55 protein-coding genes and 3 pseudogenes are annotated in these 55,200 nt (G+C 54.1%); 36 read left to right on the forward strand and 22 right to left on the reverse strand.

Annotated elements, in window-relative coordinates:
• The 3 genes and pseudogenes from CKL79_RS14655 to acnB all read right to left on the reverse strand — a co-directional run.
• Positions 1–432, reverse strand: a pseudogene (locus tag CKL79_RS14655) (IS701 family transposase); the annotation flags it as partial.
• Between the two features lie 196 nt (positions 433–628).
• Positions 629–1,069, reverse strand: a complete 441-nt coding sequence (locus tag CKL79_RS14660) for a hypothetical protein (RefSeq protein WP_121970331.1) — start codon at positions 1,067–1,069, stop codon at positions 629–631.
• A gap of 166 nt (positions 1,070–1,235) precedes the next feature.
• Positions 1,236–3,833: a bifunctional aconitate hydratase 2/2-methylisocitrate dehydratase gene (gene acnB, locus CKL79_RS14665; RefSeq protein WP_121970381.1), complete on the reverse strand. Its 2,598-nt coding sequence runs from the start codon at positions 3,831–3,833 to the stop codon at positions 1,236–1,238.
• Positions 3,834–4,107: 274 nt separating this feature from the next.
• Here acnB and CKL79_RS14670 point away from each other — a divergent pair, with 274 nt between their 5' ends.
• From CKL79_RS14670 to CKL79_RS14700, 7 genes are all read left to right on the forward strand, one after another.
• The gene (locus CKL79_RS14670; protein ID WP_141242215.1) at positions 4,108–4,491 is read left to right on the forward strand and encodes a hypothetical protein; all 384 of its coding nucleotides are present in this window, start codon (positions 4,108–4,110) and stop codon (positions 4,489–4,491) included.
• A 192-nt stretch (positions 4,492–4,683) separates the two neighbouring features.
• Complete coding sequence (locus CKL79_RS14675; protein WP_240518873.1) at positions 4,684–6,051, forward strand: LCP family protein; 1,368 nt, start codon at positions 4,684–4,686, stop codon at positions 6,049–6,051.
• Positions 6,052–6,579 carry a plasmid pRiA4b ORF-3 family protein gene (locus CKL79_RS14680; RefSeq protein ID WP_121970333.1) on the forward strand — a complete coding sequence of 176 codons (528 nt, stop codon included), beginning with the start codon at positions 6,052–6,054 and terminating at the stop codon, positions 6,577–6,579.
• 256 nt (positions 6,580–6,835) lie between these two features.
• Positions 6,836–7,315: a hypothetical protein gene (locus tag CKL79_RS14685; RefSeq protein ID WP_121970383.1), complete on the forward strand. Its 480-nt coding sequence runs from the start codon at positions 6,836–6,838 to the stop codon at positions 7,313–7,315.
• 83 nt (positions 7,316–7,398) lie between these two features.
• On the forward strand, positions 7,399–7,770 hold the full coding sequence (locus CKL79_RS14690; protein ID WP_121970334.1) for a roadblock/LC7 domain-containing protein: 372 nt from the start codon (positions 7,399–7,401) through the stop codon (positions 7,768–7,770).
• 130 nt (positions 7,771–7,900) lie between these two features.
• Positions 7,901–8,464 (forward strand): ATP/GTP-binding protein, encoded by a 564-nt coding sequence (locus CKL79_RS14695; protein WP_121970335.1) that lies wholly within the window; start codon positions 7,901–7,903, stop codon positions 8,462–8,464.
• Between the two features lie 21 nt (positions 8,465–8,485).
• Entirely contained in the window at positions 8,486–9,319 is an 834-nt protein-coding gene (locus CKL79_RS14700) for a DUF4388 domain-containing protein (RefSeq protein WP_121970336.1), read from the forward strand.
• Here the strand turns inward: CKL79_RS14700 and CKL79_RS14705 are convergent.
• The 3 genes from CKL79_RS14705 to CKL79_RS14715 are packed head-to-tail and all read right to left on the reverse strand — an operon-like array spanning position 9,316 to position 12,483.
• On the reverse strand, positions 9,316–9,969 hold the full coding sequence (locus CKL79_RS14705; protein WP_121970337.1) for a hypothetical protein: 654 nt from the start codon (positions 9,967–9,969) through the stop codon (positions 9,316–9,318). The two genes, CKL79_RS14700 and CKL79_RS14705, sit on opposite strands and share 4 nt — an antisense overlap.
• A 12-nt stretch (positions 9,970–9,981) precedes the next feature.
• Complete coding sequence (locus tag CKL79_RS14710) at positions 9,982–11,301, reverse strand: family 10 glycosylhydrolase (protein WP_205879103.1); 1,320 nt, start codon at positions 11,299–11,301, stop codon at positions 9,982–9,984.
• A gap of 57 nt (positions 11,302–11,358) precedes the next feature.
• The gene (locus CKL79_RS14715; RefSeq protein WP_121970338.1) at positions 11,359–12,483 is read right to left on the reverse strand and encodes an FAD-dependent oxidoreductase; all 1,125 of its coding nucleotides are present in this window, start codon (positions 12,481–12,483) and stop codon (positions 11,359–11,361) included.
• A gap of 71 nt (positions 12,484–12,554) precedes the next feature.
• Here CKL79_RS14715 and CKL79_RS14720 point away from each other — a divergent pair, with 71 nt between their 5' ends.
• Genes CKL79_RS14720 through CKL79_RS14730 form a run of 3 tightly spaced genes read left to right on the forward strand, consistent with a single transcriptional unit; the run spans position 12,555 to position 14,344 of the window.
• A complete protein-coding gene (locus tag CKL79_RS14720; RefSeq protein WP_121970339.1) occupies positions 12,555–13,412 on the forward strand; it encodes a YaaW family protein in 858 nt (285 codons plus the stop codon).
• A gap of 14 nt (positions 13,413–13,426) precedes the next feature.
• A complete protein-coding gene (locus CKL79_RS14725; protein ID WP_121970340.1) occupies positions 13,427–14,044 on the forward strand; it encodes a J domain-containing protein in 618 nt (205 codons plus the stop codon).
• 39 nt (positions 14,045–14,083) lie between these two features.
• A complete protein-coding gene (locus tag CKL79_RS14730; RefSeq protein ID WP_121970341.1) occupies positions 14,084–14,344 on the forward strand; it encodes a DUF3143 domain-containing protein in 261 nt (86 codons plus the stop codon).
• 91 nt (positions 14,345–14,435) lie between these two features.
• Here the strand turns inward: CKL79_RS14730 and CKL79_RS14735 are convergent, their stop codons facing one another.
• Positions 14,436–14,861 (reverse strand): DCC1-like thiol-disulfide oxidoreductase family protein, encoded by a 426-nt coding sequence (locus CKL79_RS14735; protein WP_121970342.1) that lies wholly within the window; start codon positions 14,859–14,861, stop codon positions 14,436–14,438.
• Between the two features lie 187 nt (positions 14,862–15,048).
• Here CKL79_RS14735 and CKL79_RS14740 point away from each other — a divergent pair, with 187 nt between their 5' ends.
• The 4 genes from CKL79_RS14740 (at position 15,049) to pstB (ending at position 18,968) form a co-directional block, all read left to right on the forward strand.
• Positions 15,049–16,062 carry a PstS family phosphate ABC transporter substrate-binding protein gene (locus CKL79_RS14740; RefSeq protein WP_121970343.1) on the forward strand — a complete coding sequence of 338 codons (1,014 nt, stop codon included), beginning with the start codon at positions 15,049–15,051 and terminating at the stop codon, positions 16,060–16,062.
• An 82-nt stretch (positions 16,063–16,144) separates the two neighbouring features.
• Positions 16,145–17,080 (forward strand): phosphate ABC transporter permease subunit PstC, encoded by a 936-nt coding sequence (gene pstC / locus CKL79_RS14745; RefSeq protein WP_121970344.1) that lies wholly within the window; start codon positions 16,145–16,147, stop codon positions 17,078–17,080.
• 71 nt (positions 17,081–17,151) lie between these two features.
• Entirely contained in the window at positions 17,152–18,078 is a 927-nt protein-coding gene (pstA, locus tag CKL79_RS14750) for a phosphate ABC transporter permease PstA (RefSeq protein WP_121970345.1), read from the forward strand.
• A gap of 71 nt (positions 18,079–18,149) precedes the next feature.
• Entirely contained in the window at positions 18,150–18,968 is an 819-nt protein-coding gene (gene pstB, locus CKL79_RS14755; RefSeq protein ID WP_121970346.1) for a phosphate ABC transporter ATP-binding protein PstB, read from the forward strand.
• A gap of 9 nt (positions 18,969–18,977) precedes the next feature.
• Here pstB and CKL79_RS14760 read toward each other — a convergent pair whose 3' ends face one another.
• From CKL79_RS14760 to CKL79_RS14770, 3 genes are all read right to left on the reverse strand, one after another.
• Positions 18,978–20,210 (reverse strand): DUF445 family protein, encoded by a 1,233-nt coding sequence (locus CKL79_RS14760; protein WP_121970347.1) that lies wholly within the window; start codon positions 20,208–20,210, stop codon positions 18,978–18,980.
• Between the two features lie 97 nt (positions 20,211–20,307).
• On the reverse strand, positions 20,308–21,033 hold the full coding sequence (gene ubiE / locus CKL79_RS14765) for a bifunctional demethylmenaquinone methyltransferase/2-methoxy-6-polyprenyl-1,4-benzoquinol methylase UbiE (protein ID WP_121970348.1): 726 nt from the start codon (positions 21,031–21,033) through the stop codon (positions 20,308–20,310).
• A 132-nt stretch (positions 21,034–21,165) separates the two neighbouring features.
• A complete protein-coding gene (locus CKL79_RS14770; RefSeq protein WP_240518874.1) occupies positions 21,166–22,419 on the reverse strand; it encodes an aminotransferase class V-fold PLP-dependent enzyme in 1,254 nt (417 codons plus the stop codon).
• A 159-nt stretch (positions 22,420–22,578) separates the two neighbouring features.
• Here CKL79_RS14770 and CKL79_RS14775 point away from each other — a divergent pair, with 159 nt between their 5' ends.
• From CKL79_RS14775 to gatC, 6 genes are all read left to right on the forward strand, one after another.
• Positions 22,579–23,130: a hypothetical protein gene (locus tag CKL79_RS14775; protein ID WP_121970349.1), complete on the forward strand. Its 552-nt coding sequence runs from the start codon at positions 22,579–22,581 to the stop codon at positions 23,128–23,130.
• An 89-nt stretch (positions 23,131–23,219) separates the two neighbouring features.
• Positions 23,220–24,572, forward strand: coding sequence for a 3-phosphoshikimate 1-carboxyvinyltransferase (gene aroA / locus CKL79_RS14780; RefSeq protein WP_121970350.1), 1,353 nt, complete (start codon positions 23,220–23,222; stop codon positions 24,570–24,572).
• 364 nt (positions 24,573–24,936) lie between these two features.
• The gene (locus tag CKL79_RS14785; RefSeq protein ID WP_121970351.1) at positions 24,937–26,712 is read left to right on the forward strand and encodes a GGDEF domain-containing response regulator; all 1,776 of its coding nucleotides are present in this window, start codon (positions 24,937–24,939) and stop codon (positions 26,710–26,712) included.
• A 200-nt stretch (positions 26,713–26,912) separates the two neighbouring features.
• Positions 26,913–27,380 carry a hypothetical protein gene (locus CKL79_RS14790; protein ID WP_121970352.1) on the forward strand — a complete coding sequence of 156 codons (468 nt, stop codon included), beginning with the start codon at positions 26,913–26,915 and terminating at the stop codon, positions 27,378–27,380.
• Positions 27,381–27,512: 132 nt separating this feature from the next.
• Positions 27,513–28,031: a photosystem I assembly protein Ycf3 gene (locus CKL79_RS14795; RefSeq protein WP_121970353.1), complete on the forward strand. Its 519-nt coding sequence runs from the start codon at positions 27,513–27,515 to the stop codon at positions 28,029–28,031.
• Between the two features lie 82 nt (positions 28,032–28,113).
• Positions 28,114–28,404: an Asp-tRNA(Asn)/Glu-tRNA(Gln) amidotransferase subunit GatC gene (gene gatC / locus CKL79_RS14800; RefSeq protein WP_121970354.1), complete on the forward strand. Its 291-nt coding sequence runs from the start codon at positions 28,114–28,116 to the stop codon at positions 28,402–28,404.
• Between the two features lie 38 nt (positions 28,405–28,442).
• Here gatC and CKL79_RS14805 read toward each other — a convergent pair whose 3' ends face one another.
• On the reverse strand, positions 28,443–29,456 hold the full coding sequence (locus tag CKL79_RS14805) for a hypothetical protein (protein WP_121970355.1): 1,014 nt from the start codon (positions 29,454–29,456) through the stop codon (positions 28,443–28,445).
• 523 nt (positions 29,457–29,979) lie between these two features.
• Here CKL79_RS14805 and CKL79_RS14810 point away from each other — a divergent pair.
• The 5 genes from CKL79_RS14810 to CKL79_RS14830 all read left to right on the forward strand — a co-directional run bounded on the left by CKL79_RS14810 (position 29,980) and on the right by CKL79_RS14830 (position 37,136).
• Positions 29,980–34,119, forward strand: coding sequence for a WD40 repeat domain-containing protein (locus CKL79_RS14810; protein ID WP_121970356.1), 4,140 nt, complete (start codon positions 29,980–29,982; stop codon positions 34,117–34,119).
• A 412-nt stretch (positions 34,120–34,531) separates the two neighbouring features.
• Positions 34,532–34,855 carry an ATP-dependent Clp protease adapter ClpS gene (gene clpS, locus CKL79_RS14815; protein WP_121970357.1) on the forward strand — a complete coding sequence of 108 codons (324 nt, stop codon included), beginning with the start codon at positions 34,532–34,534 and terminating at the stop codon, positions 34,853–34,855.
• A 134-nt stretch (positions 34,856–34,989) separates the two neighbouring features.
• Complete coding sequence (locus tag CKL79_RS14820; RefSeq protein WP_240518875.1) at positions 34,990–35,256, forward strand: DUF2103 domain-containing protein; 267 nt, start codon at positions 34,990–34,992, stop codon at positions 35,254–35,256.
• A gap of 23 nt (positions 35,257–35,279) precedes the next feature.
• Positions 35,280–36,440: a tRNA (guanine-N1)-methyltransferase gene (locus CKL79_RS14825; RefSeq protein ID WP_121970359.1), complete on the forward strand. Its 1,161-nt coding sequence runs from the start codon at positions 35,280–35,282 to the stop codon at positions 36,438–36,440.
• Between the two features lie 57 nt (positions 36,441–36,497).
• Positions 36,498–37,136, forward strand: a complete 639-nt coding sequence (locus CKL79_RS14830) for a hypothetical protein (RefSeq protein WP_121970360.1) — start codon at positions 36,498–36,500, stop codon at positions 37,134–37,136.
• Between the two features lie 40 nt (positions 37,137–37,176).
• On the opposite strand, the gene CKL79_RS14835 is transcribed toward CKL79_RS14830, so the two are convergent.
• Entirely contained in the window at positions 37,177–37,533 is a 357-nt protein-coding gene (locus tag CKL79_RS14835) for a hypothetical protein (protein WP_121970361.1), read from the reverse strand.
• Between the two features lie 203 nt (positions 37,534–37,736).
• Positions 37,737–38,309, reverse strand: coding sequence for a histidine phosphatase family protein (locus CKL79_RS14840; protein WP_121970362.1), 573 nt, complete (start codon positions 38,307–38,309; stop codon positions 37,737–37,739).
• Positions 38,310–38,482: 173 nt separating this feature from the next.
• Here CKL79_RS14840 and bioB point away from each other — a divergent pair, with 173 nt between their 5' ends.
• From bioB to CKL79_RS14855, 3 genes and pseudogenes are all read left to right on the forward strand, one after another.
• A complete protein-coding gene (bioB, locus tag CKL79_RS14845) occupies positions 38,483–39,493 on the forward strand; it encodes a biotin synthase BioB (RefSeq protein ID WP_240518876.1) in 1,011 nt (336 codons plus the stop codon).
• Positions 39,494–39,537: 44 nt separating this feature from the next.
• Positions 39,538–39,639: pseudogene (gene psbV, locus CKL79_RS14850) on the forward strand (cytochrome c-550); the annotation flags it as partial.
• A gap of 69 nt (positions 39,640–39,708) precedes the next feature.
• Entirely contained in the window at positions 39,709–40,455 is a 747-nt protein-coding gene (locus tag CKL79_RS14855; RefSeq protein ID WP_121970365.1) for a metallophosphoesterase, read from the forward strand.
• A gap of 118 nt (positions 40,456–40,573) precedes the next feature.
• Here the strand turns inward: CKL79_RS14855 and CKL79_RS14860 are convergent, their stop codons facing one another.
• Positions 40,574–41,047 carry an NUDIX hydrolase gene (locus CKL79_RS14860; protein WP_121970366.1) on the reverse strand — a complete coding sequence of 158 codons (474 nt, stop codon included), beginning with the start codon at positions 41,045–41,047 and terminating at the stop codon, positions 40,574–40,576.
• 252 nt (positions 41,048–41,299) lie between these two features.
• Here CKL79_RS14860 and CKL79_RS14865 point away from each other — a divergent pair, with 252 nt between their 5' ends.
• From CKL79_RS14865 to CKL79_RS14880, 4 genes are all read left to right on the forward strand, one after another.
• Positions 41,300–41,884, forward strand: coding sequence for a hypothetical protein (locus CKL79_RS14865; RefSeq protein ID WP_121970367.1), 585 nt, complete (start codon positions 41,300–41,302; stop codon positions 41,882–41,884).
• A 102-nt stretch (positions 41,885–41,986) separates the two neighbouring features.
• On the forward strand, positions 41,987–43,012 hold the full coding sequence (locus tag CKL79_RS14870) for a zinc ABC transporter substrate-binding protein (RefSeq protein WP_121970368.1): 1,026 nt from the start codon (positions 41,987–41,989) through the stop codon (positions 43,010–43,012).
• Between the two features lie 52 nt (positions 43,013–43,064).
• Positions 43,065–43,829, forward strand: coding sequence for a metal ABC transporter ATP-binding protein (locus CKL79_RS14875; RefSeq protein ID WP_121970369.1), 765 nt, complete (start codon positions 43,065–43,067; stop codon positions 43,827–43,829).
• Between the two features lie 75 nt (positions 43,830–43,904).
• A complete protein-coding gene (locus tag CKL79_RS14880) occupies positions 43,905–44,747 on the forward strand; it encodes a metal ABC transporter permease (RefSeq protein ID WP_121970370.1) in 843 nt (280 codons plus the stop codon).
• Between the two features lie 3 nt (positions 44,748–44,750).
• On the opposite strand, the gene CKL79_RS14885 is transcribed toward CKL79_RS14880, so the two are convergent.
• The 3 genes from CKL79_RS14885 to CKL79_RS14895 all read right to left on the reverse strand — a co-directional run bounded on the left by CKL79_RS14885 (position 44,751) and on the right by CKL79_RS14895 (position 47,848).
• On the reverse strand, positions 44,751–45,563 hold the full coding sequence (locus tag CKL79_RS14885) for an inositol monophosphatase family protein (protein ID WP_121970371.1): 813 nt from the start codon (positions 45,561–45,563) through the stop codon (positions 44,751–44,753).
• A gap of 129 nt (positions 45,564–45,692) precedes the next feature.
• Positions 45,693–47,153 (reverse strand): BCD family MFS transporter, encoded by a 1,461-nt coding sequence (locus CKL79_RS14890; protein WP_121970372.1) that lies wholly within the window; start codon positions 47,151–47,153, stop codon positions 45,693–45,695.
• A gap of 215 nt (positions 47,154–47,368) precedes the next feature.
• A complete protein-coding gene (locus CKL79_RS14895) occupies positions 47,369–47,848 on the reverse strand; it encodes an Hsp20/alpha crystallin family protein (protein WP_121970373.1) in 480 nt (159 codons plus the stop codon).
• 275 nt (positions 47,849–48,123) lie between these two features.
• On the opposite strand from CKL79_RS14895, the gene CKL79_RS14900 reads away from it, so the two are divergent.
• Positions 48,124–48,909: an SDR family oxidoreductase gene (locus tag CKL79_RS14900; RefSeq protein WP_121970374.1), complete on the forward strand. Its 786-nt coding sequence runs from the start codon at positions 48,124–48,126 to the stop codon at positions 48,907–48,909.
• 56 nt (positions 48,910–48,965) lie between these two features.
• Here CKL79_RS14900 and CKL79_RS14905 read toward each other — a convergent pair whose 3' ends face one another.
• Positions 48,966–49,325, reverse strand: a complete 360-nt coding sequence (locus tag CKL79_RS14905) for a hypothetical protein (RefSeq protein ID WP_121970375.1) — start codon at positions 49,323–49,325, stop codon at positions 48,966–48,968.
• A 163-nt stretch (positions 49,326–49,488) separates the two neighbouring features.
• On the opposite strand from CKL79_RS14905, the gene map reads away from it, so the two are divergent.
• Positions 49,489–50,238: a type I methionyl aminopeptidase gene (map, locus tag CKL79_RS14910; RefSeq protein ID WP_240518877.1), complete on the forward strand. Its 750-nt coding sequence runs from the start codon at positions 49,489–49,491 to the stop codon at positions 50,236–50,238.
• Here map and CKL79_RS14915 read toward each other — a convergent pair.
• Complete coding sequence (locus CKL79_RS14915) at positions 50,211–50,753, reverse strand: GNAT family protein (RefSeq protein WP_121970377.1); 543 nt, start codon at positions 50,751–50,753, stop codon at positions 50,211–50,213. The genes map and CKL79_RS14915 overlap by 28 nt on opposite strands.
• Before the next feature lie 83 nt (positions 50,754–50,836).
• On the opposite strand from CKL79_RS14915, the gene CKL79_RS14920 reads away from it, so the two are divergent.
• The gene (locus CKL79_RS14920; RefSeq protein ID WP_121970378.1) at positions 50,837–51,601 is read left to right on the forward strand and encodes an SDR family NAD(P)-dependent oxidoreductase; all 765 of its coding nucleotides are present in this window, start codon (positions 50,837–50,839) and stop codon (positions 51,599–51,601) included.
• Here CKL79_RS14920 and CKL79_RS14925 read toward each other — a convergent pair.
• Both CKL79_RS14925 and CKL79_RS14930 read right to left on the reverse strand, forming a co-directional pair.
• Positions 51,598–52,185 (reverse strand): hypothetical protein, encoded by a 588-nt coding sequence (locus tag CKL79_RS14925; RefSeq protein WP_121970379.1) that lies wholly within the window; start codon positions 52,183–52,185, stop codon positions 51,598–51,600. The two genes, CKL79_RS14920 and CKL79_RS14925, sit on opposite strands and share 4 nt — an antisense overlap.
• A gap of 32 nt (positions 52,186–52,217) precedes the next feature.
• The gene (locus CKL79_RS14930; protein ID WP_121970386.1) at positions 52,218–53,165 is read right to left on the reverse strand and encodes a glycosyltransferase; all 948 of its coding nucleotides are present in this window, start codon (positions 53,163–53,165) and stop codon (positions 52,218–52,220) included.
• 216 nt (positions 53,166–53,381) lie between these two features.
• On the opposite strand from CKL79_RS14930, the gene CKL79_RS14935 reads away from it, so the two are divergent.
• On the forward strand, positions 53,382–54,581 hold the full coding sequence (locus CKL79_RS14935) for an argininosuccinate synthase (protein WP_121970380.1): 1,200 nt from the start codon (positions 53,382–53,384) through the stop codon (positions 54,579–54,581).
• 373 nt (positions 54,582–54,954) lie between these two features.
• On the opposite strand, the pseudogene CKL79_RS14940 reads toward CKL79_RS14935, so the two are convergent.
• A pseudogene (locus CKL79_RS14940) lies at positions 54,955–55,200 on the reverse strand (IS630 family transposase); the annotation flags it as partial.

Genomic DNA, 55,200 nt, shown 5'->3' on the forward strand with positions numbered 1-55,200 from the left:
TCTAAAATAGTCGTTCTTCGTCTTGCCCGCTGCTTTGTCATACAGTCTGAAGTTGACCGGATAAGAATGACCGGAGGGGTCACTGTAGTACAGAGTAATTAGGTTGAGTCCCTTCACCGGTCGCTTGTGCTTGCCCGAGTAAAAGTAATCCACCAAGGCACTTTTGCTGGGGTCGCGATACGGTTTGTCTTCCACACTATCGTCTACGCTGAGCGTCCCGGATTCTAGGTTCAGCTCGCCTTTAACCTCGTCAAAGAGGTCTTTGGGCGTGTAACGTTCGCGTAATAAAAAGCGATTCACGCTATCGTGGCTCAAATCTGCCAAAATTTCTGAGAGCCGCACGCAGCTCACATACTTCGGCTCTGAGAGCAAAAATAAGGTGTAGAGCGTGCTATCGCACTGGGCTGTAGATGGTTTTGATAGCTCACGCATGGCCTAGCGATCACTCAAAAAGAAGGGGGCTCCTGCCAGCATACAGGCTGGCTACTCTGTCAATGCGTAAGTCCTAACAAAATGGAGTCGATCTAATTCCAGTTCCATACTTTCGCAAGGGAGACCGCGCGTTCATCATGGAGCGGCTTCAAGCTCTAGGACGAAAAGATATTGATTTGCTGATAAAAAGACAATTCTAAGCAATCAGGTGAGGGCGATCAAATTCATTGGTGAATACAAACGCCTCGACCTTTTTATCCGGTGTCAGATTCGCTGAACTCGCATAAAGTCTAGCGTAGGTTACTGCCTGCTCTTCGACCTTTCGACGTTTTTTACGATTGCTCACACTTCTTGTTGATCCTTTGCGGCCCAAACCAGAGAGATCAATCCATTTCACCTCAACAATTGCAAAACAGTTGTCACCGTCCGTGAACACCAAATCGCCACGGCCTTGGTCTGTTCTACCAGGCTCTACCTCCCACTCCTCTTCAATAACATATGGATGCTCAGGCAATAGCTGGTGGCTATTACGAATGAGTTGGCGCTTCAGCGTATATTCACTATTCGCATCCCAGGTTCGACCGTCGAAATACGTCCGCAGTACTCGATCACGGTGCTCAATCTCACGTTGGTTCATGGCTGTTCTAGATAGTGGAAGTAATCATGCTATTCCCACTCCATTGTTAAACAAGTCTGTTCCGCACGGAACAAGTAAGATTGTTCTATAAAGCGACAAATGCCCTGTATGCTAACGAACACACAAGGCATTTTTCTCCTGTAGGCACTCCGATAGGCTGATTTATCTATCCAGCCGCAACTGCCTCCTTTTCGATTTTTTCCTCGTCTTCCTTCGGAACGACCCGACCCTCATCTTCAAAGCCTTTGATTTCGTTGAAGTTAAGATAGCGGTATAGTTCATCTGCAAACGGATCAATCTTGTTAGCAACAACTTCCAGATATTCTTCCATCGCCGGGATGCGACCGAGCAGTGCGCAGGCGGCGGCGAGTTCGGCAGAGCCGAGATACACCTGAGCGCCTTTGCCCATGCGATTATTGAAGTTGCGGGTGGAGGTAGAGAATACCGTCACGCCATCTTCTACGCGGGCCTGATTACCCATGCAGAGAGAGCAACCCGGCATCTCCGTGCGAGCGCCCGCAGCGGCAAAGGTGCCGTAGTAGCCTTCTTCGCGAAGCTGCTTTTCATCCATGCGGGTCGGCGGGCATATCCACAGGCGACCGCTGACCGGGCCTGCGCCTTCCATCACTTTGGCAGCGGCGCGGTAGTGGCCAATATTGGTCATGCAGGAGCCGATGAAGACTTCGTCGATTTTGTCGCCCACCACTTCTGAGAGCGTTTTGATATTGTCCGGATCGTTGGGAGCGGCGACCAAAGGCTCTTTGAGTTCGTTGAGATCGATTTCGATCACTTCGGCATATTCGGCGTTGGCATCGGCACTCATGAGGTGAGGGTCGGCAAGCCAGGCTTCCATTTTGGCAATGCGACGGGCGAGGGTGCGAGCGTCTTGATAGCCGCGCGCAATCATGTTTTTCATCAGCGCTACGTTAGAGCGCAGATATTCCGCGATGGTCTCTTCGCTGAGCTTGATGGTGCAGCCCGCGCAAGATCTCTCTGCGGAGGCATCGGTGAGTTCAAAGGCTTGTTCTAGTTTCAGGTCAGGGAGACCTTCCATTTCTAAAATGCGGCCTGAGAACACGTTCTTTTTGTTCTCTTTGGCGACGGTGAGCAACCCTTTTTGAATGGCGACATAAGGAATGGCGTTGACTACATCGCGCAGGGTAATTCCCGGCTGTAGTTCACCTTTGAAGCGAACGAGAACAGATTCGGGCATGTCTAAGGGCATTGCGCCGATGGCAGCGGCAAAGGCGACCAGCCCTGAGCCAGCAGGAAATGAGATGCCGAGGGGGAAGCGGGTATGGGAGTCACCCCCTGTACCTACTGTGTCCGGCAACAGCATTCTGTTCAGCCAGGAGTGGATGATGCCATCTCCGGGGTTGAGGGCGACGCCGCCACGCGAGGAGAAAAAGTCGGGCAGGGTGGAATGGGTGAGCACGTCTACCGGCTTGGGGTAGGCGGCGGTGTGGCAAAAGGTTTGCAAGACGAGGCCAGAACTGAAGCCGAGGCAGGCCAGCTCCTTCATTTCGTCGCGGGTCATGGGGCCGGTGGTATCTTGCGAGCCGACTGTGGTCATCAGCGGTTCGCAGGAGGTGCCGGGGCGCACGCCGGGGAGACCGCAGGCTTTGCCGACCATTTTTTGGGCGAGGGTGAAGCCTTTGCCAGTGTCAGTGGGGGCCAAGGGACGCACAAAGATTTCTGAGGGGGAGAGGCCGAGGGCAATGCGGGTTTTGTCGGTGAGGGTGCGACCAATGATTAGCGGAATGCGGCCACCCGCTTGGACTTCGTCCAGAATGGTTTCAGGGACGAGGTTAAAGGTGGAAATGACTTCACCGGCTTCGTTGGTGATTTCGCCTTTGTAGGGGTGAATGGTGATCACATCGCCCATGCTCATTTGGGTGACATCGCATTCTATCGGCAGTGCGCCGGAGTCTTCACCGGTATTGAAGAAGATGGGCGCGATCGCACTCCCCAAAATCACCCCGCCCGTCCGCTTATTCGGCACAAAGGGAATGTCTGACCCAATGTGCCAGATCACCGAGTTCATCGCGGACTTGCGGGAAGATCCGGTACCGACCACATCCCCAACATAAGCGACGGGATGGCCCTTTTCTTTGAGCTTAGCCAGGGTCTCCAGCGGCTTATCCATCGTGGATTCCAGCATTACCTGAGCGTGCAGCGGAATGTCCGGGCGCGTGGTGGCGTGCGGCGCAGGCGAAAGATCGTCAGTGTTGGTTTCGCCAGGAACTTTGAAAACCGTGACGGTGATGGTTTCAGGCACCTTGGGTTTGTTGGTAAACCATTCGGCAGCGGCCCAAGCATCGACGACCTGCTTAGCGAACGCATTGGTCTCTGACAGATCCATCACGTCGTTAAAGGCGTCGTAGACCAGGAGCGTTTTCTTCAGGGCGTCTGCGGCAAGCTGGGCGATTTCTTCGCGTTCGTCTTTAAGCAGAGCAATCAGAGAGGTGACATTGTAGCCGCCCATCATGGTGCCGAGGAGTTCGACGGCTTTTTTAGGAGAAATTAGTGGGCTGGTGGTTTCGCCTTGAGCGATCGCCGTCAAAAACGAAGCTTTTACATAAGAGGCTGGATCGACACCGGGGGGAATGCGATCGCACAACAGTCCCATCAAAAACTCGGCCTCATCGGCGGGCGGGCTTTTGAGCAAGTCGCAAAGCGCAGCCGTTTGCTCGGCATCTAACGGCAGCGGCAGCACATTTAGAGCAGCGCGTTCTTCAACGTGTTTGCGATAAGTCTCAAGCATCATAAGCCTCTTTTCTGTAAAACGGTTATAGATCGTAAAGAGCTACAGAGATACAGTCTACCGAGATTTGCGCGGCGGTTAGTGAGAATCGCTACCAGACGTGTGCTGATATCGCAAATTTGCCAGCCGCTACCCAGGAAATGTCTATATCCCTGTTAGTTTCAAACGCGCTTTTGGGCTTTATGAGGCAGACTTGCATAACGACAAATTTTGATGCGTTTAGCTAAAGACACCTCTGCTTTTCGCCCTTTTAAGACCCGACCTCACTGAATTTATGGCTTCACCCTCACTGCAAAGGATGCGTCTCTACCTCCATCTAGTGCCGGTTTTTGGCGTCGTCCTATCGCTTTGGTCTCTGTACGGCGAAGCCCCTTACGGAAAAGGCGGTGACCAGCGTGAAGGTACAGATAGAGACCAGGTACGGGCCGCTAGTCGGCTGTCGGTAACGCTAGGGATTGCCTGCATAAGTGCGATCGCCCTACTCGGAGCCGGTGCCAGCACCCAAGCCTCTCAAATGGCCAGCCTGCGCTTTTTGCTAGCTAGCAGCTTTATCGGCTCAGGCTACTTCTTGCTCAGCCTCGCACTTATGTTTCGGGTGGCTAGAGGCCAGTCTATTCGGTTGCCGGGCGTCAGCCAGCTCAGCCGGCGTCTGCCGTAGGCAGCGTCAAGCTGCCACACTCTTTATAAAAAATGCTGCCAACATCTGGTAAAACAAAGTGGACTACAGCCCCAAAATATTTGATCTATTTACCTCAGCCGTTCTGCAGAGCAGCAGCGTCAGGCTCACTTGCCCAGTTGCTTCAGCCAACATCTGCATAGCTTGAGGTCATCTATGTCGTTTATCAACCCCATGCCCAAACAGCCGTACTCATCTAAGCTTCCCCCCAAACCCAAAACCCGCATCCCTAAATGGGTCGGCATCAGCGTACTGCTAGCTGGGGTGACTAGCGCATCAATGGCGGCAGGCGCTTTTTTAGCGGTGTCTTTGGGGAGTACCCCTCTTTTACAAAGCGACCTCTCCGATGAAGAAGCCGCCTTCTTTACTCAAGATGACATTGCTACAGGCAACAGTTTACGGCTGCCTCGTCTGACCCGACCGGTCAATGTTTTGGTGCTGGGCGTGAAGGTGACCAGCTCAGATATTGAGGATTATGAGGCAGTCGAAGCAGACGGTTATGACGCCCTAGTTGATTCCTTTGAGGGGCTCTCAGATACGATGCTGCTGCTACGCTTCGACCCGAGCAGCGAGCGAGTATCGGTGCTGTCTATTCCGCGTGACACCCGCACCAGCGTCGATGACGTCGTCACCAAAATCAATGAGGCCAACCGAGATGGGGGGCCGGCCCTCAGCGCTCAGGCAGTGAGCGAACTGATGGGCGGGGTCGCCATTGATCGCTATATGCGCATCAATGTGCAGGGCGTCGAAACGCTGATTGACGCGCTAGGCGGTGTCGAGGTGAACGTGCCTAGAGATATGAAATATCAGGACGACAGCCAGCACCTCTATATCAACTTAGAGGCGGGCGAACAGCGGCTAGATGGCGACAAAGCCCTGCAGTTTTTGCGCTATCGCTACGATGACCAGGGCGATATTGGCCGCATTCAGCGCCAGCAAATGATGATGCGAGCGCTGACAGAGCAAGCGTTAAACCCCACAACCATTGGCCGACTGCCCAAGATTTTGTCAGTCATTCAGTCGCATGTAGATACCAACCTCTCGGTAGAAGAACTGGTGGCACTAGTCGGCTTCGGTGCCCAAACAGATCGCTCGAACGTGCAGATGCTCATGCTGCCTGGAGAGTTTAGCAGCTACGAAGACTATGAGCTGAGCTACTGGCTGCCTAACTATTCAGAAATCGACACGATGGCGGCGCAGTACTTCGGCTTAGCTAACACCTATGGCGCGGCAGAAGCGGTCGATCCGGCTAGTTTGCGGGTGGCCATTCAAGACAGTACCTACGATGATTTCGCGGTGCAGTCTTTGACCGATAGCCTCTATAATGCGGGCTATTACAACGTGTTTATAGACCGTAGCTGGCCTCAGCCGCTGAGCGAAACTCGGATCGTGGCTCAGAGCGGTGATCTCAGGAGTGCCGAAACCGTTCAGCGATTCTTGGGCGTTGGCGAAGTCAGGGTAGAAAGCACTGGCAACCTAGAATCAGATATTACGATTCAGCTGGGGCACGACTGGCTAGATCAGCACGGTGAGGCGCTTTAGGTGGGTCAGCAGCCTGATATTTATCAGCTCAAGGTGACCCTAGCCGATAGCGAACCCGAAGTCTGGCGGCGGATTTTGGTTTCTGGCCCAGTTACTTTGCACGAGCTGCACGATATTTTGCAGCGGGCGATGGGCTGGCAAAACCAGCATGACTACCGGTTTCGGCTCAGTCTGGGAGCCAATCAGCCTGCTTGTGATCTTGAGCAGAGCTTGGCGACTGCATTACAGCTCTCAGGAGAGCAGCCGATTTACTACACCTACGATCTGCAAGCAGGCTGGCTGCATCGTCTGGAAGTGGAAGCGTTGGATCAAGCCGTAGAGGGCGATCTCACCACACCTGTTTGCATCGCGGGGGCAGCGGCCTGTCCGCCTGAGGGCGCAGGTGGCGTCTGGGGCTATGACGAACTGCTGGCGCGTTTAGACGATTCAGAAGATCCTGACTATATGAGTCTGATCGAAGACTATAGCGATTTTGACCCTGAGGCTTTTGACCTGGCAGCGGTCAATGCCCGATTGCAGCAGTTCTAATGCGGTAGTCGTCATGTCTCACAGATTTTGCGCCACATTGACTCCATGTTGATCAGAGACTCCATGTTGATCAGAAGTTTGTGACTTTGCCAGCTTGAGCTTTTCTCAAAAAAATAAATAAAGTCCTGAAACAGCCGGCACGTTTAGAAAGCCTAGTCTATGCGGTGGGGATGTGAGCGGTGGTGACATCTACTGGGGCCAAAGATTCATGGGTCGCTTGACAGGTTGGATTCGTAGATTAATTGAAGGTGAAAATATGCCAGATCAGCATGCTCTACGAAGCGAGCTAGGAGATTTTAGCAGCATTGTTTGTTTTAGAGCAGTGGTTACGGGTATTGAAGATGCCTTAGGACAAAGAGCCGCTACGATCGCCCTGATGGCGGCAGGGCGTAGCCGGGGCAAGCAGCTAGCGCGAGAGCTAGGCTTATCTGGAATAGCCAATGATCTCAATGCAATTGCTGCAACGATGAACGAGGTTTTGGGCGTTCGTGGAACCCGGCTTTGCATCATCGACAAAATCGAATCTGCTGGTAGAGACAGGCTGCTCGTTTATTGTCGGGAAACCGTTTGCTCTGCTGACGAACCTCAAGGATCGGAGCGGCAGCTGTCTTACACCTTGGGGGCTGTGCAAGGTGTGTTAGAAGAAGTGACCGGAAAGCGACTGCGGGGCAGGCAGACTGCCTCAGTATTACGCGGTGGTACTCATGACGTGGTAGAGCTGACACCGCTGACGTAGAAGCGACTGCTCGCCATGTCTGCCCAGTTTTCAATACTCAGTTTCAAGGACAGGCTAAAACCCTAAAAGGAGAGTTTATTTTCATGGCCATAGACGTTCAAAAAATACAGACGCTTTTACAGAATTTGGTGACGGGTACCCCCGAGATTGAAGGAGCCAGCCTGGTCACTATTGATGGCCTGCCGCTAGCTTCTACACTGCCAAGTCATATGGATGAAGAACGGGTGTCAGCGATGGCCGCTACCATGCTTTCTATCGGTGAGCGAATTGGCGAAGAGCTGCAAAAAGGAGATGTCAGCCGTATTTTTGTAGAGGGCGAACAGGGTTACTGCATGTTGACCAGCTGCGGGCAGGATGCTGTGCTGCTAGTGATGGCAACGGCAGCGGCAAAACAGGGGTTGCTACAGCTAGCCATCAAACGATCCGTCGCCACACTACAGCCAGAGATTAATTGAAGTCACATTTGAAGCTAGACGCTTCTAGGAATGGCGTTTCTAAATGTAATGAGCGTGCAGTGAGGGTGTCAGTTTTACTGCACGCTCGTGGGAACGACCGGGCCCAGAAGAAAGGCGGCTCAGAAGAAATATGGAAATTATGAGGTTGGTTGTGGCTGGCCCGGTAGGTGCTGGCAAGTCCACATTCATCCGGTCCGTCAGCGAGATTGAGGTGATAGATACTGATCGCAAAGCTAGCGATGAAACCGGTTTGTTGAAAGAGAAAACAACTGTAGGATTTGATTTTGGGCGACTACAGTTTGGGCCAGAGATGGCATTGCACTTATATGGAACGCCGGGTCAAGATCGGTTTGATTTTATGTGGGAGGAGTTGATTGGCAAAGCACATGCCTATATTTTATTGGTGCCAGCTAATAGACCGGCGGCTTTTCGTAAGGCTCACTTGATTTATCAATTTATGACAGAGCGAGTGGCGCTGCCGATGGTTGTCGGCGTCACTCATCTAGACTGTGAGGCAGCCTGGAATGCTGAAAATGTGGCGATCGCCACGGGCTTTACAGATCACGCCCAACGCCCACCTTTCGTCTCTGTGAACGCCACCGAACCCGTTTCTGTGACTCAAGCCCTGCTGGTCTTACTTCAGCAGTATGCTCTAATGAGCGCTGACCAGCCTTCTAGCTCAGCTCAGTTTTAGACAGTGAAGCTGTAGAAGCCTATGCTACTCCAAGGTCGAACTTCAGAGTTCTCTTTGCCCGAGCTATTCAAATTTTTGAACGATAGTCAACAGACGGGCCGATTGTCTTTAAAGGCTTTGTCGGGGAGAGATTTAGAGGGCAGTCCTCACTATTTGTGGTTTGAGGAAGGCAACTTAGTGGCCGCCTCTCAGCGGCTAGATGGGATGGGGTTATTGCAGTTGCTACAGCGGCGATCGCTGCTGCAAAGCTCTCTGCTGCCTCGTTTGCTGCGTCAGTGTCCGCCTAAAGTCGCGCTCGGGCAATTTTTGCTAGAGCGCTCTGTGCTCACCGCCAGGCAGCTGCAATCGCTGTTTGCTTCTCAAACTTTGCAAAATACCTGCACGTTGCTTCAAGCTTCAGATGTCAGGTTCGCATTCTATCCGGCTTATCCCTTTCCCTACTGGGAAATGACTGGCGTCAAAATCCGGGCTACTGACATCGCACTGCCCAGTCTGCGCATGATCAAGATTTGGGACGCTCTCACAGAAAAGCTGCCGCGATTAGACTCTGGCTTAACGCCTGCCAGGGGCCAGGTGCCCCACTATCGGCTCAATTCTAAAGAAAAATGGGTTCTCCGCCTAGCAGCCGCTAATCACTCGTTAACAGAGATCGCAGCGGCGATGAAGCTGCCTGAGCGAGATGTTCAGAAAATTGGGTTTTGTCTGATTTTTGTCGGCGTTGCCAATGAGCTGCCGCTGATTCACCTGGCAAAGGCAGATAAGCAAACGCAGCCGCCAGCGCCCGCTCAGGTAAGCCCGGCTTTTTTGGGCAAGCTCTCTCATTATTTGCAGCAAAAGAGCACTTATCTGCGCTAGGCTTCGTGCGTGAATCGGTCAGGCTTATCTGGCGACTGAAGTAACCCTACTATGCCCAGACCAGAGAGAGCCGCGATCGCACCCCAAGCCACCCCCAAGCCAATCACCTCACTCACGAACAGGTGACTGGTAGCTCGCAAGCCGCCGCCTATGAGCCAGCCCAGGGCGATCGCCACCGCCCAGATGCCGCTGCTCAAAGGAATCCACCGCCACGCCTGCGCCACCTGCTGCCTGATCGCTAGCCACTGACTTGCGCCTAAAGCCAGCCCTGCGTAGCCCCCATACAGTATTCCTAATAGGCCTCTGAGCCACAGATTGGCGGTGCCAGGTACGATCCAGCCAACCGTGCCAATGTGAAATAGGGTGAGCGCTCCCCAGCCGAGCGCGCTGGCTACTATCCAGCGATGTGCGCCCGGCAAATAGGGCCGTAGTACCTGCCACTGGGCTAAGCCAATCAGTCCGCCCCCGAGCAGACTCTCGACTACCCAGATATCGCCCTCTTCTCCAATCTTGACAAACAGTAGGCTGATTAAAAAAGCTAGCCAGGTAAAGACTGTCCACCTGAGCCATAGGATGAAGCCTTCTAACGAGACCACTGGCTTAAGATTGGCAGGAATCAAATTGGCAGGAATCAGCGTGAAAATTTGCATTATCCGGGTTATCTATGAAAAAGCTGGCAGCAAGCGCCGGAAATTTTGTCGGCGCTGTCGGGGTGACTCGGGCGTGAAGTAGCTCCAGAGGGTTTCCCAATAGAAAAAAGAGACGCCAGCAAAGTGGCGATCACGGCTGATCTCTACCTGATCCTGAATCTGCTCAAAGGCAATCGGATGTCGCCAGGTGCCGGTCAAAATGCCGACGCTGACCGGAATGCGATCGCGCACCGCCTGCAATCGGCTTTTACCCAGCTCACTTTCAAACTGGGCAAGCTGGTCGCGGTAGACCTGAATCACCAGTTCATCCACCCAACCCTGCTCCACCCAACGGCCCCAATCTTGCAAGTAAAAGCGGTAGGCAAACTTCGCCGGATTGGGCGACAGAGACAGCGTACAGGTCGGACAGTGAGCCTTAACTTGAGCATGCAAAACATTCACGAATTTACTGAGCTTGTCGGCTCGCCAGCGAATCCAGTCTTCGTCTGCCGGATTAGCAGGCGGCCTTTGACCGGCATGCTCGGCCTGATATAGCGATACGGTGTAGTCGTCGTAGCCAAACTCCACAGGGAGACTAAAGTGGTCATCAAATTGGATGCCATCGACCGCATACTGGCTGACCACCTCTTCTACCAGGCCCAGCAGCAGCCCCTGCACGCTAGGGTGCAGAGGATTGAGCCAGGCCCGCTGATGGGGGGCACCACTGTTGAGCAGACGAAAAATGCCGCTCGGTGGATTTTCTAGAGACGGATCTTCTAGAGATGCCTCTTCGAGGGGTAACTCTTCAACATTTTCATGCAGGGCATCGGCTGTCAGCAGCCGAGAGCCATTTTGCCGGCAGGTGAGCCAGTCGGGATGCTGCCGTGCCAGTTCAGAGTGCAGGGGCACCATAAAGCCATATTCAAACCAGGGAATGACCCGCAAATTTTGCTGGTGACCCACCCGTACCATCTCCTGTAGCGGGTCTTCTAAAGGGTGGGTCAGGGCCAGCAGTGAATCCATCCCCTGCCCCGTGATCTTTTTCAGCGCAGGGCTGTGATAGAAAGTTTTGCCTCGGTTCCAGACGACCGGATAAACAGTGTTGAAGTGCATGTCAGCCAGCTGATGCAGGGCCCGAGGAATGCCCCAGGGAGAAAAAAGAAGGCTGCTAGCGACGTTAGTAATCCAGACGCCGCGCATCTCGCCTGGGGCCATCTGGTCTGAGTCTGCCGCTCTAGCCTTTGGGCTGACAGCGGGCTGGCTCCAGCCGCTGCCCAGGCAGACCAGCAAAATGAGCGCTATGACAACGGAGAGGCGACACCATCGCGTCAGCACTGACTGATTAGTTCGCATGCAGTCCGGGCAAAAGGTTACGGTAGCTGATGCTGCCCTAAATTATAGAGCGCATATCTACTCTGATGCGTTTTGCAGCGCCTTGGCCATGGCCAACCCGGATAGATAGGCGTAGTCAATATTTTGTCGGGCAGTCGTGTTCGCCTTGTCGCCCGCTGCGGTGGTCCCTTCAACGGCCTCTTCTACAGGCGGAATGCACCAGTCGCCGCCGCTGATCAGCGAGTCTTTAATGACTAGCAGGTCGGCCCGATGCGGCACTCTGACTTGAGCGTAACGCCAGCGGTGAATCTGAAACCACTCAGGCTGGGCTATCCATTCGCATAGCTTACGGGCATTGGCGCGGAGCAGCACCGAGGCGGCGGGCTGCAGATCCTGCGCGTCTATATACTGCTGGGCAAGGGGGGCTTTACTGTGAATGACGAGCACGGGGCCACTAACAGCATCGCGCTTACTGCTGTCAAGCCCCACCCAATAGGTGGAGGTGCCAGCAAAGTCTGAAACCATCCAACCATTGGGATCGAGCGGCCCCATGTCAAAGTCGCGATCGCGCTCGTAGCCGGCGATGACGGTCAGGCAGGGCCAGTACTCTACCGCCCTGAGCTGAGCGATCGCTGGCAGCGTCGGCATCGGATCAATCGTCTCAATTTCGTCGTCGTCGTCGTCGGTGAGGCGGGTGCTGAGCAGGGCGGCGGCTTGAGGCGCAGGAATGGCGATCGCACAGCACTTAGCTACTACCGTCTGTCTCCCTTCGCAGTGGATCTCCCAATGGCCGTTGTGATAGTTGAGAGCAACGGCGCGGTAGCTGGTCAAGATTTGGTCAGCGCTCAGGTCGCGGGCCAGGTATTTGCCAATTGCACTCATGCCCTCAGGCGCTGTATAAATGGGGCCTGGGGCGATTGGCACAATCACCTCGCGCTGACGAATCTCATAAGCGCTCACCGGCCACTGCTTGAGAATGCCAGCGCTCAGCAGTTCAGCCGTTAGCGATTGGAGCCCCTCAGTCGCGGGCTGCCAGTAGCGCAAACCGTGATCTACCCGCAGATGGCCGATGCGCCGAGTGGCCATGCGCCCCCCAAGCCCTCTCGACTTATCTAAAACGCAAACCTTCTGACCGGCTGCTGCTAGCTGCTGAGCGCAGGTCAGCCCCGTTAAACCTGCGCCGATAATGGCTACATCCCACATAATCAACCTGGCTACTCTTATACTTAAGTCTATAGATTAAGAGCTGGTTAGAAACGCGGCAGGTAAAGCGAGTGGATGAATTAAGAAGTGGTTTAGAGCTAGCGACCGACGACGAGCTGCAAATCATGACCCAATTGCTCTTTCAGCCTAAGTTTAACCCGCTCGACTACTGGTATACGCCCCAGCCGGTAGACGTGAGTAAGTATGAGCGCCCTCAGCAAATTACGCTGCTAGAGCAACGCTTTCGCTACCTGGCCGCTGATGGCCTCACCGTCTTAAAAAAACGCACGCACCAGGTGAGCTATCGCCAGACCTTGCTGCAGGTGTGCCGCTATCTAAAAATTTGCCAATACGAGGGGCTCTCTACTGCCGAACTCGAAGCTGAAGTTTTCTTAGTTCTGCTGGAGAAAGCCTGGCAACAGCTGCCAAAAGAAGAGCAGCAGCTAGTAGAGCAGAGCCTGCGCAGCGCCATTATTAGCACTGCCGAGTTTGAGCAGCTGCCCAGTGCTTTACAGCAAAAGCCACTGGCACTGCTGGCGAAAGGGGGCAGTGCGCTGGCTTTGAGCGCGGTGATTCGGCCCTGGTTGCTGCGGCAGATTGCTCAGCAGTTTGCGCTGCATATGGCCCGCTATCAGGTGGCTAAGCAAGCGCTGGTAAAGGGCGGGCTGAGTGTCGCCGCTCAAGTCCAGTCGCGGGCAGCCGCTCAGGTGGCAACGCGAGGAATGGCGATGACAACAGCTCGCTATGGGGCGATGCGATCGCTGCTAGCCTGCTTAAGCCCAGCGCTGTGGACCTGGTTTTTAGCCGATTTGGGCTGGCGGGCAGTTGCAACTAACTATGGCCGGGTGATTCCGGTGGTGTTTGCGATCGCTCAAATTCGGCTGACGCGCACTGATACCTGGACCGACTCTGCCTGGGCAGAGGCTTAAGAGGGAGTAGAGACATGACAGATGCAACCTCTGGGCCAGCGTCCGGTGATGGTGCCCCTCAAGGACAGACAGCGAGACAGCCTGCCGCGCCGCTCAACTACTACGATCTGCTAGGTCTGCGGCCCGGCGCTTCACCGCAGGATATTCGGCGGGCCTATCGAGACTTGAGCAAGCTCTACCACCCTGATACGACTCAGCTAGAAACGGCGATCGCCACCGCCAAGTTTCAAGTCCTCAACGAAGCCTACGCCACCCTTAGCAGCCCCGAAAAACGCCTGACCTACGACTACAAGATCGGCTACTCGCGCCTTTCGGTCATTCAGCCTTTAAGCAGTCAGCAAAGCAAGCAGCAGAGCGTTAAAGCTGGCAAATCCAGTGCCTATTTAGATCCGACCGACCGCCCCTTATCTGCCGGAGAACTCTTTGCCCTATTCATCTTGGGCATCACCTTCATAGGCTGTCTGATTTTGGTTGTAACCATCAGCCTCACGCGAGGCGATATCACCCTAACGACACTCGACCCAGCGCCGACAGTCTCCCCTCAACCTGCCCTCGACCAGCCAGCAGCAACCCCCGAATCAGCGAGCATTCATCAGTCAATCGCCCCTAAAATAGAATCTCTTCCTCAATAAGCGATCGCTCCTTTCCCTTTTTCTCTTCTCTTTCAACCCATGCCCCCCGCCAACGCCCCCCTTTACAGCCATCCTCTCTCCGACATCGAAGCCTGGCTCTCTGCTCAAGGCTGTCAGCGCGATCGCCAAAATATCAGTCAGTGGACGCTCTCCCGTGACGACTGGTCAGCAAAGCTATATCTGGACGTGGACTCTATCGTGGTGAGATACAGCACGCCAAGGGGCGAATCAGTGCAGCGCAGCTTCAAATATTCGCTCAGTCGTAGCGATCTAGAAAAGGTAATATTTTTAGGGCCGTAGCCTCGATCTTAATGTATTAAATGACACTGACAACACTGTTTTGAGTCAGTGTTAGTACTGGGCAAAACGGTCTCTGCCGGGTGTCACTGGGCTAGTCTTTCACCTGGCAACTGCCGTCGGTGCAGGCAGGGTAGGTCGGCCAGTAGGTTTCGCGGCGCTGGCCAAACAGATCGTAGCGATTGTCACGAATAAACGTGTAGGCTCTGTCTCCTGTAGGCTTCATTCCGGGCATAGCCCGGTACGCCTGCACAAAGGCCCCGCCCATCGGCAGCAACCGACCAATTTCCTCAGCGGCGTCGCTTCCCTGCCAGCGCCCTTGTGAACTGTTTCCTGAGGCATCTAGCGCAATCAGCAGCATTCCCAACTCGCACTCAGCAGCGGTAACCTCTAGCTGTTTTAGGGCCGATTCGTCTTGCATGGGCACGTAGCTAAACTGCTGGCCTCGGTCTAGTTTTTCTAAAAACTGCACCAGGGTGACACAGAGATTACAGTTGCCGTCGTAAATTACAGCGTACATAGAATGTGATTTTAGATACTTAATTGATGTCGCCTGCTATACATTCAAACATGATAGGCAGGGCTCACGAGTCTCAGAATTCCTTAACCTGGCCTTTACTTATCGGCGCTAGCTTTCAGTCAGAATGCGGATGTATTTACTTTTTTAGTATTTATCGCGCAACTGGTATTAAGGAGTCATAGGTTTCATGCAATTTAAGTCCCGCCCAGCTCGTCTGGCTTACTCTGCCTCTATTCTAGCGCTGGTAGCTAGTCTCTCAGCCTGCGGTGGCGATGACACCACCACAGCCGAGGGCGGCCCTGCTGCTGCTGGTGGTGAAGGCAGCGAAGAAATTACTGGCTCCGTTCAAATCGACGGCTCTAGTACTGTGTTCCCCATTTCTGAAGCAGTTGCCGAAGAGTTTCAGTCCGTTTACCCTGGTACTCAGGTAACAGTAGGCGTCTCTGGTACTGGTGGCGGATTTGAAAAGTTCTGCGCTGGCCAAACAGACATCTCCAATGCGTCCCGCCCCATCAAAGAAGAAGAAGCGGCGGCCTGTGAAGCAGCGGGTATTGAGTATATTGAAGCGTTCATTGCCTATGATGGCATTACTGTAATCGCCAACGAAGAGAATGATTTTGCTACATGTCTCACGATAGAGCAGCTTGCTACGGCTTGGGGCCCTGAGGCAGAGGGCACAGTGACCAACTGGAATCAGATCGATCCTTCCTTCCCCGACAAACCGCTAGCGCTATTTGCGCCTGGTACTGCTTCTGGTACGTTCGATTACTTTAGTGAGGAAGTAGGCGGCGAATCCGGTGCTAGCCGAGGCGACTTTACGGCTAGTGAAGATGACAATGTCATCGTCAATGGCGTGGAATCTTCGGATGGGTCTCTCGGCTACCTGGGCTACGCATACTTCGTGGAGAACGAAGGCGCTCTCAAGGCGTTGGAAATAGAAAATGAGGAAGGCAACTGTGTTGCGCCTACGCCTGAAACAATTGCAGATGGGTCTTACAACCCGCTGTCTCGTCCTATATTTTTCTATGTGAAAAAGGAGTCTTACGACTCCAAGCCTCAAGTGAAGGCGTTTGTTGACTATCATCTCAGTCCCGAGAGCAGCGATCTAGTCAGTGAAGTTGGCTACATTCCTCTGCCAGAAGATGTTTTGACTGAGTCTCGCTCAAAAGTTGAACAAGGCGTGACGGGTAAATCTAGCTAGTTTTTGCCTGGGCAGGGCAGTGCTGATGAGCTACCGCTCTGCCTGGCCTGAATAACATTTCTTTCCTACCGGATTTTCTCAAATGACAGCTGATGCCCCTTTTGATATCGCGACTGGAGATTGGCGGCCGAAGCGCGATCGCGCCAGACTCATTCAGTCAATCATCAGATTTATCTGCGGTGCGTTTGCCGCTGTTTCGGTCCTGACCACGCTGGGCATCATCTCAACGCTGGTCTTTCAGGCGTTCGAGTTCCTCCAGGAAGTGCCGCTCTCTCAGTTTTTGACTGACACCCAGTGGACGCCTTTATTTGCCAGTAAGCAGTTCGGCATCTTCGTGCTGGTTAGCGCCACGGTGATGATTACGCTCATTTCTATTCTGGTAGCGCTGCCATTGGGGTTACTCGCGGCTATTTGCCTGAGCGAATACGCCTCGCCCAACGTTCGCCGCATCCTCAAGCCCATCCTTGAAATCCTGGCTGGAGTGCCGACGGTGGTGTATGGCTACTTTGCGCTGCTGACAGTGACGCCCTTCTTACAGACGTTTGTCCCTGGATTGCAGGGCTTTAACGCGCTCAGCGCTGGTCTGGTGCTAGGTGTGATGATTACGCCCTTCGTAGCTTCTCTCAGTGAAGACGCGCTTTACTCCGTTCCCCGCAGCCTTAAAGATGGTGCCTACGCGCTCGGCGCGACTAAGCGCGAAACGGTGACCTCGGTTATCCTACCAGCGGCCCTATCGGGCATTGTGGCCTCTCTGATTTTGGCGGTGTCGCGGGCCGTGGGTGAAACCATGATCGTCACCCTGGCAGCAGGCGCTAATCCGACGTTGGGATTCAACCCACTGGTTCCTGTGATGACGATGACGGCCTACATTGTGCAGGTGACATCCGGGGACGCGCCCTACGGCACGATTGAGTACAAAACTATCTTCGCGGTAGGGATGACGCTGTTTGTAATGACTTTTGCGCTCAATACGTTCAGCTTTTGGTTTGTTCGCCGCTTCCGACAAAAGTACGACTAGATGACGCTGCCTCTTAGACCGTTCGAGATAGCTATCCGCCACAAAGTTAAACGCAGTACGCAGGTTTGATGATGGACTCAAAAATTTCTTCTAGGCTGACTCCAGACGAAGCCCCAGCAACGTCTTCATTCAGTCCAAATGCGAACGGTCGCCATACGATGGATCGCCTGTTTGCAGCTGCCGCCTGGACAGCAACCGGCATCTCGGTCGCGATTTTGGCTTGGTTGCTGCTGACTATTTTAATTGACGGGCTCAGTACGCTCAACTGGAACTTTATCGACAGCCTTCCCTCCCGGAATCCAGAAAACGCTGGCATTATCGCGGCTTTAGTCGGCACGCTCTGGATAATGGCAATGGTGGCGGCGATATCTTTCCCAGTCGGCGTCGGTGCCGGTATTTTTCTCGAAGAATTTGCGACCGATGACAACTGGTTGACCCGCCTGATCGAAATCAACATTGGCAACCTGGCGGGCGTTCCTTCTATTATCTACGGTCTGCTGGGCCTGGCGTTTTTTGTCCGGGTGATGGAGCCGATTACCGGTGGGCGCAGCGTCCTGTCTGGTGCGCTAACGCTTTCACTGCTGATTTTACCGGTGATTATTGTGGCCACGCGAGAGGCGCTGCGGGCCGTGCCTGGCAGTATGCGGCTAGCCGGTTACGCGCTGGGGGCCAATCGCTGGCAGGTGGTGTGGAGCCACGTATTGCCAGCGGCGATGCCGGGTATTTTGACCGGGGTGATTTTGGCGCTGTCTCGGGCCATTGGCGAAACCGCACCGCTGATTGCTATAGGCGCGGCGGTTTATATTTCGTTTTTGCCCTCGGACTTTCAGAGCCAGTTCACGGCGCTGCCCATTCAAATTTATAACTGGGTCGGTCGCCCCCAGGAAGAATTTCACCGCATTGCGGCTTCTGGCATTATCGTGCTGATGGCGTTGCTGCTACTGATGAATGGAATTGCTATTTACTTGCGCAACCGTTTCCAGAAAGAAGGCCTTTAGATGGCGCGCCCTATTTTTTACTTGAGTTTTTAGCTCGATTAGATCACTGTCATTCACCCCCACGCTTTACCATGGCTAATCCTCTCCCTTCTTCTACGATTGCAGACGTTTCTGCTAAGGTCGAACTCAAGGCCGAAAAGGTCTCTGTCTACTACGGCAACAGCCTGGCAGTCAAAGATGTCTATCTCGATATTCCCAAGCATGAGGTAGTCGCCCTTATCGGGCCTTCTGGCTGCGGTAAGAGCACCATTTTGCGCTGCTTCAACCGGATGAACGACCTCATCCCCAGCGCCCGCGTTGAAGGGAACATCACCTTCGATGGCCAGGATATCAATAGTAAAAAAGTGGATCCTGTAGAGCTGCGCCGTCGGGTCGGGATGGTATTTCAAAAGCCCAACCCTTTTCCTAAGTCTATCTACGACAACATTGCCTTTGGTGCCCGGATCAATGGCTATCAGGGCGATATGGATGAGCTGGTCGAAAAATCGCTGCGCGGCGCGGCCCTTTGGGATGAAGTCAAAGATAAGCTCAAAGACAGCGGTTTGGGCCTATCAGGCGGTCAGCAGCAGCGGCTGTGTATTGCGCGGGCGATCGCCATCGAGCCAGAAGTTATCTTAATGGACGAACCCTGCTCCGCCCTAGACCCAATCTCTACCCTCAAAGTAGAAGAGCTGATGCATGAGCTGAAAAAGCGCTACACCATTGTGATTGTGACTCACAACATGCAGCAGGCTTCCCGCGTCTCTGACCGCACAGCCTTTTTTAACGCGGTCGAGACTGAACAGGGCGGCAAAATGGGCTACATGGTGGAGTATGACTATACCCAGGAGCTATTCAGCAATCCTAAAGAAGAGTACACGCGCGACTATGTATCGGGCCGATTTGGTTAAGGCTAAATGCTAGCGCTGGATCAGAAAAAAGCCTGCCTGCAGACAGCCGATCACAAACCCCAAGATGCCGCCAAGGTTGACAATCGCCTGCAGTTCATTGCGGACAATTGTCTGAATGGCGGTTTCTAGCTCTTGTGGCGAGGTGGCATTAATCCGCTCAACGATCACCTGGTCGATATTGAGAATGGGAATTGCCTGCATGACAATGGCTTCTAGATCGCGCTCCAGGTAGCGCTCTAGCACCAGGGCTAGCTCCTGGCTGACCAGGCCGAGCGAGTTTGTCATCACCGCAGAGGACTGCAGACGACTGAGTAGTTGCAGGGCTAGCTTCTCCCAGTTGATAGACAGACTGAGCGTCTGCAACAAGTCGCTGCCGTTGTCTTTAAGATAGGTTTTGATCGTTTGCCGCAGGGTGCGCCGCAACTGCCGGACGGTTGAGACTGGTAGCTCTTGCAGTGAAAACTGCTGTAGCCATTGTTGTATTCTGACTTTTGCGCCTAGTGCCGCCGTTAGCTCGGCAATCCGGGCGTTACTTTTGGCAGGTTCCTCAATGCAGATGGCGCGCAGGCGAGTGAGGGCATTGCGTACCCCAAAGATGTTAGCAACTACCCAGTAAGTGCCGCTGGTTTTAGACCGCAGCGTTTCATCGATTACCTGAATGTTGTAATCCGTCAAAAAATCAATCAGCAGCTGGCGCACCCGGTCGGGCGGCAGCAGACCGTTGACCATCCAGTCAGAGACCTGAGCAGCTTGCTCAGCGGAAAGCTGAAAGTCGAGCAGTACCTGATCGAAAATCTGGTTGAGCTGCTCTTCTAGAAAGTCTTCTTGTCGTGACCATACTCTCAGCAGTCGGGGCAGCGACTGGCCCATCAGATCTTGTAAAACACTGCCTAAAATATGGGCGGTTTTGGTTTGAGTATTGCCCTGTACCTGCTCTAAAGCGAGGCGCAGCAGCCAGTGAATGGCGCGTTCGGTGCGTTCGGTTTGCAGCAGGCGGCGAGCGAGCTTTTGCATCTCCTCTGGAGTGAGGAGCGATCGCATGATCACCTCAGAAATTTTCTGTGCCAGCCGCTGCTGATTGCTGGGAATCAGCCCCGGTGTGAAGGGAATACGCCGACCCAGCAGGTATCTCGACCGGTAGGGCCGAAACAGCATTTTAATAGCAATATCATTTGTGAAGTAGCCAATCAGGCCACCGAGTATGGGTGGCAGCAAGACTATCCACAGATTGGCCGAACTCATATGCACTCTGTTCTGCCCGCTGTGGGGCCTACCGTCATTGCGCCTACTATCAACCCGGCAACCTCTACAATCAGGCTCGACTTGCGACCACTTTCAATCAGGTTGCTCGACTCGCGACCAGCATACCCATCAGCCCACCCGCAAGTGGATAGTGCACCGCTTGGGCAAACCCGGCGGCTTTAGCGAGGGCTACCTGCTCCGTGCCTGGCGGAAAGCGATCTACGCTGGGACTAATATAAGCATACTCCTCACTCAGGCCGAATCGCTCTGCCGTAGGCACGACAATCTGGCTCAGGTACCACTGCTGAAACTGCTTAACTAGCGGATTAGTCGGTGTGTGAAAGTCGAGAATGGCGGCTTTAGCGCCGGGTTTTAGCACCCGGTACACCTCGCTCAGTCCTTGCGGAATATCGGTGAGATTGCGCAGACCGTAGGCCATGGTAACCGCGTCGAAGCTACCGTCCTCAAAAGGGAGCGCAAGCGCGTCTGCTTCTACCCAGCTCAGGCGATCTTGCAAGTAAGGGCGGCGTTGGGCGGCGATCGCCAGCTGCTGCGCCGCAAAATCCGCCCCGGTGACATGACCCGTCGGGCCGACCTGCCGGGCCAGCAGCAGCGCCAGGTCACCGCTGCCACAGCATACATCCAGACAGTCCATTCCTGCTGCTGTCCCGCTCCAGCGCACCGCCATTTGCTTCCACACCCGATGCAGGCCAAAGCTCAGATCCTGGTTGAGCTGGTCGTACTGCGGCGCAATGCGGTCAAAAAGCTGCCGAATTTGATCAGCGTCGGGTTGGGCACGGGCAGCGAGTGGCTTATCCCCCATAATTTTCGTAGTTTGTGATTGTCTGAATTGGTGACGGTTGGTGCGATCGCTCTGGATTTAACCAGCCCTAGAATCTTAACGGGTTAGCGACCCAAAAAGCTGGCGGTATCGTCATGGTCAAATCTCCGGTATCTAAGCCTGGCTCATAAACAGCCGCACCCGCTCTATCAGCTCATCTACCTCGGCTTCTAGCGTGAGATAGTGGACGCACCCTCGCACGCAGTTAGGCGACAGCAGCGTGCGCAGATAAATCTTCTCTGACTCTAACTGCTGCACCAGAGCGCTGTGCAAATCAGGGCTCGGCTGACCGTCACGCCCTATCAGCTGAAAAGAAACCAAACCGGACGGCGGTGGCGTCTCGCTCAGTAGACAAGCCACTTGAGGCAACTGTCTTAACCCGGCCCACAGCCGTTCACTCAGGGCGCAAATCCGCTCATAGCGCGCTGCACTCGACCCCCAATTCGCCTGCACCGTCAGCGCCTGCTGCAGGGCCGCCCACAGACCATAGTCAGAAGTCGCTACCTCAAACCGCCGTCCGTCAGGTTGCCAGCCGCTTGGATTACCCGACCCATCGACCTCGACACTGCGCCAGCCAATAAAGGTAGGGGCTGTTTCTGCGAGCACGGCCTTTCTCACATAGAGCGCGCCGACACCCGCCGGGCCGCACCACCACTTATGCCCGGTAAACGCATAAAAGTCTACGCCAGTCTCAGGTAGCTGCCAGCCCGGCTGATCGAGTGGCAGCACGCCTACCGACTGGGCCGCATCGACCAGTACTCTTGTCTGCGGCGCGTGGCTGTGGCACAGCGTCACAATTTCTTTCAGCGGCAGCAGTTGCCCCGTATTCCACAGGACATGGCTGATGATGACTAAGCGCGTGTTGGGCCGCAATCCCTGCTCAATCACCGCAACTGGGTCGCCGCCGTTCAGAGTATCTGCCAGTGCGCAGGTGCTGACCTCCAGGCCATGACGACGGCTCAGTTCAGCGACAGCTGCTACGACGCCCGGATGCTCACAGTCGCCTAGCAAAATATGGTCTCCGCTCTGCCAGGGCAGTCCCCACAGCGGAATATTGCAGCCAACGGTGACGTTTTCGCTCAGCGTGATCGTGTCAGGAGTCGTTCCTAGCGCTTGGGCGATCGCCCCCCTGGTCTCATGACCCTGCGCTTGCAGCCACTGATTGACCCCGCTGGCAAATGGCCCCTCAGTCTGAATCTTTTGCTGAGCCTGAGTCAGCGCTGCCAGGGCACTATCGGCCATCGGCCCCTGTCCGCCGTAGTTGAAATAGCGCTTGTCTGCCAGAGATGAAAACTGCTGACGGTGATTCGCCGCTGCCTCTAATTTGCCAGACGCCATTTTGCCAGACGCCATTTTGCTAGACACCATAAATCTCTTCCCCAGCTGTGGTTTCAACCCACTTAATTCTCAACCCACTTATTAAACCGCAAACACAGCCTGACTATAGATACTTACGCAGCTTACAGAGCGGCACTCAGGCACTAAACTCGTCTAGGCTGACCTCGACGCTTTAAGAGAGTTCCTCCTATGATCACCCGCCCTAAGCCTGAAAAAATTGCGCGCATCCTCCTGAGTGGCCTGCTGATAGTCGGGATAGCTAGCTGCGATCGCAAAGTCTCTCAGTGCAATCAGCTAGCCAATGTCATCAACCAATCAAAGAGCTTCAAAGCCGAATTTGAAGGCGAAATTCAGAGCGCCATGGCCCAAGCCTCCAGCGCTCAAAACCTGGAAGACCTGCAGACGTTTGCCGGAGACTACACCGCCGCCGTCGAAAAAGTGGTGGGCGAAATTAACGGCATGTCCGAAACTTTATCAGACCTCACCATTGCCGACGAACAGCTAGACGACTATCGCGACAGCTACGTTACCGTCATCACCGATTCTAAAAACGCCCTGACCGAGGCCAGCGATGCCATGCAGCTCATCGCCACCGTCGAATCCGAAGACGAATTCAGAACAGTCTTTGACACCTTCCAAACCCAGGCTAACAGCGCCTTCAACGATCTCCAGTCACTCTCTGCCACCGAGTCAACCCTGATCACCCAAATCAACGACTATTGCGGTGCCCAACCCGAATAGCTCAACCCCGTTTCCCGTTTCCCCCTTTCCCTCTTTCCCCCCCTCCCCTTTGAAGCTAAAATCAAAACGCCCTTCCTCCCCCCTCGGCAATGACTTTCTTGCAGCTAATCGATCAGGCTCCCCATCAAACCCTGGTCATCGATAGCAGCGAAAGCGGGCCGCTAACCGGCAGCATCACCGTCCCCGGCGACAAGTCCATTTCTCACCGGGCGCTGATGCTCGGCGCGATCGCCCAAGGCACCACTCGCATTCAGGGGCTGCTGCTCGGCGAAGACCCTCGTAGCACCGCCGCCTGCTTTAGCGCCATGGGGGCCAAAGTTTCTGATTTAGCAGGCGAATGGGTGACTGTCGAAGGCACGGGCGGCGAGCTAAAGGAACCTGACAACGTTTTAGACGCGGGCAATTCGGGGACGACGCTGCGGCTGATGCTGGGGCTGTTGGCCGCACAACCTGGCAAATTTTTCGCGGTGACCGGCGACGACTCACTGCGATCGCGCCCGATGAAGCGCGTCATTGCGCCCCTCACCGACATGGGCGCTAAGATTGCCGGCAAAGCCGGTCACACCCTGGCCCCGCTCGGCATTCAGGGCCAGCAGCTCCGGCCCTATCACTACCACTCCCCCATCGCCTCTGCTCAGGTAAAGTCATGTCTGCTGCTGGCTGGCCTTTCGATCCAGGGCGATACGACCGTCACCGAGCCCAGCCTTTCGCGCGACCACAGCGAACGCATGCTCCAAGCCTTTGGCGCTCGCCTTTCTATAGACCCGGCGACAGCTAGCGTCACGCTGCACGGCCCCGCTCATCTCACCGGTCAAACCGTCATCGTTCCGGGCGATATTAGCTCAGCCGCCTTTTGGCTAGTCGCCGCTGCGATCACGCCCGGTTCAAATCTGCTGATCAAAAACGTCGGCGTCAACCCTACCCGCACAGGCGTACTCGATGCCCTCGCTGCGATGGCAGCAGATATCACCCGCGAAAATGAAAGAGAAGTGACCGGTGAACCGGTGGCCGATCTGCGCGTTCGTCACAGCGCTCTAAAAGGCTGTCCGCTAGGCGGCGATCTGATTCCTCGTCTGATTGATGAAGTGCCCATTTTAGCGGTGGCAGCGCTCTTTGCTGAGGGGACGACAACTATTACCGACGCGGCAGAGCTGCGGGTAAAAGAAAGCGATCGCCTGGCAGTCATGGCTAGCGCCCTCACTCAGCTCGGCGCAACCGTGACCGAACAGCCGGATGGCCTAGAAATCACTGGCATGGGCGCAGACGCACCGCTAGTCGGAGCCGATTTGGACAGCTACACCGATCATCGGATTGCGATGAGTTTGGCGATCGCCGCCACCCGAGCCACTGGCAAAACTCGGATTCACCGGGCAGAGGCCGCTGCTGTCTCTTACCCTGACTTTGTAAAAACGCTTTCTACCGCAGGGCGTTGGGTGGGCTAGGTCTGAGCGATCGCAAGTTAGTGAATAGCTTTGATCTGGTTTTGTCTGCTCTAATTTGTCTGCTCTGAGTTGACTATTGTGTTAAGCAGTGCGCTCATTACCAGAGAGAAGGGCATGCTAAACCCAGTGGCTAAACCAAGAAAAATCTTGAGTTGCCGTCTCACCTAATTGCCACCAGTAATCCTGCTGGCAAGGGACATGCCTTAACAGACAATGACACTTGCGGTCGCTCTCAGCTGTCCATAAACGTTTGATAGCTTTATTTGAGTGTGGTCTTCACAACACCGGTTGGCGTGTCCTTGGTGGATCTCTTTATAGCTGAGTCTTTTGACGTTATAAAAGACGTAGGGGCTAAGAAACGTCCATGCAAAAAGTTTTAGTCATTGCCCGGCCCAGTTCCGACCGCACCGATCTAGTCAGGCATCTGGAGTCTGAAGACTTTGCCGTATTAACTGCTGACGATGGTTCGGCGGGTATTTCCAGTAGCCGCGAGCATCGGCCAAGCCTGATTTTGTGTGACTGGGCACTCTCAGCTGCCAGCGGCGAACTCAACGGCTACCAGGTACTCGAAGCAATTCGTCAAGACAGTGACCTGATGCTCACGCCGTTTGTCTTGCTGACTGAGGTGACGGCGCGATCGCATCACCGGCAGGCCATGGCGATAGGTGCAGACGACTGCCTGGTACAGCCCTTCACCTATGCTGAAATTTCTAGCACGATTGCCGCCCGCCTCAACCGACAAACGGCGATTAACGAGCGTTATGCTACCGCTCTACGCAAGTCTGCTGAGCAGATTAACCGCCTGGGCCATTACGACAGCCTCACTGACCTGCCCAACCATCACTTGCTTCACCAGCGGCTGCAATCGGCCATCGCCGCCGCCTACAGCAATCAAACCAGCCTGGCTCTGATGACTATCAGCCTGGACCGACTGCGGTTGGTCAACACCGTGCTCAGCTACTCAAATGGAGACCAGCTGCTCAAAGCCACCGCTCATCGACTGAAAGCCTGTCTGCCCGCCAATGCTATATTAGCCAGGCTAACCGCCAATCAGTTTGCCGTCGTCTTACCCAATTTAGAGGAACCTCAGCAAGCTACAAAAACCGCCGAAAATTTTATCGATGCCCTCGGACGGCCTTTTTCACTGACCAACCAGGAGGTATTTGTCACCACTAGCATCGGCATTGCCTTGCTGCCGCGCCAGGGCCAGGGCCAGGATGTTTTCACCTTGTTACGGCAGGCCGATGCCGCTCTAGAAGCTGCCAAAAAGCAGAAGGGCAACTGCTGCCAGATTTACCGCGCCGATATGCCGGTCGCGCTCAGCAACCAGATCATGGTAGAAACCTGGCTGCGCCATGCCTTGGAGCGCAATGAATTTGAACTATACTATCAGCCGCAGCTCAACCTTAGTACTGGCCAGATTGAAGGCTGCGAGGCGCTGATTCGCTGGCGTCACCCGGAGCAGGGCTACATTTCACCGACCCAGTTTATTCCCCTGGCAGAGGCGACTGGGCTGATTGTCGATATTGGCCGCTGGGTGCTCCAGACGGCCTGCGCTCAGGCCAGGCGCTGGCAGATCCAAAATCTGGGGATGCGTTATGTTTCAGTTAACCTGTCTGGCGTTCAAGTAAATCAGCCTGACTTGATCGAGGCAATCCATAACATTCTGGAGACCAGCGGCCTCTCGCCTGATCAGCTAGAGCTAGAGGTGACCGAAACCGCGCTCATGCAAGATGCTGAGTCAGCGATCACCACGCTGCTAGCGCTCAAAGCCCTCGGCATTCGCATTGCCATTGACGATTTTGGCACCGGCTACTCTTCTTTAAGCTATTTAAAGCAGCTACCGGTCGATATCTTGAAGATTGATCGCTGCTTTGTGCGCGGGGCCCACTACGACCCTAAAAACCAGGCAATCTTAAAATCTACTATCGAAATGGCTCATCGCCTCGATCTCAAAGTGGTGGCCGAAGGGGTCGAAGAGCAGACAGAGCAGACGCTTCTGACTCAGTACCAGTGCGACTATCTGCAGGGCCATCGGATTGGTCGGCCCATGCCTGTTGCCGCCTTCGAAAGCTATCTGGAGACTACCCGGCAGCGATCGCTGCGCTCGAACCCACAGACGTTGGACGCGCGCATCTGATCGACACATCTGAATGGATTGGCACATTTGATCGAGATATTGGCTGCTTAGCCGTCGCCGCTAAATACATGCCATCATTACTACAATAATGCGGCCTTAAGTTCAGTATGCAGAGTGAGAAAAAGCACCGTAATTTCCTCAGGTGAGTGGGCATCTTAAGCACACAATCCTCTGACGGTTTCTGCGGAACCGATGTTTTTATGACAAGCCAGCTGATGATCGGCCAGCTTAATAACTGGTTTAGCAGTGTCAACACCTACGCTGACATGAGCCCTGACCTGAGCATTCGCCGCCAGGTAAACGAGCGGATGAAGGCGCGCACTCGTCGGGCACTCAGCCGGTCCGAATGGTGTCAGCTATTTTCGACCCCAGCGAGCACTCGCCCAGTGCTTTCGTTTATCTATCAGTACTTTGGTCAGTATTCGGGCATTGAGTTTGGTCGGGTGCGTCCGAGCGATCGCCTCAACTGCGATCTCCATTTTCCGCTGGTTTGCTGGTTTGACTGGTCGCTGACCTTTTGCGAAGACTTTTTTCAGCAATTTAATCTGGATTTGAGCGATCGCTTCGACGAGGCCGCCTTTGAAACCATTGGCGAACTGGTTAATTTTTTAGTAGAGCAAATGCCAGCAGAGCAAATGCCAGCAGAGCAAATGGCATCTCAGCGCTAGAGTGCCGCTAACCCTTCCTGCTTGCTGGGCGTCAGACTGCTTAAAGATCTTTTACGTTTAGGCGATCACCACCGCTAGATTTTGATAGTCTTGATAGGCATTGGGTCACTTAGCGCCGCCCCCAGGATATCTATGCCAAGAACGCAGAAGAATGACAACTTTATCGATAAGTCATTTACGGTCATGGCCGACATGATTTTAAAAATGCTGCCAGCCAAGCAGCAGGCGAAGGAAGCCTTTGCCTACTATCGAGACGGCATGTCAGCCCAGGCAGACGGCGAATACGCTGAAGCGCTGGAAAATTACGAAGAAGCCCTGACGCTAGAAGAAGACCCCTACGATAAGGGCTACATCCTCTACAACATGGGGCTGATCCACGCCAGTAACGGTGAGCATGACAGAGCGATCGCCCTCTACGAAGAAGCCTTGGAACTAAACCCTAGAATGATCCAGGCGCTGAACAATACAGCTGTGATCTATCACTACCGGGGCGAGCAGGCCGAGGCAGCGGGCGATAAAAGCGAGGCTGACAAATTCTACGATGAAGCGGCTCGCTACTGGTCAGAAGCCGTACGCATGGCTCCCAACAACTATTTAGAAGCTCAAAACTGGCTGAAGGTGACCGGCCGCATGAATATTGACATGATTTAGATGGCCTGCTCTTAGCCAGTCAAATCGCACTTCTTAAGTCATCGTTTTTTCCAGCCACTACTATATCGTCAACGGCCTCACAATGATTGACCTCGAACAGGTTCGTAAAGTTGCTAAGCTCGCTCGACTGGAGCTTAGCGATGTTGAAGAGCAGCAGTTTACCAGCCAGCTCAGCAGCATTTTAGAATACGTACAGCAGCTTGACGAGCTAGATACTGAATCCGTGCCGCCCACAACTCGGGCAATCGAAGTGAGCAATATTACCCGGCCCGACCAGCTAGAGACCTTTACAGAGCGCGAAGCTATTCTCGATAGTGCCCCCGATCGCGAGGGCGACTTTTTTAAGGTCCCGAAAATATTAGGCGGTGAATAGGTCTAGCGGTCGGTCGGGTCAGGTTGAGGCACTATCGACTAACGACGCAGCTCCCAGATGAGCGCGATCGCCCCACTCAGCAAAATCACCACAGCCATAGCAGGCAACAGCAACCTGGTTACATGGCTCGTTGCCGTGAGCAGCCCTGACGACCCCCCGTAAGGCGTGATTGCCACGGCGATCAAAAGCACCAATACAATACCGACTACCACCAGCAGCAGAAAAATCGGAATCCCACCGAGCGGCTTACTGACCCACTGAGAGTCCGGGCGGCTAGGCACCTGGTAGGTAGTTGAGTACGCTGAATTGGGCACTGCCGTCTGAGCAGCCGGGTCTGCAAGGGATGGGCCTTGAGCACTAGCCGGTTGAGCGTCCAGATAAGCGCTCAGTTTTAGCTCGATCCGCTGCAGCTCAGTGCTATATCGCTGATCTAAGGAGTCAAGCTTGGCCTGGTACGACTGCGCCTGCCGTACCATCTCTTGCTTTACACTCGCCAGATGTTCTGTCTGTTGCTGTAGCCGCTGCCTAAGCCCCGCCAGCGTCGCTTCTATCCGCACACTGTCTTGTAAGGTTGCGCTATTCAAGGCAGCGGACTCAGTTTCAGCTTTACTAATACGAGGTGCCTCGTCGTCACCCGTATCATTCACCGACACCTTGCCGGCATTAGCGGCAGTATCTGGAGCAACGTTAGCCGGCAACGAATCGAGATCCCGGTTGGCGGTATCTAAGTCGGAGTGACGATTAGCGCGATCGCCTTTAAACAGATAACTGGTCGGATCAGATAAATTAGTCATAGCGAATGATGGCTCCTGGCCGACTGAGTCGGACCGGTCGTTAAGCAGATTAATTTGGCTCTGGTACACCTCACTAACATTCTCACCATTGATCAGGCTGGCAATCTGATCAGAAAGCTGCCTCACAACAGAGTCATTCCACAGCGAAAGCAGGAGACCGCTCAAAGGCACAGGGCCGAGCAGCAAATGATTTTTTTCACGTTTAGACAGCTCCTCAAATAGCTCACCGGATGAATTGTCAGATGGGAACTTATCCATATCTTCACCTACGGATTTAAGAGAAACGAGCGTTACTCAAGTGTTACTGGCTCGTCACAAAGGATGATTAACACCTCCCACCTCACTCAGCTCACTTACAAAAATATCTAAACTCACTTATTCTGTCAAGCTCACATAAAGTATGTGTTCTAAACATGAAGAAAAAATGAAGACGAAAGCATGATGTCGGTATTCTCCAATACATTCATGTAATACCAAGCAATACTGAGGGACTCTCACGTTTACATTGAGTTTTTTTGCTGTAGGATACCAAATATTCTCACATGATCAGTCGTGAGATAGACTAGCCGGACGGCGTGCGTCAGACCCCAGATTAAACTTTGTTCGTACCTGCGGCTATCTCACATAGGAGCTACGGTATGTGGGCTTCGTTTTGCTTTTGCGCCCACTTTACGTACCGATCTCTCCCTTTAATCGGCTCATATCTATAGGTGATATTTAGGGGAGAGCGCCGACGCCTCACAATACAGCTTAGTCACGTCATGTGGATGGTAGGAGTCTTATGTCACAGCCCGCAATTCCAGAGGAGCTTTTGATCCCGATCGCTAAGGCTAAGCAGGTCTCCGATAAAGAGTTAGAGGCGCTCAAGCTAGCGCTTAAGAAAAATGGCGGTGATAGCATTGCTCGTCAGCTAGGCATTAGCAAAGCAGCGGCGCGCAAACGGCTGGGCGAGGTGTACAAAAAATTCGACATTAAAGGCAGTGGCCCTGGCAAATTAGCCTCCCTTGAGCACAAGCTGATGGAGCAAATTTCAGCGCAACTTCCACAAACCGCCGCTACTTGGCCTAACGCTGGTCGGAGTACGGGTGAAAGCTCACTTCAGTCTGCCATCGCTGGCAGCCCATCCCCCCCTTACAGTGGCTGGCTAGCCGAGCTGCCCCTGACATCACCGCAGCTCAATACCCGATACCACTGGGACGGTGCGCCCGCGGTTCATGCTTTTTGGGGTCGCACTCAAGAATTAAAGGATCTGAGGCGTTGGATACTGCGTCCTGCTAAGTCTCAGAAGCTAGTCGCGATTTGTGGGCTTGGCGGCGTTGGCAAAACTTATCTGGCCGTTCAGCTAGCTATAGACCTGAACAATAATTTTGAGCAAATAGTCTGGCTGAGCGTGAAGCGATCTAAGACGCCTGAAGACCTGCTGCTGCAGTTGCTGGGTATCTTGCAGGCAAACCGCCAGCCGCTGTCTGATGTGCCAGCCGATAGGTCAGTCATGGCTTCGCAGGCAGAGCCTTCGGTGCGATCGCTTCAGTCAGAGGGTTCTCCTAGTCAGGCGACTCAGCCGCTCAACGTGCTCATTCAATCGTTCATTGATTTTATTTCTCAGCAGCGCTGTCTGATCTTTTTGGACGGCTTTGAGACTGTGTTTAAAGACTACGAAAAGAGCCGTGACTCTTCAGCAGAAGGTTCGCTGAGAACGCCTACTTTTACAGCTAGCCGACAGCAGCAGGCCAGCCTGTACGAGGATAACTGTGAAGGCTATGGACGATTACTGAAGGCGATCAGGCAGCCATCTGATCAAAAACGGCCTACTGCCGGGGCAAGCTGCGTTATCTTAACGAGCCGAGAAAAGCCCAGAGAGCTGTCTTTGCTAGAGGACGACCCGCTCGCCCGGCTCTACACGCTAGACGGACTGGGCACTGTAGAAGCAAAAGAGATGATGAGCAGCTTTCGGCTGAGAGGAACGCCTACCGACTACGAGCGGCTGATTGCCCGCTACGACGGCCATCCGATGGCGCTACGGCTGGCTGCTGACACGATTAAAGATGTCTTTTTTGGGGGCATTAGAGACTTTCTAGAGCAGGAGATCTCTGTCTTTGACAATCTCAGAAGCGTTCTTAAAACGCAGTTTAAGCGCCTGCCGCCCATAGAAAAAGAGGTGATGTATTGGCTGGCCGTTAATCACCGGCCCTGCTCTCTCGAAGACTTAAAAGCAGATCTTGTTGCCTGTGACCACAAGCAGAATTTGGTGTATACCCTACAGTCCTTAGAGCGGCGTTCTCTGGTAGAAATCAAGCAGGCGGACAACGTTCTTTTTTATCTTCATCCGATGGTGGCGCAGTATGTGCTCGATAGATTTATTCGAGATGTTTTTCAAGATCTGATTCGGGGTAATTTAGATACCTTCAATCACCATGCGCTGATGAAGGCAGATGCAGAAGACTACCTGCGCGAATTTCAGGTTAGCCATATTGTTCAACCTATTTTAGAACGGCTAAAAAATTATCTTAAGAGTCTCTATGGCGTTGACGAACATCTGGAGACTCGGCTAGAGCAGTTTCGGCAGCAACATCCTCAGCGATTGGGCTACGCCGGGGGAAACTTTATCAACCTGATGGTGCAGCGCTCTCCAGAAGGGCTCTCGGATAAGAACTTTTCGCAGCTGACTATTTGGCAGGCTTACTTACAGGGCGTCAGGCTGCGAAAAGTCCAGTTCAATCGCTGTCTGGTAGATCGGTCGGTCTTCACAGAAACGCTCAGTGACGTGATGGCGATCGCCCTCAACCCATCGCCCGAATCTTCTCAAAGCCCCTCACTTCAGCTACCGCCACTCTTGGCCGCAGGCGATACCAACGGCACTTTGCATCTGTGGCAAACCTCAGAGACTAAACGAGAACACCAACGAGAGAACAGGCGGCACCGGGGACAAAAATGCGCAGAATGGCTCGCTCACAATAGCTGGGTTAGAGCGATCGCCTTTATTCCCAACCAGCCGCTTCTGGTCACTGCTGGCGATGACAGCCGACTTAAACTATGGCAGCTACCGGTTGTTGATCCGCTCTCAGCTCAGCCTCAGTCGTTTTTCGCGCAGCCAGAACAGATCTGGCAGCAGTCGGCAAAAGACTGGATTCATACCGTCGCTGCTAGCCCTAATGGCAAAGTTATCGCTAGCGGCGGCGACAATAAAATTACGCTGTACCGCACTCAAGACGGTCGTCAGGTTGGCCAATTTCCGCGTCAGTCCTCTGTTCAGCCCGAGCGAGGTGATGCCCATTCACTGGCGGCTACTCAATCGGGGCACAGCCGCATCCGGGCGCTGACATTTAGCCCAGATGGTCAGCAGTTGGCGAGCTGCGGCGATGACTATATCATTCGCCTGTGGTCAGTTGCAGCGCTGTTGAACCCTGCACTTGATCCCCAACCGATTGAGCTGGCGGGCCATACCGACTGGGTGCGAACGGTATGTTTTAGCCCCGATGGTAAACAGCTAGTCAGCGGCAGTGAAGATAAAACTATCGTGGTTTGGGATGCTGACAGCGGCTGCCAGATCAAACGGCTGAACCGCTCGGGCGATCGCGTGCGATCAGTGGCGATCAGTGCCGATGGTCAGTTTCTCGCTAGCGGTGGCGATGACGCTCAAGTAATGCTGTGGGACTTGCACACGTTCAAGCATTTGGAGAATATCTCCACGCAGCAGAGCCGGATTTGGTCGGTGTCCTTTCAGCAGCAGGGAGATAAACTGCTGCTCGCGGCTGGTGGCGATAAGCAAACGCTGCTGCTTTGGCAAGTGGGATCAGCGCTGTCCTCGGCAGCTTTGGCGGACGATCCGCTGCCTACCAACGTCGCTCAGCCGTCAGCTTTGCCTAGCGTTATACCCTTGAGAACTTACCGGGGCTATACCAACGGTATTCGCGCGGTTGCCTTTATTGGGGCTGATCGCGTGGTCGGCGGCGGCGATCGCGGTGAGCTGTCTATCTGGGATATTGCGGGCGATCGCAAAGCCACCCTTCCCCTCCATCAGGGCCGCATCTGGTCACTGGCGACCGACCTGCAAAACGCTCTCATTGCCAGCGCTGGAGACGATCACACCATTCGCCTGTGGGATGCTGAAACAGGACAGTGCCTCACCGCGCTGACCGGGCATACGAGCTGGGTCAAGGCGATCGCCTTTAGCAGTGATGGGCGCTTTTTAGTCAGCAGCGGCGACGATTGTACGATTAGAGTTTGGAATACCGCTTCTGGCTTTTGCCTAAAAACGATGCAGCAGCAGAACCACTGGATTCGGGCGGTAGGCTTTAAACCGGATAGCGATCGCTACTTGATTAGCGGCGGCGACGATCAGCGCGTTCACCTTTGGGATAGAAGAAAAGGCACCTGGGAAGCCCTTACTCAGCATGAACATCGCGTCTGCTCGGTTGCCTACAGCCCCGATGGTAAAACCATCGCCAGCGGCAGTGATGACACCAACGTACTGTTGTGGGATACCGATAAAGGAGAAGTCAGCCACTGCTTTACCCAGTCAGAGCTGGGTATCAAGGCCGTTGCTTTTAGCCCCAATGGAAGCTATTTAGCCGCAGGCGGCGAAGATCAGCTGGTGTACGTTTGGGATTTAACAGCGCCCAATCCTAAAAACTGTTGTATCTTATCGCCCAAAGACGCTACTGGGCTAACGGGGGGCATTCGCTCTATTGCTTTTAGCCCCGACAGTCGGTTTATTATCAGTGGCGGGCTAGACGAGATGATCCGCATCGGCGACTTGAGCCAAATAGAAGATCCTAAAAAGCGCATTCTCAAGCCGCTTAATCGGCGCGATCGCCCCTACGAAAATACAGAAATTAAGGATATCGAAGGGCTCAGCGGCCTGCAAGTAGCTGAGCTTCTAGCTCTAGGAGCGCTCAGCAGAAAAGAGTCTCTGCTATGAACGGCAGTTTGCTATGCCACGGGCCTGTGTCAGGTAATTGCTGAATGAGTTGAGCGGCTGAGCGAAGTTTGTTTTTATCAATCAGCCGATCTATCTCTTGGGCAAGCTCTTGGGCAAGCTGGTTAAAACTTATTGAAAGAGATCATGCATGAGGGCAGATCTTAATCGAGACTGCTATTTAGACCGCGATCTCCATAGCAGTCCCATAGCAGTCCCATAGCAGTCTATGAGTTGCTTGCGTGCAGGCAACGTTTGATTTCTACTGTATAAACCTGTCCATCATACAAATCTGTGCGCTAACCCATCTGGAGCGATCGCTCAATTCTCCATAATCTATAGCTTTCAACTCTAGACTTTTACGGATTTACCCGATGTAATATACGGAGTGTATCAATATTCCTAAATAGGGACTATGAGTTTCACAGCTACGACGATTCAGGCAACTTCAGCTTCACCAGCGGCGGTCAAACAGCGTGCCAGTAGCGTTGTCAAAGAAAAGTACCCCGATTATAAAATCATCGTGCTCAATGACGACTTCAACACCTTTGAGCATGTGGTGAAGACCCTGACGACTTATATTCCGGGTGTTAATAGCGATCAGGCGTGGGACCTGGCCGATAAAATTCATAATGACGGTCAGGCGATTGTATGGGTGGGGCCGCTGGAGCAAGCTGAGCTGTATCACTCTCAGCTCATTCGTGCGGGGCTGACGATGGCTCCGCTAGAAAAAGCTTAGACTGGCAGGGATGACCGTAGGCGTGAACTGAGCTGGTGGGTAAAAAGGGCAAAGGCAAAAAGCGTACAGGAAAGTCAAAGGTTAGCTCTGACAAGCGTGCTAGCCAGCAGAAGCAGAAATCGACCAAAGGTAGAGTGGTAATCACGCACTCTACCTATATCCCAGGGTTGATTGACCTGCTAGAAAAGCTTGCTGCCTGGCCTGAAATTCAGACGATTACCCCGGCTGTCATTTCGCGGGCCAGATCAAACTCACCTCAGCTACGGCTGAAGGTGTCTGTGCCGATCATTGGTGGACACAAGCTGATTGCGCGTAAAAGCAAATCGGCCCAAGAAGTATTTGTCATTACTCAGTGGAGCAAAGCCGAGCTAGAGCAGGCGATCGCCCAAACCCTTACTTAGCGGATCGCGCCCACAATCCTGACATGCCTTCCCCCTCTCTCCCTTCGCCTCCTCAAGAGCAGTGGCAGCAAGAAGGCGCAGCCCATTTCTGCGTAGGTGACGCCTTTTTTCGCAGCAGTAGCCAAACCGGGCGTGACCTGGCAGTTCTGGCGGCGATCGCTTACAAAACCCATCACGGCCAACTGCGCGTACTCGATGCCATGACTGGCTGCGGCGTGCGATCTTTGCGCTACGTACTCGAAGCCGGGGCCGATTATGTCTGGGCAAATGAGGGCAATTGGGAACTGCGATCGCGCCTGCAAGCCAACCTCAGCCACAGCCTGCCGCCTGATTGCTACCGGATTACCCATCAGGATGCTAACGTCGCCTTTTTTGACTGTCACCAGCGCCAGGATTTTTACGACCTGATCGATATTGACAGCTTTGGTAGCCCTGCGCCTTACCTCAGCACCAGCTTATGGGCAGTAAAGCTAGGCGGACTGATTTACCTCACCAGCACAGATGGCCGCGCGACTAGCGGTCATGCCCCAGACAAAAGCCTGCAAACCTACGGTGCCTATGCTCGGGCGCATCCGGCTGCGCATGAGCAGGGGCTGAGGCTGCTAATCGGTGCAGTCGCCCAGCAGGCAGCGACGAGAGGGCTCACGGCGAGTCCTGTATTTTCGTATTACCAGGGTGAAGTCAGTCGGGTTATGGTGCGCATTACCCGGCAATCGGCATGGCAGTCGGCGCACTACGGTTTTTTGGCCTACTGTCATGCTTGTGGCCAGTTTCAAACTTTGCTGTGGAAGAAGCTAGGGCGCGTGAGCTGTCCGTGTCGCGCTGCTGGTCTGCCCGTTGTGAGTGGGCCGATGTGGTTGGGGCCGCTGCACAGTGAGCCCGATTTGGCTGCAATGCATGGGGCTGCGCTCAAGTCGGATCGGTGGACTGACTGCCGGGTGTTAATCGACATGATGCGCGCAGAATCTGCGATGCCGCCCTACTACTATCCGCTGGCAGAAATTGGCAGGCGCGGTAAAACAGACATTCCGCCGCGTCAGGTGCTGATTGAGCAGCTATGTCGGGAGGGCTTTACCGCAACCCGCACCCATCTCAGTGCTGAGGCGATTAAGACGACTGCCCCGGTTGGCATTTGTCTGCAACTGGCTCGGCAAGTGTCACAGCGATCGCCCCTGCCGGAATGAGTCCTTTATAGCGTGAAGGTATCTATACTAACTAAAACGTCAAGAGCCAAAATCATCATGAGAGTGTTTTTAGCAGCTTTAGCGGTTGTCGCCGCCGCTGTCGGGGCCGGGATTGGCTACGCGGGCATGAAAACGACGGCCCTGCCCGACTGGTACAGCAAGGGTGAGGAGCCGCTTGTCGTCTCTAGTACTGAGTCCGCAGCTTTTGCTGATCCGAACGATGTGGTGATTTCAGCGGGCGAACTCAATCGGATGGTGACAGATGCGATCGCCAGTCAACCCGCCGCTGCCCCTATTCTCAACGCTGCTAGAGGCGTTAACACCTCGATTGAAGATGGTCGGATTGAGAGCGGCATGGTGATGAATCTGTCGGAGATTCCGCTAGAAGCGCTGCCGACAGAAGGCAGACAGGCCGTAGAGCAGCTTACCCACACCTTCCCATTCTTAGCGAATCGGGAGGTGTATTTGGGCGTAGAAGGCAGTCCGGCAGTGGTTGATGGGGCGCTCAGCCTGAATGACACCCATATAAAAGTAGGGCAGCTGAGTTTGCCTATTGCCAGCGTTGCCAAGCAGTTGGGGCTTTCACAAGCAGAAATTGAGCAGCAGCTCGACGCGGTGCTAGCGCAGCAGGGGCTTACCCCCGACGATGTCAAAATCGTAGACGGACAGCTCGTCATCAGGGGCGTTGCTCAGTAAACTGTTCCGTAGATTGGCGGGCGCTTACTGTTCTTGAAGCTTATTGTTCTTGAATAAGGCGCATGTAGTTTTGCTTGAGCTGGATGTTGCTCTGGGCCATTTTCTCAGATAGGCCGGCTTCGGCATCGCTCAGGCTTTCATAAAACATAGCTGAGCGCTGGACGGAGATGTATTCTTTCCAGAGCTGATTGAGGAGAGTTGCTGACTCTGGACTTTCTTTCTTTAATTGAGCCAGTAGCGCCTCGAACTGCTCAGTGGCCTGGTCGTAATTTTTGCCGTTTTTTGCCAGGGAAATGGCTCCAGATAGCGTTACTTCTAGCAGGCTTTTTTCTCTAGGCTCAGCAGCTGAGTTACCTGGCGTATCGGTAGATTGGTCGGTTGGAGATTGGTCAGACATAAAATTGGTTTAGATATCCTTCGAAAGCGTCCTGCCGCTGCTCTGAATATCTCCCAGCAAGCTAACTAGACAGTTCGAGAGCTAGCCAGTTCGAGAGGTAAACGCAACGATCAAATACATACTGAACGATTAGCAAGGCGATCTCCTCTACAAAAATGCAGAAAATCCACTGCCAGCAGACAGAAGTTCGCCCAAGCAGTTTGCTATCGGCAGTAGGTTGTACAGCCCCAGTGACGGCTGTGCGGCGACCGAGGACCGCGCCAGCCACGACGACGCAGCTCTCTAGCGATCAGACGATTGATCCCACCGTGGGCCACCAGCACAACCGAGCCCGCCGTTTGCGATCGCCCCTCCAACACATCTGCCGCTGCCTGTGCCCGCTGTACCGCTCGCTTGAATGACTCACACTTTGAACCGTAGCCCAGCCGCCACAGCGTGAGTGCGATCGCCGTCCAGGTCAGCGCCGAAAAGCGAAAGTGCTGGGAAAAATCAACCGGAAACTCAATCTCGCGAAACTGCGGATCGACAATCGGCGGCATCGGTACCGCCAGCAGCTCAGCGGTATGCATCGCTCGGGGGCGGTGGCTGGCAAATACCAACCCGGCTTGAGCCACCGCCTGCATCACCGCCTGAGGCGGATAGGACTGCCGGGCAATTTTGGCTGCATCGTAGCGCTCTACAAACTGCCGGAACTGATGCCCCGGCACCCGTTGCCGCAAGGACACCGCCGGCGGGCCATGACGAATCAGCGTAATTGACTGAGCTAACACAATCATTTCAGCCGCGCCTAAAGAAGCGCCGGGTAATAGCGTAAAATTTGCATCAGTGACAGATGAGAGATTCTATGGTGGATGCGGCTTTTTCCCAACGGTCTAGCTCAGAGCCCTCAAATATAGGGCATTCGGAGATAGCGCCAGCGGACATAGACTGTTCAGAGTTTAGACAGTCATTGTATCCAAATCAGCGCCCGCTTTGCGCCGCCAAACCCGCTCCCAATTGGCAGCAGTTGGCTGAGCGATCGCTAGCAGGTGCTACTCTTACCCGCGAAGATTCTCTAGCTGTTCTCAGTGCCCCTAATGAAGTCATTCTCGATCAGCTAGCAGCGGCTTATCGGGTGCGCCGTCACTACTGGGGCAACCGCGTTCGCCTACATTTTTTGCTGAATGCGCAAAGCGGCCTCTGTCCGGAAGACTGCCACTATTGTTCCCAATCTAAGATTTCAGGTGCGGAAATTGAAAAGTATCCGCTGATGGCAACTGAAAAAATTGTTGCGGCGGCTAGTCGCGCTCATCAGCTTAAGGCCGGCACATTTTGCATGGCGATTTCAGGCCGCAGCCCATCGCCGAGGGCATTTGCGGGCGTTTTAGAAGCGGTGCGCACCGTCAAAGCCCAGTATCCGATGCGGGTATGCACTACGTTAGGACTGCTGGATGAGGATCAGGCCCGTCAGCTAGCTGAGGCTGGCGTTGATCGGATCAACCACAACCTCAATACTGCCGAAGCTCACCATGCCGATATCTGCACCACCCACACTTTTCAAGATCGGCTGAATACGGTTCAGGCCGTTCAAGCGGCTGGGCTGACGACTTGTTCGGGCGGGATTTTTGGCATGGGCGAATCGGACAACGATATTGTTGATCTGGCTTTATCCTTACGCCAGCTGAATGTCACTAGCGTGCCGCTGAACTTTTTGATTCCCATCCCGGGGACGCCTTTTGCCGAGCGCGATGAACTAACGCCGCAGCGTTGCTTGAGAATTTTGTGCTTATTTCGGCTGCTGCTACCTGCTCAAGAAATTCGCATTGCCGGAGGCAGAGAAGTGCATTTGAAGTCGCTTCAGCCGCTTGGCCTCTATGCTGCCAATTCTATTTTCGTCGGTGACTATCTCACGACGCCGGGCCAAGCGGCTCAGCAAGACTTTGATATGATTCGCGATGCCGGATTTGTAATTGAGGGTTAGGTAGACAGAGAAAAAATGCTCGTCGAAACAATAAGTCCTTTCCTCAAGCCAATTTCTTTCCTAGAATGCGAAATTTAACCGCTGAAGATTTGAGGGCGATCGCGGGCTATATTTTGACTCAGCTAGCGATCGCTGGTGAACAGTAGGGCGGCGCTATGGTGGGACGGGTAGATAATTAGGCATAATAGACTACATTACCCGCCCCCCGTAGCTGCATGAGTCGCCGCATATTTATAGGAGATGTCCACGGCCACTATGACGGGCTAATGCAGCTACTGGCCATGATTGCGCTTACTGCAGAAGATACCTTGCACTTCGTCGGTGACCTGATTGATCGCGGACCTAAAAGCGCCCAAGTCGTAGAATTCGTCCGGCAAAACAACTATCCCTGCGTCTTAGGTAACCACGAGCATCTGCTGCTCAATGCCTTTCCCGATGGACGCTCCGACATGGCCGCATTTCAGGGTTGGCTGCACAGCGGCGGTCAAACTACGCTCACAAGCTATCCCGATACTGAAGCCTTGCTAGAGCATGTTGAATGGCTCAAGACCCTACCCCTTTACCTGGATCTGGGAGATGTTTTGTTGGTTCACGCTGGCCTAAACCCGCAAAAGACTCTAGACCAGCAAACCCCAATGGATCTCTGCTGGATTCGAGAAGTCTTTCACAGCCACCCTCAGCCCATCTTTGCAAGCAAGCGGATTATCACGGGGCATACCATTACTTTTACGCTACCAGGCGTCCTGCCGGGCCAAATCGCTCAGGGGCCTGGCTGGCTAGACATTGATACCGGAGCCTATCATCCCAAAAGCGGTTGGCTCACTGCCCTCGATATCGATCACGACCTGGTTTTCCAGATCAATACCCTTACCCGGGCCAAGCGCCTGACCACCTTAGAAAAAGCCGCCGCCCAGGTAAACCCTGCCGATATAAAGGCTAAGCATCAGTTTTCTGCGCGCTAGCTGCTGTGGGATGGGGGAGGAGACAGGAGAGCGATTTCTGGATACTGTTTACTGAATACTGTCTCCCAAAGCCTGTCTCCTCCCCCACAAAATCTGCTTTGAACTGTCATCAGTTCGCTCAAGCCAAGACAGTCTTCCCCGCAAAGTAATCTTCTAGCTGCTGGGCGTGGTCGTGAGCTAACCCGGCGGTAGGTAGCTCGTAAATATGAAAAGCCTTCACTTCTAAGACCTCGGCCTGATCGAATATTTGAAAGCTCCCTTCTACTCGCGCTTCTAGCGCTATGCAAACGGAGTGAAAGCGCGGGTCTCGGCTAGCGCCAGAGTAAACCCCAACTAACCTGCCAACAGCTGTGAGCTGTAGTCCGGTCTCTTCTGCTAGCTCTCTTTTGGCAGCGGTAGCAATGTCTTCATCCCAATCGACAATGCCGCCGGGCAATCCCCACAAACCGCTGTCGCGCCGACGAATCAGCACTATCCGACCGTCGGGCAATAGAGGAATGACGCTGGCACCAACAATTGGTCGGCGCAGCAGCAGCCCTAGCAGAGTACGCACCGGGCGCAGCCTGTGAAGAGGATGAAATTTCTTCAGCATAAATAAGGGCAGTTCGAGAGCAGCAGCGACCAAACGATTATGCTTTATTCGACTGCGATCGCCAACGATCTGGAGGATTTTATTAAGCCCGATTTTATTAAGCCTGAGTAGTTACCCTTCTTTTAAGGTTTACGCCTATGGGTCAAAGCTAATATTGACACAGATCACTTAGACTTTGATTGCCGCTACAAGGCGATGCGAGGCTGCGGCCAGCACAGCGCATACCTGCGGTTTAAGAGGCTACGTACTGACATGGGCATTCAACCCAAAATTTTCCTTTCAGGGCTTATTCAATGCCTCAGCACTGGGGTCATATTTTTTACTGCCGTCACGCTATCAGGCTGTCAATCAAGCCCCGACGCAGTCATAGAACAATCCGATCCCGCTTCTAGCAACAAAGCAACGGCTTCGGCAGAAGGTCGGGCCAATTTGCCCAGCATGAGCGGCTATATTTTAGAGCAAACCAAGGGCCAGTCAACTAATGAACCAGTCAGTGTGAGCAGCCCTACCGATGCGCAACTGGTTCCGGGTCAGTACTGCTTTCACGAAGAGGCGGATGGCAGCTGGCTGAGCATTCGTTTGAACCTGGGTGAAAATCAGCAGTTCAGTGGTGAAAGTGTGGGTACGCTGATTCATCCGTCTCAGGGAGAGACCACATACCAGCAGACTTTCACAGGTGAGCTTTTGAGCAAGCAGGCAGTTGTTCAAGTGACCACTCATATTGCAGATGTAACCCGCAGCCGTGAAGAAGCCTGGACGATTGAGACTGACCGCTTAGACATGGGCCGAATGGCTGTGAGTGAAGCGCCTTGCTCAGAGATCTCTACAGATTTTTAGTCGTTACAGCAGCAGTCAATTTTGAATATGATAATGATTATCATTCTATGCTATTTTGAGTGAGGTCATTGTTATAGGTTGCTCTGAGCGCCGCTTGAACATATGCGTTTTCCTTTGCCTAAAGGTACTCAATGGTTGGCCTGCTATCGGCCAGTGGGTCTGACGACGGGTTTTGCAGCGGCGATCGCTCTTGCACTCTCAAGCTGTGCGGCGACCTCTGAATCTAGTCGCTTAGAAACGGCCCAGTCAGACGAGCCACTGCAAATCGTGACGACTTTTCTCCCGATTACTGACTTTACTCAAGCGGTTGCTGGCGATCGCGCTCAGGTCACGCAGCTATTGCCTACCACCGTTGGTCCGCATGACTACCAGGCCAAACCTCAAGACGCCCAGCGCCTGGCCGCAGCCGATGTCTTAGTAGAAAACGGCCTGGAGTTAGAAGGCTTTTTAGAAGACCTGATCGCCAATGCCGCCAGCCCTGATTTGACCGTCATTGACTCTAGCGAAGGCATTCCAACGCTTGCTGCTGGCGAGGCGGAGCACGAAGATGGGCACGAAGATGGGCACGAAGGCGAAGACGAAGAGGGCCATGAGCACGGTGAATTTGATCCTCACATCTGGCTAGACCCTAAAAAAGCCATCCAGCAGGTAGAAAATATCCGAGACGGGCTCATTGCCGCCGACCCAGCAGGTAAAGACACCTACACCGCCAACGCCGCCGCCTACATTGCCCAACTGCAAGCGCTCGACCAATCATTCACGACCGCCCTCGCCCCCTACGCCGATCAAACCTTTGTCACCTACCACGACTTCGCTAATCACCTGGCCCAAAGCTACAACCTCAAAGTTGAGCATTTGGTCAGCGTGCCAGAAGATAACGCCGCCCCTGCCGATGTGCAGCGCGTCATCGAAGCAGTCCAGGCGTCAAACTTAAAGACGCTGCTTAGCGAACCTCAAGAGCAGGGTAGCCCTTTTGAGGCGCTCTCAGGAGATCTGGGCGTGCAGGTCAGCATCTTCGATCCGATGGAGACCAGCGGCCCCGAAGGTCTTACCGCTGGCTATTACCTGACAACGATGGGGAAAAATCTGGACAATTTGGAAGCCGCCTTTGGCAAAGCGGCCCCGTAAAACCGGGTAAATTCAGCGCGCATTGACGAGACTCACACAAGCAAAAGAAACGTTGATGAATGAAGTATTAGCCATTGATCAGCTGACAGTGCGCCGGGGACAGCAGGCCGCACTGCAAGATATCTCTTTTAACCTGGAAGCCGGTACTGACGTAGCGATTATCGGCCCCAATGGAGCCGGTAAAAGTACTTTGGTTCAAGCCATTTTAGGTATTTTGCCCCGAGAAACTGGCACGGTAAAGCTGCTGGGCTATGCGCTTGACGCTCGCCAGCAGATGCCGTCGGCGGTTCGCCACCAGGTTGCCTATCTACCGCAAAACTTTTTGATAGATCGGCGGATTCCGCTGACGGTGGGTGAACTGGTCGCCCTCGGCTGGGACAAGCTCGGGCTGCAACTGCCCTGGGCCAAAGCCAAATCGCGCCGGTTAGCCGTCAGTCAGTCTCTAGAACGGGTCAATGCTGGTCATCTCGCCCGTAAATTTATCAGCGATCTTTCAGGCGGCGAAACTAAGCGCGTGCTGCTGGCCTATTGCCTGGTGCGATCGCGCCAACTCCTCATCCTAGACGAAGCCCCCGCTGGCCTCGACGTACGCGGCGAAGCCGACTTCTACCGGCTACTCTACGAACTCAAAGCCGAGCAAGGCTGGACCATTCTCCAAATTTCTCATGACCTGGATATGGTGAGACGGCACTGCGATCGCGTCATCTGCCTTAACCGTCGCCTGCTTTGTCAGGGCGTTCCCGAAACCACCCTCGCCCCCGAAAATCTCTCCGCCACCTACGGCTCAGAATTCGTTCGCTACCGCCATGTTCATTAACGATGAAGTGTGAACGATGAACGATGAGTGAGGCACCCCTATTCATCGTTCATCGCTCATACTTCACACTTTCCTATGCTCTCCGACCTCACCCGCGCCTTTGAACTTTTTCAATTTCCCTTCATGCAGCGCGCGCTGATCGGTGGCCTCTTAACTGGGCTGACGGGCGGACTGCTCGGCAGCTTTACTGTCGTCCGTCAGCTTTCATTTTTTAGCGATGCGCTGGGCCACTCCACGATGCTCGGCATCAGTTTGGGTATTGCCGTTGGCATTAGTCCTTCTATTGTGGTGATTCCCTTCGCGCTGCTGTTTGCCGTCGGCGTTACTTACCTGCTCGAAAAAACCGACCTCTGGACAGATGCCCTGCTCAATTTGATCTATTCTTCCTCGCTGGCGATTTCTGTGATCGTGCTCAGCCTGGAAGGGGTTTACCAGGGCAATCTGAACAATCTGCTGTTTGGCGATATCTTGGCGCTGCAAACGAGCGATCTGGTCGTCAGCGGTTTGCTGCTAGTCGGGTGCGTTCTATTTATTGGCCTGACGTTGCGTACCCAGATGCTGCTGACTTTGCACGAACCGCTGGCGATCGCACGGGGCGTCAATGTCTCAGCTCATCGCACTGCCTTTATGATGCTGCTCTCGCTGGTGGTCGCCACTTCGATCAAAGCGATTGGCGTGCTGCTGGTCGGTGCGTTTGTAGTGATACCGGCCTGTACTGCCAGGTCACTCAGCCGAAATTTCACTGGCTATGTGCTGCTTTCTGCCGGGATTGGGGCCTTTAGCGCCGCTGTTGGCATGTTTCTATCGGCGCTATTTAATCTGCCTTCGGGGCCGAGCATTGTCGTTGCTCAGTTTGTCTTGTTTTTGGGGGCGATCGCCCTGCCTCAAATCAGACAGTTCACCCAGCGAGCCACCTGACTTTTAGGGCAGTATGACCCTCACTAGCGGCTCAAACTTCTCGATCAGATCCGGTCGGGTCACCAGCGTAGGAAACGGGTGACTGCTGTAATCTTTTTCTTTAATCAGCGGGAAGGAATGCTCGCCGTCTAGCGCGACCCACCCGGCCCCCGCTGCTTGCGCGATCGCCCACACCGCCGCAATATCCCAGATCTTTGGCGTTGCCTCTACCGCGCCCAGGCTCACCCCCGATGCGACTGTCAGCAAATTGTACGTCGCTATCCCCAACATGCGAATTTTGCAGGGAAAGGGGCGCTGCAATACCCTGGTGCTGCGAGCGCACAAGCTAAATAAATGCGATCCCGATGGGTCAGCGGTAGACGTATGAATGGCCTCGCCGTTGACAAACGCGCCCGTCGGCATGTCTAACCCCGACTCACCGGGCCAAAATCCATAGAAATGCTGATGAATGGGAGCCATATAGACATGGCCAAAGACGGGCGTGCCCCGATACAGCAGACCCAGCGAAATGCCCCACAGCGGCACGCCTCGCGTGAAGTTGGTCGTGCCATCGATGGGATCGATCACCCAGCACCAGTCGGTCGCCGGAAAGATATGGGCAGCTTCTTCACTCAAAACACCGTGGTTAGGAAAGGCTTTAGCAATGCGATCGCTCAGCTCAGCATCGGCCCACTTGTCGTATTGGGTGACCAGACTGCCATCGGCTTTTGCTTCAGCCGTCGCGCTGCCAAAGCCTTTCAGCAAGTGTGCCCCGACCTCATGAGTCGTGGTTTGGGTAAAGTCAGTGACCTTAGCCCAGAAATCGGTGGTTGTCATCAGTTTTTTACATCAAGGGGTGAGTCTAGGCTTAAACCGGAAGGACTCAATATAGATCAATTCAATACCGCGTGCGGCTAGCCGATAACCATTGAGCAGACCCGTTATCTGTCCGGGTATCTGTCCGGGCTAGTCTAAGTCATTGCCTAGAGCAGCCGTCATCGCCTGCTTAGCATCGAGCTGAAACTCATGAATATCCACCCGGCTGACTAGCGCGATCGCCACCAGCATCCCAACCGCCTGCATGATAAACACCAGCGCATAGGCCGGTAGCAGTTGATCTGCCGTGGGTTCCGCTACTGCCGCTGCCCCGGTCAGGCTTTTACCCACAGTCAGCAAACCGCCGCCCAAGACAGAAGCGGTGCCCCGAGCGATCGCCTGCGCCAGCCCCCAAGCGCCAATAAACGTGCCAGCCGTCTCCGCAATTGTCAAATCCAGCATGAGAATAATCGACCCGGTGGTCAGCACCCCGGCTGCCAACCCAAACAAAGCCACCGCCCCCTGCAGTACGACCGGGTTCGCCGTCGTCCCCGCCGCTGCCAGCAATACTAAACAGACCGCCGCCGCCAGACAGCCGAGCTTCACTGCGCGTTTCTTTCCTAGTAACGGCACCAGCACAAAGCTCGTACAGACAATGCCCGCTAGCGTGCCGATCCCGAAAAAGCCGTTAAGCGCCGTCGTGTCTTTGATCGCCATGCCAAAAATCTGGCTACCGTAGGGCTCTAGTACCGTGTCTTGAGCAAACAGGCTCAGGCTCAGCACCAGTAAAAAGCAGAAAAATAATCCCGTTTGGCGGCTAGCGGTGAGGACTTTGAGCGCCTGCTTCAGAGTGATACTGTCTTCTCTGCCGCTGGCGAGCGATCGCGCCTCTAACCGCGAATAGCGCTTCTCTATGCCTACTGTGCTTACCAGGGCGATCGCACAGACAATTGCCGGGGCAATAATAAACAGCCGGTTAATCGGGCCACGCAGCTCTGCGACCGAAGCGGCAGCTTCCACCGATCCTAGTACCACGCTGATGATGATCACCCCAGCCACGATGCCTACCATCAGCATCGACCAGCCAATGCCGACAATTTTCGACTGAGTCTTCTCATCTGAGACATCGACCAGCAGCGCCGTAAAAGGCGTAGACGTGGCCGACAGCGCCAACCCATACAGGGCAAACATAATCGCCAGCAGCGCCACCCACGGATAGGCACCCACGCCCCAACCCGCCCGATCAATCTGCTCGCCCAGCCGCCACATCACCTGCACTGCGCCAAAGGCCGTTGCCCACATACCGGCAATGCCCAGCCAGATATAGCCACTGCGATGGTGACCCAGCAGCGGTTTGGCGTCGGACATTTGGCCAAACCAGACGCGAGCCGGAGCCATAAACTGATGCACGGCGATCGTCCCAGCCGCTACCAGCGCCGGTACCCGCAGCTCGTCAATCATCAGTCGATTGAGCACGCCCAGCGTCAGCAGCGACATGATTCCCAGGCCCATGTTAAAAATCCCCAGCCGCAGCATCGTCAACAGCCCGATTTGGGGAATCTGCTGAGGTTTATCGGAGGCGCTGATTACCGGGAGATCGCTGCTCGCCATCGTTCTGTTCGCTTCTAGTAAAATCTGTCTCTATCAGCATAAGAGATCCTAGCCACTGCCACCCAGCACCGGTATCAACGCAAAAAAAAACGGGCGATCGCACTCGATCACCCGCCGGTCTGTACCTAGTTGTCTTTCAAGATCTCTGTCTAGAAGTCTTGATTTAGAATGCCCGTCTCCCAGCAGGCAATCTAGATTGATGTAATTCGTGAGAACTACTGAGCAGCAGTCTCTTCAGTAGCTTCCGAAATGGCTGGCTTAGCAGCGGCTACACTGACTTTCACCACTTTGTTGCGCTCATCTTCGGCCTTGGGCAGCGTGAGCACCAAGATGCCAGCTTCATAGTCGGCAGTGACCTGCTTAGGATCGATAGCTACGGGCAAGGAAACGACGCGGCGGAAAGCACCATAGCGGAACTCATTGCGGCGTAGGGTCTCACCTTCGGCTAATTGAGGGGCTGTGCGATCGCCTGAAATTGCAACGACTTCTCGGCTAGCTTGGATATCAATGTCATCGACCTTGACTCCCGGTAGCTGAACGTGCAAAGTCAGGGCATCTTCACTTTCAACTAAAGTGGCAGCAGGCGTCCAGGTCGCCTTGGCTGTCTCAACGCCAGCAAAGTCATCAAATAGCTGGTCGAGCTGTCGCTTTACAGTATTCATCTCTTGAAAAGGTTGCCAGTATCGAACAATCATATAAATGTCTCCGAAATCCTATGTATCTATAGTGCCAGGGGGGTAAGGCGATCGCTGAGTGCCGCAAACCCTACTTACCGGTAGAGGATGCCGATATTCGGTTCGCGTTCGGTCAGGTTCGGTCGGTAGGGCAATTAACCCTGCTCAAAAGGCAGTCAAAAGGTAGACAGGGCAGTGAGAGACCGGTGATTAGGCGAGTCAAAAGAGCGTCAAAAGAGAGAGTTCAGCAAAGCCGCAAGCAAAACATAATAGAGAGTCGATTCAACATAGCCACCATGAGCAAAACAGCATTAATCACAGGCGCATCCAGCGGTATCGGCTTAGAGCTGGCCAAAGTGTTTGCCCGCGAGCAGCACGATCTAATTTTGGTAGCGCGCAGTGAAGATAAGCTGCTAACGCTACGAGATGAGCTGTCTCAAAAGTACGGCGTCAATGCGGTGGTTCTGAGCCATGACCTCACCGAAAAAGACGCTCCGCAGCAGCTCTTTGATCAGGTGCAGCAGCAAAACCTCAGCGTCGATGTACTGGTTAATAATGCAGGCTATGGCGACTATGGCGAATTTGCCAGCAGCGAATGGGACAAGATCCAGGGCATGATTTTGCTCAATATATTGGCGCTAACCCATCTCACCCGGTTATTTTTACCCGCGATGATCGCGCGAGGCAGCGGTCAATTGCTCTATACGTCTTCTACAGCGGCTTTTCAGCCGGGGCCGATGATGGCAGTCTATTTTGCGACTAAGGCGTATGTATTGTCTTTTGGGGAGGCGATCGCTGCCGAAACCGAAGAAGCCGGTATCGGCGTCAGCATCCTTTGCCCCGGCCCCACCCAGTCCGACTTTATTGGCACCGCCAACATGGACAAAATGGCCATGATTAGTAATGTCTCATCAGACAAGTTGCCCACCGCCGCCGAAGTTGCCGAGTTTGGCTATACCGCTCTGCAAAAGGGCCAAACCGTCGCCGTTTACGGCCTCTCCAATCAGCTGCTTACCTTCTCTACCCGGCTCGTCCCCCGAGGACTTTTGCGCAAAGGCGTCAAGCAGTTTATGTCATCCTAGTAGTCACTGGCTGTCTAATCACTGGCTGGCTAATTACTAGCTATCTAAATTGCTGGCTATCTGAAGGGAAATCGCACCTTGAAGGAAATTGACCCTCGCTCCGATTGTGCCTCGTTCAGCGCCGGGTCTGGCTTGGGCTGTCTAGCGGTCGGCTGATCCGCTGAAGCATCGGCTGCGGGGATAGTACTGGATAAGTGGCTAGCGGAATCGTCCTCAGCGCCCTTTAGTTTAGGCAAGTGGGCGGCATTGCTCACTGCCGCTAGCCCTATGCCGCCTAAAATCAGCACCGCGCCCGAAGGCTGTTTGCTGCCTAGCTCAGCCAGCCACTGCCATAGCTCCGCCCCCATAAATAGCAACCCAAAACATACCAGCCAAAACTTCATTGCGGGTAGCCCCCGTAGATCTGCGACCAGCATACCCCCAGCCTACCCAATCTAAAATGGGTCTAGTCACCTTATTGAGGAGTAATAACGCTAGAGTAAGAAGATATTTTGTAACGCACCCAGCTGCCCTGTGAAAGATCGATCCGATGCACCCTTCAAAGGCATTACCCTCCTCTCCAAACGAGAAATTGAGGCGATGCGTCCGGCCTGTCGGCTGTCATCTGAGCTGCTAGACTACCTGACTCCGATGGTTCAGCCAGGTATCAGCACGCTAGAACTCAACGACGCTGCCGAAGAATGGACCCAGCAGCACGGGGCCATCAGTGCGCCGTTGGGTTACCCCGGCCCGAAAGGGGCGATTGACTTTCCCAAATCTATCTGTACCAGTATTAATGAAGTGGTGTGCCACGGCATTCCCAACAAAAAAGACATTTTGCAAAGCGGTGACATCGTCAATATAGATGTAACCCCCTTGCTCAACAGTTATCACGGCGACAGTTCTCGTACCTTTTTAGTGGGTGAGGTCTCTCCGCAGGCGCGCCGGCTGGTCGAAGTGACCCAAAAGGCCATGTGGAAAGGTATTGAAGCGGTCAAAGTGGGCGGGCGCATTGGCGATATTGGCGCGGCTATTCAAGAATATGCCGAAGCAGAAGGCTTCTCAGTCGTGCGTGATTTTGTCGGTCACGGCGTTCACCGAATTTTTCACGCTGAGCCGCAGATTCCTCACTATGGCGTTCGTGGTAAGGGCAAAAAAATTCGCCCTGGTATGGTCTTTACCATCGAACCGATGCTGAATGAGGGCACTTATGACGTAGAGCTACTCGCTGACCAGTGGACGGCGGTGACCAAAGATCGGAAGCTCTCTGCCCAGTTTGAGCACACCCTGGCGGTGACCAAAGCGGGTGTAGAAGTGCTGACTTATTTACCTACAGCCGTCGTCGCCTGATCCGTCGCTTGACCTGTCATCTGAGGAGCGGCCCGATACTCTGGCGCTAGCATCGACATGATCAGCATATCTTCGTAGCCTGAAGCGGTTTTCCAACTGTCTCGCAGAATGCCTTCGACGACGAAGCCCTCGCGTTTGTACAGAGACTGGGCCCGCTGGTTGCTGCTGATTACGTCAAGCCAGAGGCGGTGATAGCCCAGCGTATCAAACGCAAACGCTTTCACCCATTGCAAGATCTGCCTGCCGTAGCCGTTCCCTTTTTTGACAACGACAATCCGCTGCAGATTTATCGTCAGGTGAGGGTTCTCCAATCCGGTCAAAATCACGTAGCCGACCGGCTCATGGTTTTGCTCTGCGACGAAGTGGGCTTCGTCTGTAGCGGCGATCGCCCCTTCATGCTGTGCCCGTGACCACTGGCCGACATAGGGCGCATTCTCAAAATACTGTTCAGCAGCGAGCACCCAGGTCAGATCTGTCGGGCGAGTGGGCCGCAGCTCGATACGGTGAGTAGACATAGACAGATGAAGTAGGTGTGAATGAACTTGGTGGTATATTCTCACTTAAAAGAAAAACCACAACCAGCGCTAATGAAGTGGCTATGCGTCTAGAACAAAAAGTAGCCCTGGTTACTAGTAGCAGCCCAGGCATTTGTGCAAGTACGGCTCAGCAGCTCGCTAGAGAAGGGGCCAAAGTGATGATCTGCGGTCGCAATGCCACTCAGGGCCGCGCTACGGTCGTTCAGATTCAAAATGAGGGGGGGCGGGCTAGTTTTGTCTTGGCCGATACGGCCATTGTCAGCGATGTGCAGGCGGCTATCAATGAGACGATCGCCACCTATGGCCGTTTAGATATTTTGTTTAACCATGCTAGCAGTCGCCATGTCGCCGATGGCCCCTTATTAGAAGTCTCAGAAACTGCTTGGGAGCGGATCGTTGAAACGACGCTCAAGAGCACTTTTTTTTGCTGTCAGTACGCGCTGCCGTTTTTGCAGCAGTCAGGGCAAGGCACGATTATCAATTTGGTTGGGCCGTCGCCTGAGGCGGGTTCGGTTGCGGCGATCTGTCAGGGGGGTGTACTGGCGATGACAGGGGCGATCGCTCAGCAGGTTTCTGCCAATACCGTCACGGCTAATCTGATCTGGGCCAGCCGGGCGGCGCCAGTGAGTCCTGCTAGCTCAGCGCCAGTCGCCCTGGGTCTGCTGGTAGAGCCCGTTCTCTATGGCCCAGGTGGTTCGTCAGTGGCTCCTTTTGCAGACATCGCCGAGGCGGTCATTTACTTGATCTGTCACAGCGATATGCTTCATGGCTCAGCGCTGATCGTCCAGCCGGCAGCAGACGATACCGGCGCTGGCAGCGGTGGCTAATGCTCGATATCTTCCTCTAGCAGGTCATACTCGCCCGTCCATACGGTCATTAGCAGCGTCAGGCCCGGTTGCGTGAGCATAGCTTCGCCATCTTGGATCTCAACGTCAGCAGAACTGCCGCCGGCTGCCTCTACCAGATCGATCATCCACAGGTAGCAGGGATCGCCGGGCTGCCGGAGTAGCGTCTCTAGCCGGGCCTGCTTCGTGAGCGATAGCCGCCGCTGCAAAAGTACGTACAGTGAGACCTGCGTGCGCTGCTCAACGCCGCCCAGCACCTGCTGTAAATACCAGGCAGCCTGCCCGTCGGCTAAGTGATCTAAGCGCTGCTCAAGGCGAGTGAGCATCTGCTCGACAAAGTGAGTGCCCAAATAGGCATCGAGATATTCAGCCGGTACAGCGGGGTCTAGCTCTATTTGCTGACAGATGCTGGCCCAGTCAACTTCAGGAAAAGCCGCTTTGAGTTTTTCAAAGGCGCGATCGCTAATCTGCGCCGAAGCCGTCCCCAAATCGTAGGAAAAGTCTTTACCCGGCGTGGCCCCAGCCTCTATTAGCATGCGAAAGAGCCGCACTGCGTCGTCAGCCATGTTCTGTAGACCTCCTGCTGTTAGGGCCCGGCTTATCCTCGCGTTGCCGACTTGGGCAGGTCGCGATAAGCCGCATACACTGCGTTGACGTTATACCAGTTTAAGAACACTCGCGAGAGTTCTTGTGAGAGCTGCGGGTAGCCCCGGTCAATCAGCCAGCGGAGCGTTGGCCCCAGCGATCGCTCATTGAGCAGCCCGCCCAGCGACAGTGAACCCCACAGCAGCCGGTGCAGCCAGGTCATCTGGATCATCAGCCGCACGTCCAGCGTCGGATGCTTCTGGTAGAAGACAACGCCCATCCGCGCCCGCTGAATTTCTTTATCAATGAGCTCGGGCAGTTCTTCGACTGAGAAGGCCGGATGCCAGTGATAGCCTACCGCTTCAGGGCTCTTGATCAGCGAGAGCCCATTGTTTTTTAGCCGCACGCCTAGCTCCAGATCTTCCCAACCATACTGAGTAAACTGCGGATCAAATAAACCCGCCTCCAGTAGCCAACGCTTGGCGATCGCCACATTCCCCGTCGCAAAAAAGGCCCGCGAATAGTCCGTCACCTTAAATGGCTCAGAAGTCGGCGCGTCAAAATTACAGGTATTCACCACCCGCCCATAGGTAAACACGCGCTCATTGCCCTGCTCATAGGCTTGGGTCAGCGCATCGGCATGGTGCTGCAAAAAGCCGTCTAAAACGACCAGATCGCTATCAATGAAGATAATCGTATCGCCCTCAGCCTGCTTGACGCCGAAATTGCGAGCGATCGCCGCCCCCTCATGGTCTTGCTCATATAGCTTCACATGCGGCAGCTCAGCCGCCTGCTCCTGCAGCCAGGCCACCGTACCATCGGTCGAGCCATCGTCCACCAGCACAATCTCATAGCCTTCTACTTGCCCATTGGGGCGCAGCACCTGATTTTCCATCGCCCGCAGGCACTTTTCCAAAATCGGCTGACGATTGTAAGTAGGGATGACAACGCTAAAGAACATAGAGCTAAAAACCATGGGCCTCGATGTTTTCATTTCCTCACATTCTATTTCATCCCTCAGCTATCAGCGAAGCAGCTCAATTTCATATCAGGCCAGTAGCTCACCCCTTTCTCCCTTCCCCCTTTCCCCTTCCTCTCCTCTCCCTAATCCTTCTCCCGACTCCCCCACCCTGCAATAATATGAAGCGGATCACCTCAAACATGGATAAAAACAGCTATGGGCCCTGCAGATAAAGTCGTTTTGGCATATTCGGGCGGTGTCGATACCACCGTCTGCATTCCTTATCTCAAAGAAAAATACGGCGTTAAGGAAGTCATTACTCTAGCTGCCGACTTGGGCCAAGGTGACGAACTAGAGCCCATTCGCCAAAAAGCGCTCAAGTGCGGTGCATCCGAATCCGTCGTGACCGATGTGACTGAACCCTTCATCACCGACTACGCTTTTCCGGCCATTCAAGCCAATGCCCTCTACGAAAACCGCTATCCGCTCTCTACTGCGCTAGCTCGCCCTCTCATCGCCAAGCTACTGGTTGACACGGCTGAAGAATACGGCGCAGATGCTGTAGCTCATGGCTGTACTGGCAAGGGTAATGATCAGGTGCGGTTCGATGTGGCGATCGCTGCTCTCAACCCCGACTTGAAAGTACTTGCCCCCGCCCGTGAATGGGGCATGAGCCGCGAAGAAGCGATGGCCTACGGCGAAAAATTTGGCCTGACTTTTCCGGTCAAAAAGTCTTCGCCCTACAGCATTGACCGCAACCTGCTAGGCCGCTCCGTTGAAGCGGGGCCATTAGAAGATCCCTGGATAGAGCCTCAGGAAGAAGTGTTTATCATGACTCAAGGGCTAGCGCTCGCCCCAGACGAACCCGAATACGTCGAAATTGGCTTTGAGCAAGGCCGACCCGTCAGTCTCAATGGCGACGCCCTCTCCCCGGTGGCGCTGGTCACCCAGCTCAACGAGATCGCCGGTCGTCACGGCGTAGGCCGCATTGACATGATCGAAAACCGCTTAGTCGGCATTAAGTCACGCGAGATTTATGAAGCGCCTGCCCTGCTGGTATTGATCGCCGCGCACCGCGATTTAGAAAGCCTCACCCTCACAGGCGATGTCACCCAGTACAAGCGCAACATTGAGCAAACCTACGCCCAGATGATCTACAACGGCCTCTGGTACAGCCCGCTCAAGTCGGCTCTTGACGCCTTCATCAGCCAAACGCAGACCCGCGTCTCGGGCACCGTGCGCATCAAGCTGTTTAAGGGCAACGCCATCATCGCCGGTCGCAAATCAGAAAACGCTCTCTATACAGACGAACTCTCCACCTACAGCGCCGACGACAAATTTGACCACAAAGCTGCCGAAGGATTCATTTACGTTTGGGGACTACCCACCCGCGTCTGGTCGCAGCAAACTCGCTAAAGCCATCGGTTATGGCGGGTCCCGGATGCATTCGGGTCCCGCGAGTCACTTTTCCCGTTGCAACACAAGCCTTTCAGCCGGTGTGATGATCCTCAGCAAAGTGACCAACGCTATAGCTTTGGACTGTTCTGCCGATGGCGCTGCCAAAAGTCTGTCAATACCTTTGCTAAAAATAGCGCCATTGGCATTTCTATCCCTAATTCAGACCGAGAGCTGCCGCGAGCATAATATTCTCTAGAGAATGCAAAAAACAGAACGCAAAAAACGACTTTCATCTCATATCTAAATGTCAGCAGCCGGTGGCTGAGGCAACCAGCATTCAACGCTTTGAACCAGCAACGCCGCTTAAAAATAAGGTTAACCTAGTGGAGCGTCAGAGCTTAATTTGAGGATAAATGGAAATCAGTTTACACCGAGCATCCTCAACTTTCATTTGCCAGTCAACCCCTCGTTGAGTGTTGTTGATATCCGTTGACCAAGCCGCAATTTCGCTGCGGATGGTTTCGATATCCTCGAATCGTTTACCGTCAACACATTGACGGGTCATCGCGCTCAGCTCGTTCTCTGCGACATTCAGCCAACTGCCATGCTTCGGGGTGTAGCAAAACTCAATGCGCCG

The organism is Leptolyngbya sp. BC1307, from assembly GCF_002286735.1.
GTDB lineage: Bacteria > Cyanobacteriota > Cyanobacteriia > Phormidesmidales > Phormidesmidaceae > Phormidesmis.

Excerpts from the sequence above, each read along its gene's own strand:
- CKL79_RS14810 (WP_121970356.1), top strand. The coding sequence starts at position 29,980 with ATGTCACAGCCCGCAATTCCAGAGGAGCTTTTGATCCCGATCGCTAAG.
- gatC (WP_121970354.1), top strand. The coding sequence starts at position 28,114 with ATGATTGACCTCGAACAGGTTCGTAAAGTTGCTAAGCTCGCTCGACTG.
- CKL79_RS14685 (WP_121970383.1), top strand. The coding sequence starts at position 6,836 with ATGCCAGATCAGCATGCTCTACGAAGCGAGCTAGGAGATTTTAGCAGC.
- CKL79_RS14675 (WP_240518873.1), top strand. The coding sequence starts at position 4,684 with ATGCCCAAACAGCCGTACTCATCTAAGCTTCCCCCCAAACCCAAAACC.
- CKL79_RS14660 (WP_121970331.1), bottom strand. The coding sequence starts at position 1,069 with ATGAACCAACGTGAGATTGAGCACCGTGATCGAGTACTGCGGACGTAT.
- CKL79_RS14920 (WP_121970378.1), top strand. The coding sequence starts at position 50,837 with ATGCGTCTAGAACAAAAAGTAGCCCTGGTTACTAGTAGCAGCCCAGGC.
- CKL79_RS14935 (WP_121970380.1), top strand. The coding sequence starts at position 53,382 with ATGGGCCCTGCAGATAAAGTCGTTTTGGCATATTCGGGCGGTGTCGAT.
- pstA (WP_121970345.1), top strand. The coding sequence starts at position 17,152 with ATGGACTCAAAAATTTCTTCTAGGCTGACTCCAGACGAAGCCCCAGCA.
- CKL79_RS14860 (WP_121970366.1), bottom strand. The coding sequence starts at position 41,047 with ATGCTGAAGAAATTTCATCCTCTTCACAGGCTGCGCCCGGTGCGTACT.
- CKL79_RS14740 (WP_121970343.1), top strand. The coding sequence starts at position 15,049 with ATGCAATTTAAGTCCCGCCCAGCTCGTCTGGCTTACTCTGCCTCTATT.
- CKL79_RS14725 (WP_121970340.1), top strand. The coding sequence starts at position 13,427 with ATGACAGATGCAACCTCTGGGCCAGCGTCCGGTGATGGTGCCCCTCAA.
- CKL79_RS14790 (WP_121970352.1), top strand. The coding sequence starts at position 26,913 with ATGACAAGCCAGCTGATGATCGGCCAGCTTAATAACTGGTTTAGCAGT.
- CKL79_RS14865 (WP_121970367.1), top strand. The coding sequence starts at position 41,300 with ATGGGCATTCAACCCAAAATTTTCCTTTCAGGGCTTATTCAATGCCTC.
- CKL79_RS14690 (WP_121970334.1), top strand. The coding sequence starts at position 7,399 with ATGGCCATAGACGTTCAAAAAATACAGACGCTTTTACAGAATTTGGTG.
- aroA (WP_121970350.1), top strand. The coding sequence starts at position 23,220 with ATGACTTTCTTGCAGCTAATCGATCAGGCTCCCCATCAAACCCTGGTC.
- CKL79_RS14890 (WP_121970372.1), bottom strand. The coding sequence starts at position 47,153 with ATGGCGAGCAGCGATCTCCCGGTAATCAGCGCCTCCGATAAACCTCAG.
- pstC (WP_121970344.1), top strand. The coding sequence starts at position 16,145 with ATGACAGCTGATGCCCCTTTTGATATCGCGACTGGAGATTGGCGGCCG.
- CKL79_RS14705 (WP_121970337.1), bottom strand. The coding sequence starts at position 9,969 with ATGCAAATTTTCACGCTGATTCCTGCCAATTTGATTCCTGCCAATCTT.
- CKL79_RS14775 (WP_121970349.1), top strand. The coding sequence starts at position 22,579 with ATGATCACCCGCCCTAAGCCTGAAAAAATTGCGCGCATCCTCCTGAGT.
- CKL79_RS14805 (WP_121970355.1), bottom strand. The coding sequence starts at position 29,456 with ATGGATAAGTTCCCATCTGACAATTCATCCGGTGAGCTATTTGAGGAG.
- CKL79_RS14830 (WP_121970360.1), top strand. The coding sequence starts at position 36,498 with ATGAGAGTGTTTTTAGCAGCTTTAGCGGTTGTCGCCGCCGCTGTCGGG.
- map (WP_240518877.1), top strand. The coding sequence starts at position 49,489 with ATGCGTCCGGCCTGTCGGCTGTCATCTGAGCTGCTAGACTACCTGACT.
- CKL79_RS14870 (WP_121970368.1), top strand. The coding sequence starts at position 41,987 with ATGCGTTTTCCTTTGCCTAAAGGTACTCAATGGTTGGCCTGCTATCGG.
- CKL79_RS14895 (WP_121970373.1), bottom strand. The coding sequence starts at position 47,848 with ATGATTGTTCGATACTGGCAACCTTTTCAAGAGATGAATACTGTAAAG.
- CKL79_RS14905 (WP_121970375.1), bottom strand. The coding sequence starts at position 49,325 with ATGCTGGTCGCAGATCTACGGGGGCTACCCGCAATGAAGTTTTGGCTG.
- pstB (WP_121970346.1), top strand. The coding sequence starts at position 18,150 with ATGGCTAATCCTCTCCCTTCTTCTACGATTGCAGACGTTTCTGCTAAG.
- CKL79_RS14840 (WP_121970362.1), bottom strand. The coding sequence starts at position 38,309 with ATGATTGTGTTAGCTCAGTCAATTACGCTGATTCGTCATGGCCCGCCG.
- CKL79_RS14735 (WP_121970342.1), bottom strand. The coding sequence starts at position 14,861 with ATGTACGCTGTAATTTACGACGGCAACTGTAATCTCTGTGTCACCCTG.
- CKL79_RS14880 (WP_121970370.1), top strand. The coding sequence starts at position 43,905 with ATGCTCTCCGACCTCACCCGCGCCTTTGAACTTTTTCAATTTCCCTTC.
- CKL79_RS14915 (WP_121970377.1), bottom strand. The coding sequence starts at position 50,753 with ATGTCTACTCACCGTATCGAGCTGCGGCCCACTCGCCCGACAGATCTG.
- CKL79_RS14785 (WP_121970351.1), top strand. The coding sequence starts at position 24,937 with ATGCAAAAAGTTTTAGTCATTGCCCGGCCCAGTTCCGACCGCACCGAT.
- CKL79_RS14695 (WP_121970335.1), top strand. The coding sequence starts at position 7,901 with ATGGAAATTATGAGGTTGGTTGTGGCTGGCCCGGTAGGTGCTGGCAAG.
- CKL79_RS14900 (WP_121970374.1), top strand. The coding sequence starts at position 48,124 with ATGAGCAAAACAGCATTAATCACAGGCGCATCCAGCGGTATCGGCTTA.
- ubiE (WP_121970348.1), bottom strand. The coding sequence starts at position 21,033 with ATGGGGGATAAGCCACTCGCTGCCCGTGCCCAACCCGACGCTGATCAA.
- CKL79_RS14885 (WP_121970371.1), bottom strand. The coding sequence starts at position 45,563 with ATGACAACCACCGATTTCTGGGCTAAGGTCACTGACTTTACCCAAACC.
- CKL79_RS14670 (WP_141242215.1), top strand. The coding sequence starts at position 4,108 with ATGGCTTCACCCTCACTGCAAAGGATGCGTCTCTACCTCCATCTAGTG.
- CKL79_RS14770 (WP_240518874.1), bottom strand. The coding sequence starts at position 22,419 with ATGGTGTCTAGCAAAATGGCGTCTGGCAAAATGGCGTCTGGCAAATTA.
- CKL79_RS14795 (WP_121970353.1), top strand. The coding sequence starts at position 27,513 with ATGCCAAGAACGCAGAAGAATGACAACTTTATCGATAAGTCATTTACG.
- CKL79_RS14730 (WP_121970341.1), top strand. The coding sequence starts at position 14,084 with ATGCCCCCCGCCAACGCCCCCCTTTACAGCCATCCTCTCTCCGACATC.
- CKL79_RS14700 (WP_121970336.1), top strand. The coding sequence starts at position 8,486 with ATGCTACTCCAAGGTCGAACTTCAGAGTTCTCTTTGCCCGAGCTATTC.
- CKL79_RS14710 (WP_205879103.1), bottom strand. The coding sequence starts at position 11,301 with ATGCGAACTAATCAGTCAGTGCTGACGCGATGGTGTCGCCTCTCCGTT.
- CKL79_RS14855 (WP_121970365.1), top strand. The coding sequence starts at position 39,709 with ATGAGTCGCCGCATATTTATAGGAGATGTCCACGGCCACTATGACGGG.
- CKL79_RS14760 (WP_121970347.1), bottom strand. The coding sequence starts at position 20,210 with ATGAGTTCGGCCAATCTGTGGATAGTCTTGCTGCCACCCATACTCGGT.
- acnB (WP_121970381.1), bottom strand. The coding sequence starts at position 3,833 with ATGCTTGAGACTTATCGCAAACACGTTGAAGAACGCGCTGCTCTAAAT.
- CKL79_RS14715 (WP_121970338.1), bottom strand. The coding sequence starts at position 12,483 with ATGTGGGATGTAGCCATTATCGGCGCAGGTTTAACGGGGCTGACCTGC.
- CKL79_RS14835 (WP_121970361.1), bottom strand. The coding sequence starts at position 37,533 with ATGTCTGACCAATCTCCAACCGACCAATCTACCGATACGCCAGGTAAC.
- CKL79_RS14930 (WP_121970386.1), bottom strand. The coding sequence starts at position 53,165 with ATGTTCTTTAGCGTTGTCATCCCTACTTACAATCGTCAGCCGATTTTG.
- CKL79_RS14825 (WP_121970359.1), top strand. The coding sequence starts at position 35,280 with ATGCCTTCCCCCTCTCTCCCTTCGCCTCCTCAAGAGCAGTGGCAGCAA.
- CKL79_RS14925 (WP_121970379.1), bottom strand. The coding sequence starts at position 52,185 with ATGGCTGACGACGCAGTGCGGCTCTTTCGCATGCTAATAGAGGCTGGG.
- clpS (WP_121970357.1), top strand. The coding sequence starts at position 34,532 with ATGAGTTTCACAGCTACGACGATTCAGGCAACTTCAGCTTCACCAGCG.